The organism is Psychrobacter nivimaris (assembly GCF_904846365.1).
GTDB lineage: Bacteria > Pseudomonadota > Gammaproteobacteria > Pseudomonadales > Moraxellaceae > Psychrobacter > Psychrobacter nivimaris_B.
Map to the genome: position 1 here is coordinate 1 of NZ_CAJHAL010000013.1, position 57671 is coordinate 57671.

Annotated in this window: 47 protein-coding genes and 1 pseudogene (1 of these 48 running past the window's edge); 16 read left to right on the forward strand and 32 right to left on the reverse strand. The window is 42.6% G+C overall.

Annotated elements, in window-relative coordinates; translation table 11 throughout:
* Together JMX63_RS06910 and radA are read left to right on the forward strand one after the other, a co-directional pair.
* On the forward strand, positions 1-348 hold a 348-nt coding region (locus tag JMX63_RS06910), incomplete at its 5' end, for a transposase (protein WP_201571729.1).
* Positions 349-718: 370 nt separating this feature from the next.
* Positions 719-2155, forward strand: a complete 1437-nt coding sequence (radA, locus tag JMX63_RS06915; protein ID WP_201571730.1) for a DNA repair protein RadA — start codon at positions 719-721, stop codon at positions 2153-2155.
* A 162-nt stretch (positions 2156-2317) separates the two neighbouring features.
* Here the strand turns inward: radA and JMX63_RS14675 are convergent.
* Together JMX63_RS14675 and rodA are read right to left on the reverse strand one after the other, a co-directional pair.
* A pseudogene (locus JMX63_RS14675) lies at positions 2318-2659 on the reverse strand (septal ring lytic transglycosylase RlpA family protein); the annotation flags it as partial.
* Positions 2660-3765: 1106 nt separating this feature from the next.
* On the reverse strand, positions 3766-4908 hold the full coding sequence (rodA, locus tag JMX63_RS06925; RefSeq protein ID WP_201571731.1) for a rod shape-determining protein RodA: 1143 nt from the start codon (positions 4906-4908) through the stop codon (positions 3766-3768).
* Between the two features lie 284 nt (positions 4909-5192).
* On the opposite strand from rodA, the gene JMX63_RS06930 reads away from it, so the two are divergent.
* Positions 5193-6140, forward strand: coding sequence for a D-Ala-D-Ala carboxypeptidase family metallohydrolase (locus JMX63_RS06930; RefSeq protein WP_201571732.1), 948 nt, complete (start codon positions 5193-5195; stop codon positions 6138-6140).
* Between the two features lie 358 nt (positions 6141-6498).
* Entirely contained in the window at positions 6499-6984 is a 486-nt protein-coding gene (locus JMX63_RS06935) for a hypothetical protein (RefSeq protein ID WP_201571734.1), read from the forward strand.
* 146 nt (positions 6985-7130) lie between these two features.
* Here JMX63_RS06935 and JMX63_RS06940 read toward each other — a convergent pair whose 3' ends face one another.
* From JMX63_RS06940 to JMX63_RS06950, 3 genes are all read right to left on the reverse strand, one after another.
* Positions 7131-8708: a M16 family metallopeptidase gene (locus tag JMX63_RS06940; RefSeq protein WP_201571735.1), complete on the reverse strand. Its 1578-nt coding sequence runs from the start codon at positions 8706-8708 to the stop codon at positions 7131-7133.
* 67 nt (positions 8709-8775) lie between these two features.
* Complete coding sequence (locus tag JMX63_RS06945) at positions 8776-10272, reverse strand: M16 family metallopeptidase (protein ID WP_201571737.1); 1497 nt, start codon at positions 10270-10272, stop codon at positions 8776-8778.
* 65 nt (positions 10273-10337) lie between these two features.
* Positions 10338-10487 carry a hypothetical protein gene (locus tag JMX63_RS06950; protein WP_160022686.1) on the reverse strand — a complete coding sequence of 50 codons (150 nt, stop codon included), beginning with the start codon at positions 10485-10487 and terminating at the stop codon, positions 10338-10340.
* Positions 10488-11261: 774 nt separating this feature from the next.
* Here JMX63_RS06950 and ftsY point away from each other — a divergent pair.
* Both ftsY and JMX63_RS06960 read left to right on the forward strand, forming a co-directional pair.
* Positions 11262-12173 carry a signal recognition particle-docking protein FtsY gene (gene ftsY, locus JMX63_RS06955; RefSeq protein ID WP_227526712.1) on the forward strand — a complete coding sequence of 304 codons (912 nt, stop codon included), beginning with the start codon at positions 11262-11264 and terminating at the stop codon, positions 12171-12173.
* Positions 12174-12227: 54 nt separating this feature from the next.
* Positions 12228-12794 carry a methylated-DNA--[protein]-cysteine S-methyltransferase gene (locus JMX63_RS06960; RefSeq protein WP_201571739.1) on the forward strand — a complete coding sequence of 189 codons (567 nt, stop codon included), beginning with the start codon at positions 12228-12230 and terminating at the stop codon, positions 12792-12794.
* 80 nt (positions 12795-12874) lie between these two features.
* Here JMX63_RS06960 and JMX63_RS06965 read toward each other — a convergent pair whose 3' ends face one another.
* Positions 12875-13624, reverse strand: a complete 750-nt coding sequence (locus tag JMX63_RS06965; RefSeq protein ID WP_102091781.1) for a YebC/PmpR family DNA-binding transcriptional regulator — start codon at positions 13622-13624, stop codon at positions 12875-12877.
* A 317-nt stretch (positions 13625-13941) separates the two neighbouring features.
* On the opposite strand from JMX63_RS06965, the gene JMX63_RS06970 reads away from it, so the two are divergent.
* Complete coding sequence (locus tag JMX63_RS06970) at positions 13942-14772, forward strand: ion transporter (RefSeq protein WP_057760421.1); 831 nt, start codon at positions 13942-13944, stop codon at positions 14770-14772.
* Between the two features lie 33 nt (positions 14773-14805).
* On the opposite strand, the gene JMX63_RS06975 is transcribed toward JMX63_RS06970, so the two are convergent.
* Both JMX63_RS06975 and aroQ read right to left on the reverse strand, forming a co-directional pair.
* Complete coding sequence (locus tag JMX63_RS06975) at positions 14806-16107, reverse strand: ABC1 kinase family protein (RefSeq protein WP_102091782.1); 1302 nt, start codon at positions 16105-16107, stop codon at positions 14806-14808.
* 123 nt (positions 16108-16230) lie between these two features.
* Positions 16231-16767, reverse strand: a complete 537-nt coding sequence (aroQ, locus tag JMX63_RS06980; RefSeq protein WP_201571741.1) for a type II 3-dehydroquinate dehydratase — start codon at positions 16765-16767, stop codon at positions 16231-16233.
* 446 nt (positions 16768-17213) lie between these two features.
* On the opposite strand from aroQ, the gene JMX63_RS06985 reads away from it, so the two are divergent.
* Complete coding sequence (locus JMX63_RS06985) at positions 17214-17429, forward strand: cold-shock protein (protein ID WP_057760416.1); 216 nt, start codon at positions 17214-17216, stop codon at positions 17427-17429.
* Between the two features lie 290 nt (positions 17430-17719).
* Complete coding sequence (locus JMX63_RS06990) at positions 17720-18874, forward strand: DEAD/DEAH box helicase (RefSeq protein ID WP_102091784.1); 1155 nt, start codon at positions 17720-17722, stop codon at positions 18872-18874.
* A 107-nt stretch (positions 18875-18981) separates the two neighbouring features.
* On the opposite strand, the gene JMX63_RS06995 is transcribed toward JMX63_RS06990, so the two are convergent.
* The 7 genes from JMX63_RS06995 to ilvA form a co-directional block, all read right to left on the reverse strand.
* Positions 18982-19869 carry a sulfite exporter TauE/SafE family protein gene (locus tag JMX63_RS06995; RefSeq protein ID WP_160022696.1) on the reverse strand — a complete coding sequence of 296 codons (888 nt, stop codon included), beginning with the start codon at positions 19867-19869 and terminating at the stop codon, positions 18982-18984.
* 98 nt (positions 19870-19967) lie between these two features.
* A complete protein-coding gene (ccoS, locus tag JMX63_RS07000) occupies positions 19968-20228 on the reverse strand; it encodes a cbb3-type cytochrome oxidase assembly protein CcoS (protein ID WP_227673272.1) in 261 nt (86 codons plus the stop codon).
* 115 nt (positions 20229-20343) lie between these two features.
* Positions 20344-21072, reverse strand: coding sequence for a YdcF family protein (locus tag JMX63_RS07005; protein ID WP_227673273.1), 729 nt, complete (start codon positions 21070-21072; stop codon positions 20344-20346).
* Positions 21073-21121: 49 nt separating this feature from the next.
* The gene (murB, locus tag JMX63_RS07010) at positions 21122-22162 is read right to left on the reverse strand and encodes a UDP-N-acetylmuramate dehydrogenase (protein WP_257020010.1); all 1041 of its coding nucleotides are present in this window, start codon (positions 22160-22162) and stop codon (positions 21122-21124) included.
* A 315-nt stretch (positions 22163-22477) separates the two neighbouring features.
* Positions 22478-22975 carry a low molecular weight protein-tyrosine-phosphatase gene (locus tag JMX63_RS07015; RefSeq protein WP_101205020.1) on the reverse strand — a complete coding sequence of 166 codons (498 nt, stop codon included), beginning with the start codon at positions 22973-22975 and terminating at the stop codon, positions 22478-22480.
* Between the two features lie 207 nt (positions 22976-23182).
* The gene (locus tag JMX63_RS07020; protein WP_057760405.1) at positions 23183-23611 is read right to left on the reverse strand and encodes an RNA-binding S4 domain-containing protein; all 429 of its coding nucleotides are present in this window, start codon (positions 23609-23611) and stop codon (positions 23183-23185) included.
* Positions 23612-23855: 244 nt separating this feature from the next.
* A complete protein-coding gene (gene ilvA / locus JMX63_RS07025) occupies positions 23856-25409 on the reverse strand; it encodes a threonine ammonia-lyase, biosynthetic (RefSeq protein WP_101205019.1) in 1554 nt (517 codons plus the stop codon).
* A gap of 307 nt (positions 25410-25716) precedes the next feature.
* Here ilvA and rpiA point away from each other — a divergent pair, with 307 nt between their 5' ends.
* Positions 25717-26376: a ribose-5-phosphate isomerase RpiA gene (gene rpiA / locus JMX63_RS07030; RefSeq protein ID WP_057760400.1), complete on the forward strand. Its 660-nt coding sequence runs from the start codon at positions 25717-25719 to the stop codon at positions 26374-26376.
* Positions 26377-26512: 136 nt separating this feature from the next.
* Here rpiA and argF read toward each other — a convergent pair whose 3' ends face one another.
* The 3 genes from argF to dnaB all read right to left on the reverse strand — a co-directional run bounded on the left by argF (position 26513) and on the right by dnaB (position 30342).
* Positions 26513-27436, reverse strand: a complete 924-nt coding sequence (argF, locus tag JMX63_RS07035; protein ID WP_057760398.1) for an ornithine carbamoyltransferase — start codon at positions 27434-27436, stop codon at positions 26513-26515.
* Positions 27437-27653: 217 nt separating this feature from the next.
* Positions 27654-28760 carry an alanine racemase gene (gene alr / locus JMX63_RS07040; RefSeq protein WP_201571745.1) on the reverse strand — a complete coding sequence of 369 codons (1107 nt, stop codon included), beginning with the start codon at positions 28758-28760 and terminating at the stop codon, positions 27654-27656.
* Between the two features lie 178 nt (positions 28761-28938).
* Positions 28939-30342, reverse strand: a complete 1404-nt coding sequence (dnaB, locus tag JMX63_RS07045) for a replicative DNA helicase (RefSeq protein ID WP_057760393.1) — start codon at positions 30340-30342, stop codon at positions 28939-28941.
* Between the two features lie 295 nt (positions 30343-30637).
* Between dnaB and pdxA the strand changes: the two genes are divergently transcribed.
* Positions 30638-31735 carry a 4-hydroxythreonine-4-phosphate dehydrogenase PdxA gene (gene pdxA, locus JMX63_RS07050; protein ID WP_201571747.1) on the forward strand — a complete coding sequence of 366 codons (1098 nt, stop codon included), beginning with the start codon at positions 30638-30640 and terminating at the stop codon, positions 31733-31735.
* Between the two features lie 162 nt (positions 31736-31897).
* Here pdxA and JMX63_RS07055 read toward each other — a convergent pair whose 3' ends face one another.
* A complete protein-coding gene (locus tag JMX63_RS07055) occupies positions 31898-32677 on the reverse strand; it encodes a transglutaminase-like domain-containing protein (protein ID WP_201571749.1) in 780 nt (259 codons plus the stop codon).
* A gap of 515 nt (positions 32678-33192) precedes the next feature.
* On the opposite strand from JMX63_RS07055, the gene rsmA reads away from it, so the two are divergent.
* The 4 genes from rsmA to JMX63_RS07075 all read left to right on the forward strand — a co-directional run bounded on the left by rsmA (position 33193) and on the right by JMX63_RS07075 (position 35920).
* Positions 33193-34056 carry a 16S rRNA (adenine(1518)-N(6)/adenine(1519)-N(6))-dimethyltransferase RsmA gene (rsmA, locus tag JMX63_RS07060; RefSeq protein WP_102091795.1) on the forward strand — a complete coding sequence of 288 codons (864 nt, stop codon included), beginning with the start codon at positions 33193-33195 and terminating at the stop codon, positions 34054-34056.
* Positions 34057-34197: 141 nt separating this feature from the next.
* Positions 34198-35034 (forward strand): symmetrical bis(5'-nucleosyl)-tetraphosphatase, encoded by an 837-nt coding sequence (locus JMX63_RS07065; protein WP_201571750.1) that lies wholly within the window; start codon positions 34198-34200, stop codon positions 35032-35034.
* Positions 35035-35190: 156 nt separating this feature from the next.
* Positions 35191-35508: a barstar family protein gene (locus JMX63_RS07070; protein ID WP_201571751.1), complete on the forward strand. Its 318-nt coding sequence runs from the start codon at positions 35191-35193 to the stop codon at positions 35506-35508.
* A 193-nt stretch (positions 35509-35701) separates the two neighbouring features.
* Positions 35702-35920 (forward strand): DUF4926 domain-containing protein, encoded by a 219-nt coding sequence (locus tag JMX63_RS07075; RefSeq protein ID WP_201571752.1) that lies wholly within the window; start codon positions 35702-35704, stop codon positions 35918-35920.
* Between the two features lie 236 nt (positions 35921-36156).
* On the opposite strand, the gene JMX63_RS07080 is transcribed toward JMX63_RS07075, so the two are convergent.
* From JMX63_RS07080 to JMX63_RS07120, 9 genes are all read right to left on the reverse strand, one after another.
* Complete coding sequence (locus JMX63_RS07080; RefSeq protein WP_102092992.1) at positions 36157-36516, reverse strand: hypothetical protein; 360 nt, start codon at positions 36514-36516, stop codon at positions 36157-36159.
* A 193-nt stretch (positions 36517-36709) separates the two neighbouring features.
* Positions 36710-39154, reverse strand: a complete 2445-nt coding sequence (locus JMX63_RS07085) for a site-specific recombinase (protein ID WP_201571753.1) — start codon at positions 39152-39154, stop codon at positions 36710-36712.
* A 237-nt stretch (positions 39155-39391) separates the two neighbouring features.
* The gene (locus JMX63_RS07090) at positions 39392-41176 is read right to left on the reverse strand and encodes an acyl-CoA dehydrogenase C-terminal domain-containing protein (protein ID WP_101204979.1); all 1785 of its coding nucleotides are present in this window, start codon (positions 41174-41176) and stop codon (positions 39392-39394) included.
* Between the two features lie 347 nt (positions 41177-41523).
* A complete protein-coding gene (locus JMX63_RS07095) occupies positions 41524-43317 on the reverse strand; it encodes an acyl-CoA dehydrogenase C-terminal domain-containing protein (RefSeq protein ID WP_201571754.1) in 1794 nt (597 codons plus the stop codon).
* 689 nt (positions 43318-44006) lie between these two features.
* Positions 44007-45719 carry a putative bifunctional diguanylate cyclase/phosphodiesterase gene (locus JMX63_RS07100; protein WP_201571755.1) on the reverse strand — a complete coding sequence of 571 codons (1713 nt, stop codon included), beginning with the start codon at positions 45717-45719 and terminating at the stop codon, positions 44007-44009.
* A 173-nt stretch (positions 45720-45892) separates the two neighbouring features.
* On the reverse strand, positions 45893-46774 hold the full coding sequence (locus tag JMX63_RS07105) for a 16S rRNA (uracil(1498)-N(3))-methyltransferase (protein ID WP_201571757.1): 882 nt from the start codon (positions 46772-46774) through the stop codon (positions 45893-45895).
* A 300-nt stretch (positions 46775-47074) separates the two neighbouring features.
* Positions 47075-47953, reverse strand: a complete 879-nt coding sequence (gene metF, locus JMX63_RS07110; RefSeq protein WP_227673274.1) for a methylenetetrahydrofolate reductase [NAD(P)H] — start codon at positions 47951-47953, stop codon at positions 47075-47077.
* Positions 47937-49361 carry an adenosylhomocysteinase gene (gene ahcY, locus JMX63_RS07115; protein WP_101204984.1) on the reverse strand — a complete coding sequence of 475 codons (1425 nt, stop codon included), beginning with the start codon at positions 49359-49361 and terminating at the stop codon, positions 47937-47939. The genes metF and ahcY overlap by 17 nt, the downstream gene beginning before the upstream one ends.
* 352 nt (positions 49362-49713) lie before the next feature.
* Complete coding sequence (locus tag JMX63_RS07120) at positions 49714-51636, reverse strand: TonB-dependent receptor plug domain-containing protein (RefSeq protein WP_201571760.1); 1923 nt, start codon at positions 51634-51636, stop codon at positions 49714-49716.
* 498 nt (positions 51637-52134) lie between these two features.
* On the opposite strand from JMX63_RS07120, the gene JMX63_RS07125 reads away from it, so the two are divergent.
* Complete coding sequence (locus JMX63_RS07125) at positions 52135-54060, forward strand: mechanosensitive ion channel family protein (protein ID WP_406947834.1); 1926 nt, start codon at positions 52135-52137, stop codon at positions 54058-54060.
* Between the two features lie 57 nt (positions 54061-54117).
* On the opposite strand, the gene JMX63_RS07130 is transcribed toward JMX63_RS07125, so the two are convergent.
* From JMX63_RS07130 to trpD, 4 genes are all read right to left on the reverse strand, one after another.
* Positions 54118-54756, reverse strand: a complete 639-nt coding sequence (locus JMX63_RS07130; RefSeq protein ID WP_227673275.1) for a DNA-3-methyladenine glycosylase family protein — start codon at positions 54754-54756, stop codon at positions 54118-54120.
* 207 nt (positions 54757-54963) lie between these two features.
* The gene (locus JMX63_RS07135; protein WP_165596960.1) at positions 54964-55695 is read right to left on the reverse strand and encodes a Smr/MutS family protein; all 732 of its coding nucleotides are present in this window, start codon (positions 55693-55695) and stop codon (positions 54964-54966) included.
* 107 nt (positions 55696-55802) lie between these two features.
* Positions 55803-56678: an indole-3-glycerol phosphate synthase TrpC gene (trpC, locus tag JMX63_RS07140; RefSeq protein WP_201571764.1), complete on the reverse strand. Its 876-nt coding sequence runs from the start codon at positions 56676-56678 to the stop codon at positions 55803-55805.
* Positions 56679-56848: 170 nt separating this feature from the next.
* A protein-coding gene (trpD, locus tag JMX63_RS07145) for an anthranilate phosphoribosyltransferase (protein ID WP_201571766.1) crosses the window boundary here: on the reverse strand, positions 56849-57671 show its 3' portion. The gene runs 299 nt beyond the window's last position; 823 of the gene's 1122 nt are visible here — the last part of the coding sequence; its start codon lies beyond the right edge, outside the window; it ends in the stop codon at positions 56849-56851.

Genomic DNA, 57671 nt, shown 5'->3' on the forward strand with positions numbered 1-57671 from the left:
GCAGAGGCCAATCTTGAGCACTTTGATGAGACTTGGGGCAAGGAATATCCGCATGTCATCAAGTCTTGGCGTAATAACTGGGAGGGCTTAACGGTGTTCTTTGAGTATCCGAAAGACATCAGAAAAGTGATTTATACCACCAATGCGATAGAGTCGCTAAACAGTGTGATTCGGACGGCAGTGAATAAGCGTAAGGTCTTCCCGTCTGATCAGGCAGCATTCAAAGTGGTGTACTTAGCCACCCAGCAGGCGTCTAAAAAGTGGTCGATGCCAATCCGTAACTGGACGTCTGCTCTGAATCGTTTTATGATTATGTTTGATGACCGTATCAGTAAGCATTTAATCTAAATGGCAGTTACACAGAATCTGGGATGGTCTCTAAAAAGGTGCCGTTAAAGTAGAGTTATGTTGGTATGGATTTTCCTTACTCCCTATGCATTTTGCTTTCCAAACGCTACGTAAAATTCATACCAATAATTTTGTAATTTCTAATTAACTAATAGAGCTGGCTACAACTATTTTATATAGAGCTTATAAGCCAGTTACTACTTATATCTATAATTAATATCTCTACAATTAACATCATCCTCTTTCAAGTACAGCTTGCAAAATCAATGGCTGACTTATCATGACGAACATTTTTGAATCAGCGCTTATAAAGCGTGACAATACTTTCTTCATTATTCTCGATTGATCCTCTGAATAAGGCTTATAAGCTATGGCAAAAAATAAAAGCAGCTATGTCTGTCAGCATTGCGGTGCGCATTTTGGTAAATGGGCTGGGCAGTGTACGGATTGCGGGGAATGGAATAGCTTGGTCGAAGCCCCAAATGTCAGCATGCCACATCACAATAAGAGCACCGCGAAGCCTAATAACGCACGAGCTGCTACTCGTGGTACCAGTGCGCCAGCTGGTAACTACTCTGGTATTCACAGTGCTGTTATGCCGCTTAATGCAGTAAGTGTGACGCTCGACACACGCCTACCAACCGGTATCAGTGAGTTCGATCGCGTGCTGGGTGGTGGGTTAGTGGCGGGTTCCGTAGTGTTAATCGGTGGTGATCCAGGTATTGGTAAATCAACGATTCTGCTGCAAACAGCGACCAATATGGCACGAGCTGATTCATTGGCAGGTAGTGCGTTATACGTGACAGGTGAAGAATCACTTGCACAGGTAGCTATGCGAGCCAAACGCTTAGATTTGCCTGCTGATAGACTGCGTGTACTGGCCGAAACTAACGTAGAAACTATCTGTGCTGCATTAACGCAAGAGCAGCCAGCCATCGCTATTATTGATTCTATTCAGACGATTTATACGGACGCTATCAACTCTGCGCCAGGTGGTGTCAGTCAGATTAGAGAGTCTGCAGCGATTTTGACTCGCTATGCTAAGCAAACGGGAACGGCGCTATTTTTAGTAGGACATGTAACCAAAGAAGGTACGCTAGCAGGTCCGCGAGTATTGGAGCATATGGTTGATACGGTACTCTATTTTGAAGGCCAGTCTGACTCGCGTTTTCGTATGATTCGTGCGGTCAAGAATCGCTTTGGTGCAGTTAATGAACTGGGCATCTTTGGTATGACTGATATGGGGCTTAAAGAAGTCGCTAATCCATCAGCGATATTTTTGAGTCGTTATGACAAACCTGTTGCTGGGTCAGTTGTCATGGTCAGTCGTGAGGGAACAAGGCCGCTACTAGTAGAAGTGCAGGCCTTGGTCGATGATTCACAAGGCTCGCCTAGAAGGATGGCATTGGGTCTAGATTCTCAACGTTTATCCATGCTACTAGCAGTGATGCATCGCCATGGTGGGATACATACCAGTGGACAAGATGTCTATGTCAACGTCGTTGGTGGTGTCAAAGTCATAGAGACAGGATCTGATTTGGCCGTACTGTTGGCTTGTGCTTCAAGTATTAAAGAGAGGGCATTACCATCTTCATTAGCAGTATTCGGCGAAGTGGGTCTATCGGGCGAGATACGCCCGGTACCTAATGGACAAGAGCGCCTAAAGGAAGCGATGAAACATGGGTTTAAGCATGCCATCATTCCAAAGGCCAATGCACCTGCTAAAGATGCGCCTCAGTTTAAGGGTATCAATGTGATTGCTGTTGAGCGTCTGGATGATGCTATCGAAAGCGCATTTGAGTTATAAGGTATATAGAACTAATAGTACTTCGTTTTGAGTAGTTTAGTCGCTACTATTAGCCTAGAGCGATAAATATAAACCATAAAAAAAGCCTAACTAATAATTAGTTAGGCTTTTTTTGCTATATAGGCTAACAATATTATTGGTCTCTAAAACCGATACCTAAAACTAAGGTCCTGCAACGCGCTCAATAGCAACGTTACCCACGCCTTTACTCGTAATACCGAGTTTTTTGGCAGCACCATAAGATAAGTCTAATACACGGTTACCATGGAATGGGCCGCGATCGTTCACTTTTACCACGACACTTTTGCCATTAGTCTTGTTAGTAACTTTGACATAGCAGTTCAATGGCAATGAGCGATGCGCTGCAGTTAAACCGTTCATATCGAAAGTTTCGCCACTGGCAGTCTTGCGACCATGAAACTTACGACCATACCAAGACGCAAGACCAGTCTGCTTAAATTTGCTGACAGAGTTAGAGGCAACAGCTGTTAGACGCTCTAATACGTCTTCATCATTGGTAACTTGTGTCGTATCATTGGCTAACAATGAGCTGCTAAGTGCCAATGAAGTCGGCTGACGGGCTGATTTTACCAAGCTTGATGCACCATCATGTTGACGGCTTAATTCACCAAGTACACGGTCAATGTGGGAGGCGTTATCTTGCGAAATCATAGCAAGTGTGGTCTTTGCTTCTACAGCATTTGCATTGGTAGCAACTGCAGAGCCAGCAAATAACATTGCTGACATTGTAAGTAAACCAGATAAACGCTTGTTCATAAATACCTCTATAACTTATACATCAAAACCTAACTCTAAATATTTTAGATTGAGCATGGCATTAATGTATTGTTTTCATATTGATTAATGCGTGGCTCTTATAGATATTAATATATGGTAATTTTTCATTTCATTATCATCAGTGTTCAGCAGAAGTAGAGCTAAAGTGACTGACGATACGCTCAAATGATAGTTAGCGATAAGCATTGAATACAAAGTCCAAAATCAGGACTGAGTGACAATGTCACTATATGTTGTATTTACATGATGTGCGATATACAAACTTCTTTAGAATGCTACGTTAATAAAAGGTTCAGAGGACATCGCGTATCGCTATGTTATCAAACCGTTAATTAAGTAGTGTATTTGAAAGTCTGGAATCTACAAGATGCTAACTATACGGCTACGCTACAACCTAAATATATTTAAATGCAAAGTTTATTAGTAGCTATGTACGGGTTATGTATCAGAGTACAGTAAAACGAGGTTAACGCAATTTTTTGTAAAAAACAAGGAATAAAATCTTTCTAGACTTATAGGTGGTTAACTTATATTGGAAATTCTGCCTATTTACTATTAGAAATAAGAGGCGCTAAAACGAATAATTATTTCGGATTTGTAACTATTATAGTGATTGATACGAACATAAATTATATGAAGATCATTAAAATAAAAGAGCCATAGCGCTAAGAATAAAACTCTTCTTCGCGCCATGGCTCATTGTCTTTTATCAAATCATTAGTAGTACAAAACAATTTATCTTAATGATACTACCATAATTATTACAACAACTTACTTGAAAGACGAATTATACAGAAATTATCCTATCCCAGTTAGCCAGATTTATGTGTATGGATAGACATGAGTAAACCAAATCCTGCCATCAGAGTCACGATAGCCGTACCACCATAACTAATGAATGGTAGTGGAACACCTACGACAGGCAAAATGCCGCCAACCATGCCGACATTGACGAATATGTAAACAAAGAAAGACATAGCGATAGCACCAGCCAACAATCTGCTGTAAACATCAGGATGGGTGAAAGCGATATATAAGGCGCGTGATAAAAGGCAAAAGTAAATGAACATCAGTAGCATCACACCGAGCAAACCAAACTCCTCGGAGAAGGCAGCAATAATAAAGTCAGTATGGCCTTCTGGTAGGAAATGTAAGTGTGATTGTGTGCCTTCTAGATAGCCTTTTCCAGTGAGGCCACCAGAACCAATGGCTGTCTTCGATTGAATGATGTTCCACCCAGCACCTTGTACATCTGCTTCAGGATTAAGGAGTGTTAATACCCGTGTACGCTGATAGTCGTGGAGTAAAAAGTTCCAAGCAAAGGCAATAAATGGTACAGCTAAAACTACAGCAGCAGAAATTAGACGCCATGAAAGACCTGCTAAGAAAAGCACAAATATACCGCTAGCAGCGACCAGTAGTGACGTACCAAGATCGGGCTCTTTAGCAATTAATAGCACCGGTACAATGATTAGTGCCAAGGTAATAGCAATGCTAGACGCTGACGGTGGCAAATCACGCTTAGACAAAAACCAAGCACACATCATTGGCATACCAAGCTTCATGAACTCTGAAGGCTGCACACTACCGAACCCAGGCAAATTGATCCAGCGCTGAGCACCCATACGTACTTCACCGATAATATCTACCAATACTAATAATATGAGCCCTAAGACATAAAATATAGGCGTAAAAGTACGATAGAGACTGGGCGGTATCTGCGCCATGGTAAACATCACAGCGAATGCCACACCGTAACTGACCATTTGGCGAATGACCATACCAATATCTTGGCTGGCGGCGCTGTATAGAATCGTCAGACCAATGCAACAAACCGTCAATAACAGTAAAGTTAACCATGGGTCGATATGAATACGTTGCCATAGTGTCGGTGCGTGACCTTGACCCAAATGATGGCTTTGACGTGAAAAACGATATTGCGGGTTAGAAGACATAGGCAGAATTTGGCTAACAATTGGTGTAGGAGGGAAGTACTAACTAAATTAGCTCATTATAAATAATGATGAGAAGCGTACTTAAAAGTACCGACTTTAATAAAAATATGCGAGCAAGCAATGGCTATATCATTCACAAATAATAATAAAGTCACTCAATTATAAAAGTTGTAAGGATAAGTGTTAATTATCAATATTGGACTTCAAATTAGAAGCGATAGTTTAGCCTGCTTGTTGAAAATTTGATAGTATCGATAAAACGTTTTTAGCGGTAGTTTCTTGCAATGATAAAATCAAAAATCCATGCGTATAGGCAAATTTGCCAACCTATTATCACCCTTATCCTATGTGCTGGCAGTGTCAGTGCTCATGCCGTTATTATCAGTGATGATAGTGAACGCCGTATTCAAATACGTCAAAGTAGCAGTACAAGCAATAACAGTAATGCGTATATAACGCCATCTACTAACAGCTCAAATCAGCGTCCTGGTGTCACCATGTTGAGTGGTGCGAGTGCATCAAATGGCGACAGTATGCAAAACTTGATTGTGCAAAAGCAGCGTGATTTCGAGATTGATGCTAGGTTGTCCATTGAAGAAAACAAACGTGTGAATGTAGTGAGACGTGGTACTACTTATAGTACAGCAAACAACACCTATAATGGTGCTTATAACGATTCTATGAGTATGGACTTTAACGCATGGTTAAATAGCAATAGCTATCGTGCCAGACAAGTAGCAGAGTATGAACGCTATCTCAGCGCACGAGTCGGGTCGCAGAATGTACCGCCACTGTCGCAACTGCTGACGACTGCCCGTAGTTGGAGTAAATGCGGATATGAGCCTTATCAACTGCCACCTCAAGAACTATGGTCTAACATTGTACCAACATTACGCCTTTATAGTGAGTTGAAAAACCAAGGTATTTTACCACTTAGTAGTGAGATACGTTCGGTATATCGTAACCCAGGTTTGAATGATTGTGCAGGCGGGGCAGACGGTAGTAAGCATATGAATGCAAGTGCTATGGATATCTGGGTACCTGAGTACGAAGACAATTTATGGCGCTTGAGTACCATGCATGATGGCTTATGCCAGTTTTGGCAGTATCAAGGACAGCCTTATAACTTTGGCTTAGGATTATATGCGACAGGGGCTATTCATTTAGATACTGATGGTTATCGTAAGTGGGGGTTCAATCACGCTAGTAGTTCTTCTTCTTGCCGTTATTAGTTGACCTGCCAAGAATCGAAAATTCAAATAATTATAAAGTTAGCCGAGATAACGCTAGATATATATTCATTTTTATATATACTATTCCGGTATTTACTAAAAATAATAATTTTGTAATTATTTGGTAGGATTGATAGGTTAGACGCATGAGTTCATTAAAAATTTGTTTGGTCTTTAAAAACTATGCTTTAATAATATGTGTTATCAATCGCCTTTATATTTTCATGGCTCATAAAGAAAACCATCAAATTTACTTTAAGCGAAAACTATGAAAAATCAGCGCTCGACAATGAAAAACTATCATAAATTAAATAACGAAAAGCAAAGTTTTTTGCACTCGAAATATAGGTATGGCGCTTTGTTTACTTCTGCACTTATGTCAGCATTACTGATTAGTGCATGTAGTAAAGAGATGTCCTCTGAAAACAATATGATAGTGACGGATAAGGCTGATAGACATATACAAAGCTCTAAAGAGATAGAAGATGGTATCAAGAACTCTTATGCTCGTTTGGCATCTAAGCGCTCTGATGTCTGTCCAAAATTAATTCAAGAAGAAACAGGTAATCAGGTTATTGAACGTATATCAGAGGTCATGGTAAATGACTACTGTGATTATTTTTTATATCCGCGAGAGGGTCAGCGCCTCAATGTTAAAGTAGATAACCGTCAAATAGAAGCGCTATTAATTGTGCCGACGCTACATAACTTTGCCAATGGTAATTATAAAGTGACGTCTTATGATAAGCATGTTATCCGTTTGAGCTATAACGGGGCTACCCATAAGCCTGAGCATTTTGTCTATGATGTTACGCTAAAAATTTCTGATGCCAAGTATTCTTAATACTAAGCATTCCTAATATTTCACTTCTTATTTAAAGATTATAGCCGTTCAAATATTAATGGACATATTATGAGTAGTATTTTTTACCATTTATAATACGTCCATTGGATTGATAACGCTTATTTCTAATATTGCTTCCTAGCGATTTATTTCTTACTGGTTTTTTCTACCACTTTCTTTTCTTTCCAAGGATCTTCTTGCCCAACCGTAACTATTAAAAAGTTATCAGGCTTTAGCGTATCTCGCATGGTTTGATTGACCTCTGAAAGTGTGACTTGATCAATGCGATTGGTATAGTCAGCTAAGTAATTATTCGGTAATTGGTAAAAATTCATCATTCCAAGTAAGCTATTGATACCTACATTGCTCGCAAATCCCATCGGGAAGCTATTTTTCAGATTATCTGTAGTTAAGCGCATCTCCTCAGTGGTGATACCCTTGTCCAGCGTTTCGTTGATAACCGCTAAGCTTGCATCAATGGCCGCACGCGCCTTGTCATTACGTGTCGAAAAACCAATCTGGTAGGGACCTCGAGAGAGCATTGGGTTCATCGATCCTGAGATTCCATAAGTATAGCCAAGGTTTTGTCTCACCTCAGTCATTAGTCGCGCATTAAAATCACTGCCTGCCATGACTTCGTTTCCAACAGCAAAGTTGGTTTGCTGCTGCTGTGCTATTGGGTCGGTAGCTCGTTTGCTACCTAGCTGTCCCATGAGTACAGTGGTTTGAGTGCTTGGGAATGGAATATGAACGTGCTGCGCTTTGGTAAGCGGTTTCGGCTCAGGTAAATCAGTGGCAGCTTGGCCAGTAGGCAATTTAGCAGTGATGTCTTCTGCCAGTTTTTTGGCTTGTTTTAATGTCAGGTTGCCGGTCATAGCAACAGACGCGTTTGCTGCAACTAGATATTTATTTTTAAAGTCTATCAGTTGTTGCTTCTCAATCGTAGGAACGCTTTCTAGCGTGCCGACTGATGGATGCGCGTAAGGGTGAGTACCATATAGAGCCTCGTTGAAAGCGATACTTGCTAAGCTATTAGGATCTTGTTTTTGTTGCTGCAGGCCTACCAACAGTCTTGCTTTATTGCGAGCTAGAACTTGCTCGTCAAAGGTAGGTTCACTCACCATCTGTGTCATTAGGTCAATGGCTGGCAGGAGATGCTTATCATCAGATAGGCTACGCAGTGAAACAATAAACATATCCTTATAGGCGCTACTGCTTAGATTGATGCCCAACGTTTCCACTGCACGAGTAAATGCATTTTCATCTAGGCTTTTTGAGCCCTGTTCGAGCATCGTCGCTGTCATATTCGCAATACCAAAACCATCCTTTTTGATACTACCATCACGCGCGCTACCAGCATTAAAACGCAAATCAACATCGACAATTGGCAAGGTGGTCGTTTGTACAAACATAACAGGTACGCCAGACTTGGTCTTAAACTGTTGAATGGTCGGTACGGTGACTTTTAAAGGTTTGTCATCGGCTAAGCTGGTCAGTTTAGATAGAGCAGCAATTGGCGCACTTGCATCGACTGCAGCAGGTGAGCGGTAATCTTCAGCAGCTGTTGTATCAGCTTGAGCAGTAGTAGCCAAGATGCTAAAAGCAAAAATTACGCTAGCACTGAGATAAGATCCCTTTTTAGATGCGATAGTGCTTCTTATAGAGGCTGAAGCAGTTTTAAAAGATTTTGGTTTTGCTTTAGAGTCGTATTTATTCTGAATCATGAGTTTCTTCTTATTAAGAATACGGTGCTATGGCCATTTTTATGAGACATTTGATAATAGGCAGCGACTATTTCGCTGGGGTTTTACTGTCTTTAGGTGGCACGACATGCATCACCGTCAAGTTGTCTTTGACCAAATATTTTTTGCTGGCAGCCTGAATGTCAGCCACACTGATACCGTCGAGCTTAGCTGGTAACTTAGCAAGCAGTCTGTCATCTAGACCGATAGATTGTAACGAGCCAATCATACGTGCCTGTCCTTCCATGCTGTCTTGCGCATAAATCAAACCAGTAACCGTATTGGTCTTGGCGCGACTGATCTCGTCATCGGCAATAGGATCGGTTTTTAGCTTTTCTATTTCCGAAGTTATAGCTTGTTGTGCTTGCTCTAAGCTGACGCCTTCACGCGGTGTTGCTTGAATCAAAAACAGCCCATCACCGCGATCTAGCAAGTCGTAAGAAGTACCAACCGTCGTCAATATACCTTGCTCACGTATCAGTCGACTCTCTAAGCGTGTAGATAAGCCGCCATCGAGCACATCTTGCGCAAGTGAAAGGGCATAAGCTTGTTTTTCATTGTTGGTGCCTGCCGTGGCAAGGCTTGGCACGTTGTAACCCATCAGTAGAACGGGCACTTGAACGGCTTGCTCAGAGTCTACCTTTTGATAACCACGGAAGCCTTTTTGAGTCACAGAGGTACGTTTGGGTAGGTTGCTTTTTTCTAAATCACCAAAGTAACGTTTGACTTGAGTAAGTACTTCTTGTGGTTGCACGTCGCCGACGATGACTAACGTTGCATTATTTGGTGCATACCACGTCTTATACCAATTTTTTAGATCTGAAAGTTTAATCGATTCTAGCTCGTTCATAGGTCCAATGACAGATTCGCCTTTTGGGCTGTCAGGTAAGGCCAGCAGACGAAATGACTCATACGCTTTAGCAAGCGGATTGTCATCAGTACGTTGGCGACGCTCTTCCATGACCACTTGATGCTCTTTAGCAAATTCTTTGTCATCAAATATAAGGTTTTTCATGCGATCTGCTTCAAGCTCTAGCGCTAACGGCATACGATTGGCAGGGAATAGCTCGTAGTATCCGGTATAGTCATAGCTGGTAAAGGCATTATTGACACCACCAAACTTAGCAATTAGCCGCTCATAATCATCACTAGAAACGTTGGTCGTGCCCTTAAACATCATGTGCTCGAGTAAGTGAGAGATACCACCTTTATCAAGAGGCTCATCTGCTGAGCCCACTCGGTACCAGATTTGTGTCATAGCGACTGGGGCACGGTGGTCTTCTTTTATGACGACTTTTAGACCATTTTCTAACTGATATTCATGTCGACCTGACATATCCATTGTCAACTCAGACGGCTGAGTGTCTTTGCTCGTTTTATTTTCATCTGATATGTTTTGAGCCAAGCTATCAGTTGCGATTGAGCTTGTCGCAGTTGCAGAGTTAATAGGCATCGTATTGGTTTGACATGCAGCAAGTGACGCTGCTACTGCTAAGGCACAAGCAATGCGTAATGGCGCAGCTGCTAGAGGTAAAGACAATGGCATGGTATGGTCTACTTATATAAAATAATAATAGAAGAATTAAATGCTAATCATAGCGATAGAAGACATTACAAAGAGGTCTGAGCACCAACCATAACGCTAGCAGTCGGTCTAAACTCTTGCGTCGTGGTGCAACCTGTCACCAATATAGTCGTCGTTAATAAAATAGCCACACTGATGCTGCTGATTTTTTTGTAGTGCTTAGAGAATAATGACATAACGGATTCCTAATAAGTATTTATCGAATAAGTCTTGGTAGAGTAGGCGAAGTCTGACAAGTAGCAGGTCAGAGTTTTGTGTCTAAACCTTAAGCAAAACTTTCTCAAATCATTGAGTGATTTTTTAAACAGATAAATTTTGACGATAGTCTAATAGGGTAAGGGCTGAGCATGACTTGAATTATGCTAAAATAGGTCAAAATTAAGCGTCATGTCGCTCGTAGCCAGATGACAATATGCAAATCCATTAACAATAAACAAATAATTGATTGTGATAACTTTTAGGGCAAACTTATGAACAACCCAAACAATAGCAACCGCGTAGTCATTAACCTTGATACTGGTCTTGACGACTTAGATGACGATGATATTACCTTACCCAGTCTACCGGTGCAATCTGTGCCCATTATTGATGAAACAGAGAGTGTTGCTCCGCAAAAGGACAGTACGGTAAACCAAGACGTCTCTAGTAATGATGCTGCGGACAATATTGCTTTAGCGACGCCAATTGTTATGACAGAAGAGCATAATGTCCCTAAAGGTAATTCTGAAAGCTTTTCGAGCGCTAAAGAGACAGCCGCTGCTACAAGTCAAACTAATACTGCGTCAACCATTCCTGCTATGCCATTGCAAGAGCAATTGGGTGATACACCAAGCGTAAACCCAGTGGCTGACAGTAATGTACAGGCAGCTACTACCAAAGAGCCTGCTACAGAGTTACAAGAGTCACAAGAGACTAAAGAAAATAAGAAAAAGGGCAGCTGGTTTAACCGTATGAAAACGGGCCTCAGTAAGTCACGCAAAAACTTAGCTGAAGGCATGGTCAGTATCTTAATCGGTGGTAAAGAGATTGATGACGAGCTATTAGAAGAAGTCGAAGATCAGCTATTGGTAGCCGATATCGGCGTCAACGCGACGAACCGTATCATCAAGAGCCTCACCGAGCAAACAGATCGTGGTGACTTGATCTATGCACATTCTTTATATAAAGCATTGCAAAGTGAATTGGTTGATATCCTCACACCAAAAGTTGAGCCATTGGTGATTGATACTAGCAAAAAGCCATTCGTTATATTAGTAGTAGGTGTCAATGGCGTAGGGAAAACCACAACGATTGGTAAGCTTGCCAAGCGTCTACAAGGTGAAGGCAAATCAGTCATGCTGGCAGCGGGTGATACGTTCCGTGCGGCAGCTACTGAGCAGCTACAGATTTGGGGCGAGCGCAATCATATTCCAGTGGTAGCGCAAGGTCATGGTTCTGACAGCGCTTCTGTCATTTTTGATGCGATGCAGTCAGCCAAAGCAAAAAATATTGATGTACTCATTGCCGATACTGCGGGACGTCTGCAAAACAAGACACATTTGATGGCAGAGTTGGAGAAAGTCGTACGTGTCATGCGTAAAGCGGATCCAAGTGCCCCGCATGAAGGTATGATTGTGCTGGATGCTGGCACGGGTCAAAATGCTATCAACCAAGTCGAACTGTTTAATAAAGTTGTGCCACTGACAGGCATTACTATCACCAAACTAGACGGTACTGCTAAAGGTGGTGTGGTGTTTAATATTGCCGAAACGACAGATGTGCCTATCCGTTATATTGGTGTGGGTGAGTCGATCGATGACTTGCGTTCTTTTAGTCCGAAGCAATTTGTCGCCGCTTTGTTCGAGACCGATGATAAAGAATAAGAGGGCCAGTTTTATCTGGTAAATCATTTTTAGAAGAATAGGGAAGTAGACGCTATGATAGTTACCACAGCAGCCTTTGGGTCACATCGATTAACACTGATTGCTCGTGTCAATGAGCATGGTCAGCCTATGCTTGTTGAAGCAAACTGGCTGCTGGCAGGTAACTCATGGCATAGTTCAAAATCTGTACCCAAAATTAAAAAGTACTATGGCCTGACAGATGAAGACTTTACCTTTATAGATAAAAATAGCCTAAGCATGAACAAACCTGCTCAAGCATTATTGATAGAAACGATTTTCCAACTCAAAGACTATGCTGATGGTAAACGTAAGACGTTAGATTTGCCTTTAGACTTCTCTATGGGCACTGAGTTTCAGCAAAGAGTATGGCAGGCATTACAAGGTATTGAGTATGGCGAAACCATTAGCTATGCCACACTCGCGCAGCGTGTCAACAGTCCAAAGGGGTTTCGTGCGGTTGCGCAGGCTAATGGTAAAAATCCTTTTAGTATCATCGTTCCTTGTCATCGAGTCATTGCAAGCGACGGTAAGCTCGGTGGCTATACAGGCGGGCTAGATAAAAAAGAGTATTTACTAGCACTTGAAGGAAGTTGGACATAGAACTGAGTCTGGAGCTATCTTAATAAAAAAGGGCCAAATACTTTTAGTATCTGGCCCTTTTTACTGAACAATTAATAAGCTTATGCTTCAAGCTGAGCCATGACGTCAGCAGAGAAGTTCACGTTAGTATAAACTTCTTGCACATCATCAGCATCTTCTAGCATATCGATCATCTTCATGATCTTTTCAGCATCATCAACATTGTCGATCTCAGCCGTGGTAGATGGTGACATAGTGACTTCGGCGTTGTCAGAAATAAGACCAGCCGCATTAAGGGCATCTTGGACTTGACCGAAACTTTCCCATTCAGTAATAACGAGCAAGCTTTCGCCATCATTTTCGATATCAACGGCGCCCGCATCTAGTGCAACGAGCATCACTTCATCTTCTAAGCTGACATCGTTAAAAGTGATTTCGCCACGTTTAGTGAATAGATACGCCACTGAACCTGATGTGCCAAGATTACCATCATTCTTGGTAAAAGCATGACGTACTTCGCTGACCGTACGGTTAAGGTTATCAGTCATGGTTTCGACCAGTACAGCCACACCACCAACACCGTAGCCTTCGTAACTGACTTCTTCCATATTCTCATTATCGCCGCCGCCTGTACCACGGTCGACAGCACGATTGATCGTGTCGCGCGTCATATTGACGGATAGGGCTTTTTCGATAACGGCACGTAAGCGTGGGTTTTTGTCAGGATCGGGATCGCCTTGTTTGGCAGCTGAAACGATTTCGCGAATAATCTTGGTAAATATCTTACCCCTTACTGCATCCTGACGGGCTTTACGGTGTTTAATATTTGCCCATTTTGAATGGCCTGCCATATAACATCCTTAAGTTCTACGTACTATTTTTATGGGTAAAAAAAGTGATTAACAACAACCTTCGATCTCTGATTGCCTGATTTTATACTATCATTACTTTGTCTATTTGAGGTAGTAGCGCTACTGGCACGTTAACGATTTGTATGTTGTTGAGAGTGCTTTTTTGCTACACTGTGGCAACTTATAGATTGTATTCACTGTGATAGGTGAGCGATATTATAAACCAGTTTTAGCTATTTTGACCAACTTGCCCTTATCCATCACATTTTAAGTCATTGCGTGCTATCAAGCCATTGACTTTATAAAGTACTGATTCTATGAAGCAACCAACCGCCGAAGCTCTTACACACTTGCGTAACCGTACGCATATCATTATTGAAGGCACAGATACTCGTCTGGGCAAGCTCTTTGATATTGTATTGCTGATTGCAATTTTAGCCAGTGTGGCGGTCGTCATGCTTGATAGTGTGCTATATATGCGTTTGCAGTATGGCACGTTGTTCTTTTATGCAGAGTGGTTTTTTACTATTTTGTTTACTATTGAGTATGCGTTAAGGCTGTTTTCAGCACCCAACCGCTTACGCTATGCTTTTAGTTTCTTTGGAATAGTAGACTTACTGTCTGTATTGCCAAGTTATTTGAGCCTAATGTTTGTGGGTGTACAGTATCTACTCGTGATACGGGTATTACGTATTTTACGTGTGTTCCGCGTTCTTAAGCTCAAGGCCTATATGCAACAGGCTGGGTTCTTGGCGTCTGCATTAAAAACCAGTCAGCAGAAAATTACGGTTTTCTTCTTATCGCTTGTATTGTTAGTAACCATCTTCGGTTCAATTATTTACGTGGTAGAAGGGCCGGAAAATGGATTTACCAGTATTCCATTGTCTATCTACTGGGCAGTTGTCACGATGACAACGGTTGGCTACGGTGATATGTCACCCAAAACACCGCTCGGCCAAGCAATTGCAACCATGGTCATGATCACAGGTTACTCGATTATTGCGGTACCAACAGGTATTTTCACGTCAGAGTTAGCACGTAACATGCGTCCGCAGCTCAACCCGGTGACTTGTCCAAACTGTGGTAAATTCGGCCATGCAGTAGGGGCAGACTTTTGCGATCGTTGTGGACACGCGCTACATATCTAAAAATAGATTTAATCGTGAAAGTACATGAATATATTACGCATCGATGTATTCATCAACCAGTGGAGACAGGTCGATCTCGACGCCTAGATTGACCAGATTCCAGTATTGTCCTGATACAGTACGGTCTAGCATCATAGTGGTAGCTGAGGGTTGAAACTGACCAAAGTACTTTAAAGACGTACGCATCTGGGCAATGGCCTCGTGATGTACTTGGCTGCTGCCAAAATCAAATTCGCCTTCTTGATAGGGTCTAATGGATAAAGGCTTTAGACCAATCGATAGCCACTTTTCATAAAACTCACCAGGGATGTTTTTGTCATCTTCGCGGCGAATATCTAATGCAATCAGATCTTGTTCAAGTGCAGTGACGTCACCTTTTAGTGCATGTTTGACAAAGCGTTTAAATAGCTGCACTTCGCTATCACTATAACTGCGGATACCCCCAAAATCATATGCCACGACACTACCGTCATGACGGAACGCGAAGTTACCTGGATGAGGGTCACAGTGCATACGGTATAAGCCAAATAGCTGACCTGCGGTAAAGTGAAACAGACGCTCTGCTATTTTTTGTTTGATGTCATTGTCCCATGTCGCAGCGACAGTCAATGTTTCTCCCATCTCTTCGGTCAACGTTAAAATCCGTCTAGAAGAGTGGCTACTAATCACTTTGGGAATAATAAGGCCTTCATCTTCTGCATGAAAAGCGCCGAATACGCGTAAGTTATGAGCTTCTTTAACATAGTCTAATTCATCGTGCAGACTCTGGCGAATCTCATTAAAAAGCTGCTCTTGTAGTTGCTTACTCATATTGAGCACGCCAGCTATTTTTAATGCCATACGTACTTGTTTGAGATCGCTATCACAGTTTTCATCAACATCAGGATACTGGACTTTGACCACCACTTTTTGACCCGATGGCAACGTTGCTTTGTGCACTTGTCCAATGGATGCTGCGGCAAAAGGTGTCTCTTCAAACTCGCTAAACAACTCTAAGATCGGCGCTTTCAATTCACGTTCAACTTGAGCTTGTATTTGCGCATACGGCATTGGCGGCGCATCTTTCTGTAGCTTTTCGAGTGCTGACGCAACCTCAGGCGGGAATACATCCTTATATTGTGAAGCAATCTGTCCGACCTTCATCACTGCGCCTTTCATCTCACCCAACGTTTCGGCAATTTGAACGCCCACGTCTTGCATCAGATCTGAGCGAGCTTGCAGACGTTTTTCTTCGTCACTTGAGAGATGCTTAAATGAGTTTTTAGCGGCTTTGCCAGCAATACTCGCTGTCATGCCAGCGAGTTTCATAAAGCGTTTTCCGGACGATTTTGCCATTCATGTCACCGTATAATGGGTTGTCTACTCAGTCGTAATTCTATTATTTTAATTGCAGGATTACTGTTTGACTAATGTGTGAAAACGCGAGTAATCATTGATAAAAAAGTAAGCACAGTCATATCATTTGCTTGTGTCAACTGCATACATATTGCTCAACCAGTAATCAAGTGCCATTTGATAGCCTAATTGTCCCAAGCCGCAAATAACTCCGACCGCAACGTCACTTAGATGTGAATGATGACGGAAAGGCTCACGGGCATGAACATTGGATAAATGCACTTCTATAAATGGTTTTTGCGTGGCCAATAGCGCATCGCGCAGAGCCACTGAAGTATGCGTAAATGCAGCTGGATTGATGATGATAGCATCGACTTGAGCAGATTTGTCCGCCAATAATCCATGATGCTGGATGTCGTCTACTAGCTTACCTTCATGGTTGGACTGTATACATATTAACTCTACACCGTGGCGAGCGGCGCGCTTAACTAGTTGCTTTTCTATATCAGCAAGTGTCGTATGACCATAAATGTGCGGTTCTCGCTTGCCTAGCAAATTCAAATTTACGCCATTTACCAGTAGTAATTTATGAGTCAATATTTGATTTGAATTTTCGTTAGTCGATTGTTCGGCTGTTTTTGATGGAGTAGAAGAGGTCATAATGGTCTCGGTAACTATTGGGCGGTGTTAATAATTTATTATAATATAAGAATAATCTAAGGTGCGGGTCACCGGACTAAACCAGCTTCAACGCATTTTGCTCTTTATCATAACAGCTTGCCAGCTAGGTTATAAAAATTTGTCTAAAAAAATTATTTAGATATCAAAAAGCATATTAAAAGTCTTTATGTTGCTAAAAACCCGTGCTATGATATTTTTTACGCAATAAATATTGCAAGTTTGTTGCTATCATCAAATTTCATGACGATAAGCGCTTTTGGCGAATTCGTTATGGAAGCACTATGTAGGTAATTGAAGTACTACATAGACGATGGTAAGTAGAGTAGTAATACTCTTAATTTTTGATTTCATAATCTTAGACCCTGTTTATATGCAATGTCGCAAAGGAAGCTAGGGCTAAGCGGACTTTTTTAGGAAGTAATATTATGTCAGCTCGTGAGCAAGGTATCGTTAAGTGGTTTAATGACTCAAAAGGCTTTGGTTTCATTCAACGTGACAGCGGAGAAGATATTTTTGTCCATTTCCGCGCGATTCAGGGTGATGGCTATCGTTCTCTAAAGGATGGCGAAAAAGTTGAGTTCAGCGTAGTAGAAGGTGACAAAGGTCTGCAAGCTGAAGAAGTCAGAAAGATAGAAGAGTAATTTACTCAGACATTAAAGCGGTTTAGTTATAATGTCTGTACAAACTACTGATATACTACTGAGTCAAGCCCATCTTATCTTACCTATGTTGAGTGAACCGCAGCATATTTGGTAGGATTGGATTCGGGCTTGGCTTTTTTTATGCCTATATGTCTGATGGTAGTTGGCAGACTCGATAAGGCTACTCTTACTGATTACGGTTTAAATGCTCCATTTGACACTATAAAGGTTCATTGTGAGCATATTTATAATTAATAAAATACAAGCAATTCATTTAAAAGGATATTTTTTTGAGCAATTTTACAACGTTTACTGATTTGCCACTTTCAACAGCGACCCTGCGTGCAGTAAGTGATCTAGGCTTTACTGAATTGACGCCGATTCAAGCAAAGATACTACCGCATACATTGGCACATCAAGATGCTATTGGACAGGCACAAACGGGCACAGGGAAAACAGCAACTTTTCTACTGACTATTATGGAAGCCTTACTTAAGCGTCCATTTACCAATGACGAAGAGCGCTATCTCGGTGAGCCGCGCGCTGTGGTCATGGCGCCAACTCGCGAACTGGCTCAGCAAATATTTGATGACTGCATTGCATTAACCAAATATACTTCGCTACACAGTGTTTGTATTATGGGCGGTACTAACTATGAAACTCAGCAGCACGAGCTTGAACGTCAATACGTTGATATCTTGGTAGCGACGCCTGGTCGTCTAATTGATCTTGCTAACAAAGGCATGGTGTATCTAGATAGAGTAGAGGTATTGGTACTTGATGAAGCAGATCGCATGTTAGATATGGGATTCATTCCTGATATCAAGCGCCTAGTTGGTCGAATGCCTGCCAATACGGATCGTCAAAGCTTGCTGTTTTCTGCAACCTTTAACCAAGATGTGATGAATTTAGCCTATCGTTGGTTACATGAGCCTCAGTTTGTTGAAATTGAGCCTGAACACAAGACCAGCGAGTTAGTAGATCAGCATTTTTATTTGCTGACAGAAGATCAAAAACTGGACGCCTTGCAGCGTATTATCAGTGATGAAGCAGTAGAGAAAGTCATCGTCTTTGCCAATCGCAAAGATCAAGTAAAGCGTCTATATCACAAACTGCGTCAAGCGCATAATATCGTGATGCTCTCGGGCGATGTCATTCAGCAAAAACGTGAGAAATACTTACAGCGCTTTAAAGATGGTCACGCGTCTATCTTGGTGGCGACAGATGTAGCAGGGCGCGGTATCCATGTCGATGATATCAGTCATGTGGTTAACTTTACTTTGCCTGATCAGCCAGATGATTATGTGCATCGCATTGGACGTACGGGCCGTGCGGGCCAGACAGGTATTAGTATCAGCTTTGTGAGTGAGGATGATGCTTTTAATATACCGGCATTAGAGAAGCATTTAGAAACCAAGTTTACGCTTGAGCAATGGCAGGAATAATTGCTATAAACTGAGCATTATTCAAAAAATAAAAGCCCTCAATATCGAAAATGGTATTGAGGGCTTTTTTATATGCTAAGTGTTAATAGTATCTGTTACCGATAACTTTATTGAGCGTGTTCCATCATTTCAGTATGCTCATGGTGATTCATGTCCACTGATTCATCACTCATGTCATTCATACTATGATCCATATCCTGCATGTTGTGATCCATGTCTGCTGCCATATCCGTATCATGATTCATTTGGCTCATGTCGTGAGAGTCCATATCAGACATCATAGCAGTGTGGCTACCATGATTCATCTCACCATGGCCGCCATGCATATTTGCCATGACCATCGGCACGACTGCTACTGCCAACCCTGATATGACCATAACCGCACCATTTAACTGCCTTAAGCGAAAACGTCCGATCTTATCACGTAGCCAACCGACCGTTTCGTGCGTCGCAACCAACATCGGTATGGTTCCTAGACCAAAGACAAACATCAACGCAGCACCGCTTAATGGATTATGAGCAACGACCGCAATTAGTAGAGCGCCATATACCAAACCACAAGGCAAAAAGCCCCAAAGCAACCCTGCTGTTAATGCGCGCGGAAAAGTATTAAGTGGAAATACCTTTTGACGCAATGGGCTAAGATACTGCCAAAAGCGCATACCAAAACGTTCAAGCTTAGTCAAAAACGGCGCACCAAGCATCGTCACACCGACGAATACCAGTACCAATCCTAATAAAATACGCGGTGTACTATTACCCATCATCAATGGCTTTAATACGGTAATACCGATTAGCCCTGCAATTAAACCCAATAATGCGTAACTCGTTAAACGCCCAAAATGATACGTGGCCACCAAAGCACGACGTTTGGCGGGGCTGACATCTTTCATAGACAGACCAAATGCGGTCACAAGACCGCCACACATGCCTAAACAATGCGGTGAACCAAAGAATCCCATTAGTAATGCCGCCACAAGTAAAGCGATGGTCATGAATGCGTCTCCTAAGAATAGTAAAGGGCGAACTTGCTAATGCTGAATTATTTAATAAAACGGCACCAATAAATTACGCATTTATAAGGTAGATAAGATTAGATTTCTGAGTTTTTATCTATCTCAGAATGTTCGTTATTTCCATCAGTTACCGCTGTTTGATCTTTTTGCTGGGTAGGTGCTGAGCGTTCATGAGCCTGCATGGTTTGGCGGCGTTCTTGACGGTCATCCAATATAATACGCTGTGATGCATTGTCCAGATCTTCGAATTGATTTGACTTGACCGCATAACGCACCGCCCAAATAGCAACCACAAACAGCATGAGACTTAATGGAATTAATAAAAATATACTGAGCATGGCAAATCTCTTAAATAGCAGTGTCTCTTATTATTATACACCCATCACAAATGTAGTGGATGTTCGGTAGCATTTAGGATGAGTTTCTCAATGGTATCGTATATATCTTTAACGTTTATTCGTCAGAGTTTTTTGCAACACTGCCTCTTGGGGTCAATAGCTGCTGTGAAGTCACATCTTTGGCATGGCGGCAGTCCATCTGTGGACGTATCACATCGCGCAGGTAGGCTGCGACCTCATAGACAGCGCGCCTTGAGTGACTTAAATTGTACGCAGGCTTCATCCAGTCGCGTCTTACTGGCAGTGGCGCAGGAAGTGGTGTGCTATTGATACCGTTTAAGGCAAACTGTCTGCGTGCACGTGCCATATGATAGCTGTCAGTAATCAAATATACATGGCGTAGCGGAATGCGTTTGGCTGTAAAACGGGCGTTTTCACATGTATTCATGCTGGCATTTTCACTGATCAGTCCGTCGATACCGTGTTCCATCAACCATTGACCGAGCCATGGAGCTTCAGCACCACTCAGTACGATCGGTAGAGGTAAGTCATGGTAAGCGCGTGCAGCGGTACGGGCGCGATTGAGGCTATAACGATTCAAGATAATTTGGTTGTTGTGGTCGTTGGTCAGACCGCCGCCTAAGACTACATAGGCAGTAGGCGGTGAGCTCATGGCAGCAGAAGGCATATCAGGTAGTGGCAATAGAGAAAAGATATAAACGATTGCTTGCGAAAACAGCGGAGTAAATAGGCTAATAATCACTAAAATGACAGACGTGGAGCCTAGTATAAAAGTAATATTGATAATGCGAAAAAGCGTCACCATGCGTTCAGAAAACCGCAAGTAATATCGCCATAATCGTTTAGATAATAGCCGCTTAGACCATGATTTTTTAGGCCACATGCTCAGCATATCCAATTGAGCCATCAGCATTTACCCAGACTGGCTCACGTGACAATTGAATGGCAAATTTTTCATAGACAGTAGCAGCGATATGTTTCTGCGCTATGGCTACATCTTCTTGCGTGGCTTGCTGAGGCGTATGGTTGGTCAGTACTAGTGCTTGCTGCTTGTGTGTAAAAATAGGTGCAATGCCGCCGCCTTTTAACCCTGCTTGTTCAATGAGCCAACCTGCAGCAACTTTTATCGTTGCATCAGGCATCGCATAACCAACGATAGCTGGATAAGTTGTTTGCAGCGCTGTGAACTGCTCCTGAGCGATAATAGGGTTTTGAAAAAAACTGCCACAATTAGGTAGCTGTTTTGGGTCTGGCAGTTTTTGTTGTCTAATATCTATAATGGCTTGCATAACATCATGAGGCATCGCTTGCTCGCGCCCTTGTTGCTCCGCATAGCGCTGCGCCACAGTCTGTACATCGCCATAACTGGCTAGAATATTGGCAGGATCAGTATGTAATCTGAAACCCACACGACTAATAAGCCATGTGTTTGGTGTGCGTTTAAAGATACTGTCACGATAGCCAAATTGACAATCGGCAGCTGATAAATGGTGCCAAGTTTGTGTCGGCAAATGATAGGCGCGTACATACTGTAAGCGGTCTTCTAATTGTACGCCGTATGCACCGATATTTTGTATGGGTGCTGCGCCCGTCAGGCCCGGTATTAGTGCAAGGTTTTCCAATCCATACCAACCTTGATTGACCGTATGTACGACCAAATCATGCCAGTTCTCACCAGCCATTACCTCGATATCAACATAATTGTCGGTTTGATTGGTCAGATGAATACCACGCATCTTTGGCTGCAATACTATAGCCTTCAACGCGGCAGGCAATAAAACATTGCTACCGCCAGACAGTACAAACAGTGGTAGCTTGTCTGCTGTATCCTCTATATAAGCTGCCATAAAATCATCAAGCTGCGCTTCATTCTCTAATGTCACTACAGAGTCAGCAACACAAGCCAATGCCATAGTATTATCATGTGACAAATCGATTGAATCATTAACTACGGCAGTCGCTGAAACATTCGAAACATCAGAGCTGATGGTAGACTGAGTACTGTGGTCAAGGCGTGAAGCTTGGGTCATAACATAGCCTATGTGGCAAAAGGATAATAAATGATAAGGTAGTTATAGTTGTTTCAATTTAAAAGAGATACAAAGCAACTGAGTGCAGACGTAACTGTGATACTTCAAGCGAGGTTAACGCTGTAGCTCTTTTATAGAAGATTAACCTTATTATAGAGGATACCGGATGCAAGAGTAGCAGAAATATAGACGGTATGGCTAGCAGGCTTTCCAGCTTTCTATCCAAGCTTGGGCGCTTGATTCGATACGCTCGATCACTTCTTCGAAATCATCGTTATCGCCCTTATATGGATCTGGCACATCGCTACCGCAATAGGTAGGGTCTTCTTCACTGAACAGCGCTAGTGTTGCTAAATTATCTTCTGACTCTGCAATGCTGTCTTTAATAGCTTGTAGATCAGCTAGATTCTGTGAATCCATGGCTAAGATTAAATCAAAATCATGAAAATCACTGGTACTGACTTGACGAGCGACCAGCTTATTAATTTTATAGCCGTGTGACTTAGCATGACGTTGTGAGCGAGCATCAGGCGCACTGCCAACGTGCCAATCACTGGTGCCTGCTGAGTCTACTTTTATAGATAGTCCAGCAATCGCTGCTTGCTGACGAAAAACTTCTTCAGCAGTAGGGGAGCGGCAGATATTTCCCAAACATACCAATAATACAGACGAGGGAGTACAGGCTTTCATCAGCATAATATGACCTTCTATAACAAAAAAAACATGCTATAAGAGACCAGCATTGTTAATGCGGCTTTTATTAGCATGCAATCGATTGAATCAGCTGCTAGCGTAACGCTTAATGCTTGGAATGGCAAGGATAGAGACTAAACAATAGCGTCATTTAACAATGGAAATTTGGCCATATGATGCATGGCCAAAAGGTGAGATAGTGAAACGGTTTTAATCTTGATTACTTTTAAAACGCTGTAGATCGCGTCGCTCTTTTTTGTTGGGTTTGTTGTCAGGACGAGCAAGGTTGGCCAGTTTGCGCTGTTCGGCATAGTAAGCACGGCGCGTCTCGCTTTCTTTGGTCTCTGAATATAGTACCTCAGCGGCGGTCGCATTGCCACGCTGTGCAGATAGCGCCTCAACAACGACAGTCTTTTCAGTCATAGCGGTCGCTGAGCCTTGACGAATGGTTAGCTCATCTCCGACTGAAATCTCTTTACTGGTTTTTACCCGGCTACCAGCATAGTGCACGCGTCCACTTTCAATCGCTTGTTTGGCTAGGGTGCGTGTACGATAAAACCTAGCTGCCCAAAGCCATTTATCGAGACGGATTTTCACCAAACCTTGGTTATTATCATCAGCATTAGCATTTTTCTTCATAAGAGTCACTCTGCATTCGTTTTTATATTAAATCATAGTTTTATATAAATAATATTAGGGCAACTTTACTATTTGCAAATGTATTTTTGTGATTGTAGTGCTTAGGACGTGTTCCCAGTTCAAACGTTTATCACCATTTTTAAAATAGGGACATTCCCTAGTATCGGGTTATATGATGCAAAAAGCGGCTAATCATAAGAGAAGCCGCTTTTGTTATTCATCTTAGGAACATACTCTTAAGAGGTTATCTTAAAAACAACTGATAGCCAATGTTGTCATTGACCGTGGCACAGTCATAACCAATATCTAAAAGCGCGTCTTGTAGCTGACGAGAGTTACCTTCAGAGGCTTGCAGGCCAACCAGCACACGACCTTCAGCAGCACCATGGTTGCGGTAATGGAATAAAGTAATATTGAAGTCATCACCCAATTTTTCTAAGAACGTTAGCAATGCGCCTGGACGTTCTGGGAATACTACTTGTAGCAATTGTTCGTTTTCGACATGAGCATGACCACCAATCAAATGACGAATATGTGATTTGGCGATATCATCATCAGTCAGGTCGTGAGCAGTGTAGCCATCGTCTGACAATTGGTTACTGATGGTTTGACGCTCTTTTTCGCCTTCTTTTAAAGCGATACCTACGAAGATTGAGGCAGGCTCCATTGAGTCTGGTGACTTTTTGCTGTCAGCACGGTAGTTAAACTCTGTGATGTTACGGCCATGTAGACTGCGACAGAAGTTCAAAAAAGCGCCTGTTTGTTCAGGAATAGTAACCCCAAAGATGGCTTCTTTTTTCTCACCGATTTCGGTACGCTCAGCGATATAACGCAGGCGGTCAAAATTCATATTGGCACCGCAAATGATACCGACGCAGTTTTTATCTTGAATATTATTGGCTTCGATATATTTTTTCATACCAGCGACTGACAACGCGCCAGCAGGCTCAACGATACTGCGATTCTCTTCAAAGATATCTTTGACAGCCGCACACACTTCATCATTGGTACAAGTGATCACTTCAGGCTCAACGATAGGGCCTGAGTTATCGCTTTTTTGCGTACGGACGACATCAAAAGGCAATTCACCAATCTGCGCGACTGCCACCCCATCGACGAACAATCCTACTTGCTCAAGTTTGACACGTTCACCTGTTTCAAGTGCTGCTTTTAGACAAGCTGACTGCTCGGCTTCTACCGCAATCACTTTGACATGTGGTGCCACTTCACCTAAAAATGCGGCCACACCTGAAATCAGACCACCACCACCAACGGCAACGAATACATAGTCCATATTACGCCACTGCTGGGTCAGCTCAAGACCGATGGTACCTTGTCCTGCGATGACCAGTTCATCGTCATAAGGCGGAATAAAGGTCAGTCCTTCGCGTTCAGCGCGGTCAATCGCATAGCGGTTTGCTTGATCAAAACTATCACCGTGCAGATCTACATTGCCACCAAGTGCTCTTACCGCATCCACTTTGATGTCAGGAGTCGTGGTTGGCATAACGATGATGTTATTTAGTGATAATTTGCGTGCAGAGTAAGCCACGCCTTGCGCATGATTACCTGCTGAAGCACAAATCACGCCGCGTGCTTTTTGCTCATCGCTTAACTGACTGATACGGTTATAGGCACCGCGCAATTTAAATGATTTGACTGGTTGTAAGTCTTCACGCTTAAATCGAATGTCATTGGCAAAACGTTGGGTCAGCTTGGGTGCCGTTTCAAGTGGTGTTTGAATAGCAACGTCATAGACGGTGGCTTGTAAGATGGCTCGTACCCAGTGTGACAGCATAGTAATCCCTAAACAGAGTGAATATAAAAAGTATAAATGAATATAAAAACGAAATAGATTAGCCTATGCCGATTTTTAGTATCTTGCAAGACTCAATTGCAGTTTTCTTGGGATTTCGTACTTGAATTTACATGAAGTGCAGGTATTTGCCGAAGTTAAGTCTTAGTGTAGGCACGATAGGACTCACAAATTAGCGTCATGATGCGCTAACATCCGTTAATATCATCGGTTATAATAGCCGCGCATTTTATCTGTTTTAGCCTTTTACTGTTTTTAAGACCATACGTTTATTTTCCAAGGATTTATGATGAGTGATCAGCAAGCACAAAAGCAAGCCGCGGCCAAAGCTGCTCTAAGCTATATCGAAGACGATATGATACTTGGGGTAGGGACAGGTAGTACGGTCAACTGTTTGATTGAGTTGTTGCCACAATTGAAGCTTGCTGGCGCTGTCGCTAGCTCACAGGTGACAGAAGACAAACTTCGTGCGCTTGGTATCGAAATAGTCGATTTAAACTTTGCTGGTACATTGGATGTTTATATCGATGGTGCTGATGAAGTCAATGAGCACTTGCAACTTATCAAAGGCGGCGGCGGTGCATTGACTCGCGAAAAGATTGTGGCTGCAGCTTCAAATAAGTTCGTCTGTATGGTCGATGATAGCAAAAGCGTTGATATCTTAGGTCGCGCGTTTCCAGTACCGATTGAAGTATTGCCACAAGCACGCTCGTATGTGGCTCGCCAATTGGCCAAATTGGGCGGTGAACCCGTATACCGTGAAGACTTTGTCACTGATTATGGTAATGTCATTCTAGACACCTATGACTTGGATGTGAGTAATCCAATCGCGCTCGAAAAAGAGCTAAATAATATCGTCGGTGTGGTCTGTAATGGTATCTTTGCAGCAAACCAAGCAGACGTTCTGCTGAAAGCAGGTGCTAATGGTGTGACAACGCTCACGCGTTAATCTATGATCAAATCATTTGTATAAATAAAAAAGCCGTCCAGATCTGGACGGCTTTTTTATTTGAGAACTTATTTAGGAGTTTGTTAGCAAGTTATTGTACTATTTATCTCACTGTCTTTTTATAAAATAACCTAAGTTATGCAGGCAACTTGATTTTGTCTTTAAGTAAAAACTCCATCAATGCTTTTTGTGCATGTAGGCGGTTTTCAGCTTCGTCCCAAACGACAGAACGTGGGTCATTAAGCATGTCATGAGAGATTTCCTCGCCGCGATGGGCGGGCAAGCAATGCATAAACACCACTTCAGGGTCGGCTTTGTCTAATAGAGACGGTGTCACTTGATAAGGCGCAAAACGACGTGCACGTGTGTTTTGCTCTGATTCTTGACCCATACTTGCCCACACATCAGTGACAATTAAGTTAGAATCTTTTGCCGCGTCTTGTACGTTTTCTACCAGACTGACGCAATGTGAGAAGCGTTCCATAAGTTTCGGATCAGGCTCAAACCCATAAGGTGCTGCCACGCGTAATTCAAAACCAAACTGATTGGCAGCTTGCATAAATGACGAGCACATATTGTTGCCATCACCAACCCAAGTCACAATCTTATTTTCGATACTACCGCGATGCTCGTAATAGGTCTGCATATCAGCGAGCAACTGGCATGGATGATAGTCATCGGTCAACGCATTGATAATCGGTACGCTTGAGTATTCAGCAAAGGTTTCAACTTTTTCGTGCCCGAAGGTACGAATCATGATGATATCAACCATGCTAGAAATCACGCGTGCTGAGTCTTCTAGTGGCTCGCCGCGACCGAGCTGCGTATCGTTTGGTGATAAAAATATGGCGTTACCACCAAACTGACCCATGCCCGTCTCAAATGAGATACGGGTACGCGTTGAAGATTTTTCAAATATCATGCCAAGCGTACGACCAACAAAAGGCTGGTATATCTCGCCTGCGTGTTGCATCTTACGCAATTCGCTTGCGCGTTTGATTAAGTTTTCTAGTTCTTGTTTGGTTAAATCAGATAAGGTTAAAAAATGGCGCAAACTCATAGTAATCCTAGCAGTCGATCGCAGTCAGTGAAACGTTATCAGTCTTCAATAGCATCGCGTCAGTGCGTATACTGGGTTGACAACAAACTTTTAGTATAGCGTATTTACTTTCAATGTAAACGTTCATTTTTATCAAGATTAAATGGCTTGCCAAATAGACCAAAATCTCCTTAGCAAGCCGCAATATCTTATATGCTAATGACTGTGCCGCTAATGATTATGCCTGTGTACGGTTTGGACGTATGCTAAGGCGACATAACAGCTCATAGCTAATCGTCCCAGCATGACCTGCTACTTCGTCGACACGAGGCGCATCGCCCCAGAGCATGACCTTGCTATCTATAGCAAGACTCTCAGGTGCATTACTGATATCAATGACAATCATATCCATAGCTACTCGCCCAATAACTGGGCAGCGGTAGCTTTGGCTGTCGTTAGCATCCATGACAGTAACATACGTATCATCAGTGACCACACGTGGATAGCCATCGCCATATCCCACGCTGACCAACGCCGTTCTGGTGTCTTGCTGCGCACGCCAGCGGCTACCATAGCCGATTGTATCATTGGCGCTAACGGTTTGTAGAGCAATGATTTGAGCACTGAAATCCATCGCGGGCTGCAAGTCTAGTTCTTGTGCACTTTTATCGACGACAGGTGAGCTACCGTACAAGATAATGCCTGGACGTACCCAATCATAATGATGTTCTGGAAAGTTGACGATACCAGCAGAGTTGCATAATGAGCCTTGGATATCTGGGCTAATGATGTCTTTCAAAGTCGCCAGTACGCTTGAGAAACGCTCAATCTGCATCGCATTTAATGGGTGATCGTGGTCGTCAGCATTGGCAAAATGCGTGGCTAGGATCAGCTGATAACCCGCTTCATGTAGGCGTTTTGCTGCTGATAGCACACCCTCAGCATTGAAACCCAAACGGTTCATACCTGTATTGTATTTGAGCCAAGCCACTCTAGTTGCACTGCCAGCTGGCGGGATGTTTTGTAGTGCCCACTCTAGCTGTGGTCCATGGTGAATCACGCAGCTAATCTCATGATCAGTCGCTTGCTGCCACTCATCAGCGGTAAATGCACCTTCTACTAGACCGATGGTTTTCTCCCAGCCTAATTGTCTGGCTTCTAATGCTTCGGTTAAAGTCGCGACCCCAATACCATCTGCTTGCTGCAGGGCTGGCAAGACTGCCGCCACGCCATGCCCGTAAGCATTGGATTTGACCATAGCCAATACCTTAGACTGAGGTGCTCGTTGTTTGACTTGATTTAGGTTATGAGTAAGGGCTTTTGGTTTTATAGTAATTGTGCGCATAATCGCCTTCTTTATGAGTAGAATTATGAAGTTATAAAGCCAGCACTGCATCGATTGAGTTGATGCGGTACTGGCTATTGTATTAAAACTGGTTATGTAAAATTATTCATTAACCTATAATTGAAACTGAGTCTATATAAGGCTTAGTCTTTGTTAGGGTTAAATTTTATAAGGTTAGTTACTCATCATTCTCAAAACTCACGCCTTGATAGTACTCTGGCGTTAGATTGATAAAGCGGGTAAATTGACCTTCAAAGCCTAGACGAATAGTACCGATAGGACCGTTACGCTGTTTACCAATGATGATTTCCGCCACGCCTTTGTGGTCCGAGTTTTCATTATAAACCTCATCACGATAGATGAACATAATCAAATCGGCATCCTGCTCAATCGCACCAGACTCACGTAGATCCGACATGATAGGACGTTTATTTGGACGGTTTTCTAGACTACGGTTAAGCTGTGACAATGCAATCACGGGACATTCAAGCTCACGTGCCAGTGCCTTTAAACTACGAGAAATCTCGGAAATCTCGCCAACACGGTTACCATCTAGACTTGGTACTTTCATCAGCTGAAGATAATCGACTACGATAGCACCCAAGCGACCATCATGGTTTTTGGCGATACGGCGGCAGCGGGAACGCATCTCAGACGGCGGTAGGGCAGTACTGTCATCAATATATAAATGCTTTGATTGCAAATGTTGAATGGCGTTCATCATCTTTGCCCATTCATCTTCATTCATTTGCCCAGAACGCAGGTGCGTCTGGTTAATCGCGCCCCATGAGGATAGCAGACGCATAACGATAGATTCGGCAGGCATCTCCATCGAAAACACGACAACAGGCAAATCTTCATTAAACAAAATTCCTTCTGCCAAGTTCATCGCAAAAGTGGTTTTACCCATCGAAGGACGCGCAGCGACAATAATTAAGTCACCCGCTTGTAGGCCTTGGGTTTTGTTATTCAGCTCGGCAAAGGGTGTCTGCAAACCAATCATGCCATCGGGATTTGATTTGAGTTCTTGAATCTTATCGATAACATTGGTTAAGACAGAGGTAATACCAACAGGTCCGCGCTGTTCCGCGCGTTTGTTATGCTGCTCATTGATACTAAATATCTTACCTTCGACATTATCGAGAATGTCGCTAACGCTTTGGTCTTTTGGATTATAAGCGAGCGTCAGCATGTCATTACCAGTGGTAATCAGCTGGCGTAGGGTTGATAGTTCACGCACGCGCTGAGCGTAGGCAGTCAGGTTAAACAAGGTAGCAGGACTTTGGCTCAAAATATCCGCCAAATAACTGTCACCACCTGCGCCTTTGAGTAGCTTTTGCGCTTCTAACCAGTCGTGTACCATGACTGTATCATAAGGCTCATTCACTGCCGCCAAATGGGCAATGGCATCAAAAATATATTGATGTCGCCCAGCATAAAAGTCATCTTTGGTGACAATATCGGCAATCTTGTCGTACGCCTCTTCGATACTCATCAAAGACGCGAGCAATGCCTTTTCAATATCAATATTGTGCGGCGGTGTCTGATTGAGTAAGTCGTCGGTTTTGTCGTTTTCTGCCATGAGTGCCTAATGAGTTAAAATGGGTATGAAAAAGGATGTCGATGATAGAGCAATACAAACATAGCGCGCCTCTACGATAGAAGTACCAAAACGCGGTCTCAGGTTTGTCTGTAAATGCTACAATCAGATGCGAAAGTTTAACACATAATGTGGTTTTTTAGACTTGATAAAGCACTAAATCTGAAGTGATTGTTTTTTATGAAGTAAGAGATACCATACAATGTCTAAGTATAAAAGATTAGAATAATAATTATAAATATAATAAAATCAGTAATTTAAATAAAAGGCTATTGTTATGACAGAAAAAAAGCGCCCGCTATTAATCACTACAGGTGAGCCTGCAGGTATTGGCATGGACGTAGTATTAGGACTAGCAGCAGAGGGCAAGCTGCAAGATTTTGACCGTCCCATTTGGGTGACTGCTGATGCTAAAGCCATGCAAACTCGCGCAGAGGAGTTGGTCGCGGCTGGCGTGCTCAAAAGCATACCTAGTTGGCATACTATCAATACAGCTGTAAATGCCGATAACTTCGATGTTAACTTGGTAGAGCAGATATCAAAGCAGAATATAGATGCTGATAGTGTTTTTATTCTACTGAATATCCCTTGTGCCGCACCAGTTGTCTGCGGGCAAATCAATATTGCTAACTCAGTGATGGTGGCTCAGCAGTTAGATATTGCTCATAAACTGGCAATCAATAATACAGTCGCTGCCATCGTCACCGGACCATTGCAAAAATCAGCGTTGATAGATGCTGGTATCAAGCTATTAGATGGCACTATGTTTAGTGGTCATACTGAGTTTTTTATGCAGCAAAGTGGTTGTGAGAAGGTCGTCATGATGCTTGCCAATCAAGCGATGAAAGTAGCACTTGTCACTACGCATTTGCCATTAAAAGACATCCCTGCTGCGATTACTGCCGACAATGTACGCCAAACGGTGCAGATTGTCATTGATGATATGCGAGATAAGTTTGGTCTCACGCAGCCTCGTATCTTGGTTTGCGGCCTCAATCCACATGCAGGCGAGGGTGGGCACTTAGGGAGCGAGGAGATTGAAATCATCAATCCAGTCTTAAGAGACTTCATCGATGCAGGCGTCAATATATCAGAGGCGATGCCAGCCGATACGTTATTTACCACCAGACATTTAGCAAACTGTGATGCGGTCATTGCCATGTATCACGACCAAGGATTGCCAGTATTAAAATCGCACGGTTTTGGCGATACGGTCAATCTAACCTTGGGCTTGCCTTATATCCGTACCTCTGTCGATCATGGTACGGCGTTAGACTTGGCAGGAAGCGGCGGTGCGAGTGCGACCAGTTTATACCAAGCACTAAATATGGCTAATGAGATGGCTGATAAATCACTTATCGATTCTTTTGAGTAAGTGGGTGTCTTAGGAGCATTTATCACGCAGTATTTGGCAACGTTAGCATCAGCAATGCCTATCTAAAAAGGCAGCCGCCTAAGACGATTTAGTAAAGTTTTTATCGTGCATGAGGAACAGCATCTGTCTTGAACACAGGCTCGAAAGCCTAGGGTTAGGACCCTAAGACTGTCTGGTTACGGATACCGATTGGTTGACCAGCTCCATGGATCCGAACGAGGTTAAGAACGCGACGCTGGACGCATCGGACCCAACACCGATGCGGGCCATCGTGTCGGCACCTGCCATACCCGTTGGATCAATGAGGTGCCAGCTTCCTTCAAGATAGACCTCGGCCACGGCATGAAAGTCTTGTGGTGTCACATCGGGCGCATAAACACTCACAAACCTAGCTGGTATCGACGACGCGCGCGCTAGTGTTACGAGAACATGCGCAAAGTCGCGGCATACGCCCTGACGTTGAGCAAAGCTGTCGAGTGCGGTGGTTTGTGCATGGCTCGATCCGGGTACATAGCTAAATGCCGACTCGATCCAGTCGCGCATCGCGGCAATCCGTGCGCCGCCAGTGAGATTGCCAAACTCGGCGTCCACGAAGGCATGGAACTGCTCTGACGGGCAATAGTGAGACGGCATTAAATGCCTGATCGTCTCTCCGGGCAAAAGATGCAGGGGCGTTTGGGACAGTGCCGATATGTCCAAGGCAGGACGGTCAACGGCGATTTCTGCAAGGTAAGTGCAGCTAAAATCTCCTTCAGCGTGAATCCAAATCCGCTCTCCTATACCATCATCGGCGGCGACCCGTGAAAAATGCGCAACGTCTGATGTCCAAATCTCGGTCGAACGCACCCGCTGATCCACAAGATTGGCGGCTTCGATCTGAAGCAAAAGATCCATTGGCTCTGAGAGTCGATAATGGAGTGTGACGTTAAGTTTCAGGATCATAATTGAACTCCCTAAGGGTGTTTATTTAGCGAGCTGACGATCGCGTAGGGCTAAACCGCCTCGACTATATCAGAGACTGACTTACTGGAGTCAGGCAGCAATACCTGACAGGGTTAAATTATTATAATACCGCTTTTCAGAATCAAAAGGTGAGACATAACCAATTGCGTTATACAGTCGGGCTTTATTAAACCTAAAAATCTTTAAAAATCAATTAATTATCGATTTATTTTTACGCCGCAATCGTTATGAGGACTCCATCTTTGGACTTGTTTCTGTCTGCTAGCGCTTGGTTTGACGCTACCATTTAGCATAATCAGAGTTTATATTATATGGATGTAGGGATAAAAAGTTACCGAGTCAGTTACTCAAAAGCATGGCTCGTCTATCGATAATAATTATTCAAAAATACAGCCTAATTATGAGCTGTGCTATAATTTGTTATTATAAAGTCAGTATATCGCTGCCATGACATTATCATCGCCCATTTATCTTTTATACATTAAGACTCTTTTATGTCCAAAACTTCATTTGATGCTCAAACTATTTCTAACAGCTTACGTGCTGCCAAACATCAGCCGCGTAAGCGCTTTGGCCAAAACTTCTTGCATGATACTAGCGTCATTCGCGAAATCGTCGAAAGTATTCGTCTAGAGCGCGATGACAATTTGATCGAGATTGGGCCTGGTATGGGCGCATTGACCGAGCCGTTATTGGCAGAAGTGGATGCGATGACCGTGGTGGAGCTGGATCGCGATTTGGCAGATAGCTTGCGTATTCGTATCGGTGCCAATAGCCATCCAAACTTTGAGATTATCAAAGATAACGCGATGCATGTGGACTACCGTGAGCTATATAGTGAAGAGCGCGGTAAGCTGCGCGTGGTAGGTAACCTGCCATATAACATCTCAACGCCTATCTTATTTCATCTGCTTAGCTATGCCGATGTGATCCAAGACATGCATTTTATGTTGCAAAAAGAAGTGGTCGAGCGTATCACAGCCGACGTGGGTAGCAAGACTTATGGCCGCTTGTCGGTCATTATGCAATATCACTGTGATACAGATTACTTGCTGACCGTTCCTCGCGGTGCGTTTAATCCACCACCCAAGGTGACCAGTGCTGTCTTCCGCCTGACACCGCATATCAACAAACCAGTAGTCGCAAATGATGAAGAGCACTTTGCTATTGTCGTGCGTGAGACTTTCAACCATCGTCGCAAGACGCTACGTGCTATCTTCAAAAAATCAACGTTGCTACCGACATTGAGCGAAGACGATTTTGAGGCTTGTGGTATTGATCCGCAGGCACGACCTGAGACATTAAGCGTCACAGACTTTGTGAACCTAAGCAATCATTCACAACAGCTAGACGTATAATGTATTTTTGATACATAAAAGCATGCTACTAACCGTCAATTATAATGGCGGTTTTTTATGCTTTATTTTTATGACTAGTACTTAAGTATTTATTTCTTATCGAGCTGTCTTTAACTATCGTATTTAAATCGTTGAGGTGTTATGAGTTTTCGCCATCAGTATGTTATCGGTGACTTACAGGGTTGCTATGCTGCATATCTACAATTGCTAAAGACACTGGATTTCGATCCTGCCCAAGACAAGTTATGGTTTGCTGGTGATTTGGTAGCACGCGGCGAGGACTCATTGAACACGCTGCGTCATGTCAAAGTGTTGTGTGAGCAAGGCGCTGCGGCAACGGTATTGGGCAATCATGATCTTAATTTGATAGCAGTCTGGCGCGGGGCCGCCAAGCTTAAAAATAAAGACAAAACGGCACCTATCTTTGCTGCGGATGACTGTGATGAGTTGCTCGAATGGTTACGTAGGCAGCCGATATTAGCCTATCCTGATGAGCACACGGTGCTAGTACATGCAGGGATTCCACCGCATTGGAGTATTGAAGCCGCTGCAGGATACGCACAGCAATTAGAAGCTCAGCTGCAAAGCAATTTGGCGCAGCTCGATCAATTGCTGCCGAATCTATATAGCAAAGAAGCGGATGAATGGCATGCAGGTATCGAAGGATTTACCAAGATGCGTGCAATTGCTAATTACTTTACGCGTATGCGCTTGTGTAAGCAGGACGGGTCACTTGAGTTTAGCTTTTCAGCAGGTTTAGATGAGGCTATGCCAACCGATTTTTTGCCTTGGTTTGAGTGGCAAGTACCGCGCACTCGTAAGATACTATTTGGACATTGGGCTGCGCTAAAAGGCGAAATTGATTTGCCACATGCGCGCGCACTCGACGGTGGCTGCGTGTGGGGTAATTATCTATTGGCTTATCGATTGGGTGACGGCAAAGTAACAACTTCAAGCGCACAGTGCCCGAGTCCATAAAGAGGGTTATAAGCGTCTTAATATATAAGGCTAAATAAACAGTCTGTTATAAGTAGTTCCATTATACCAGTCTATTTTAAGTGGTATGTTAATAGGTTTAAAGGGTGAAACATCTGGTTTCGTTGGGGTATACCTTAATAAAAATGGTGATAAAACATGGAAATGACTATAGATTTTATAGGTGTTAATACAGCGGACAAGATGCACAAAAAATTAAAGCATGCTTTTGGTTTTCCAAATTTTTATGGTGCTAATATTCATGCCTTAATTGATTGCTTAGGTGACATACGCTATCCAGAATACGGCATGTCGGAGGTTACTGTAGGAAAAAATGAAGTGTTAAATCTAACGATTAAAAACTTTCCTTACGAGAACGACATAATTATGAATGTTTTTTTTCTTGCAATAAAATCTGTAAATGAGAAGTCTATTAACCGTCATGAAACTCCCTCAATACATTTGATACTAATTTAGGTCAACTAATAAGTGACCCCTGCCGTCAATCCCGTAGAAATTAACTTGGAAGATTCTAATCATACAGCTCGATAATCCTATGCTGTGGGTTTTATAGTAATTAAGTTCATGTCTAACACTAGCAGATCGATGCCTGTATAGCGCACCGAACACGTTCCCATAACAGACGTTATTAAATATAAGGCTTAGCAGTATGTTGAATATAAACGATGTTATTAAGGTATCAAAAAATATTCAAGACGATATCAGAGCAGGTCATTTGGGTACTGTAGTACATATTTTTGATCAAAATCCCCCTGTGTACTTAATTGAGTTTGTAGATGATGAAGGCCGTACAACTGAAATGGCATCTCTAAAAGAAGAAGACATGAGCCTTTATTGGGTTGCCAGCACTGAAACATATGTCGAATAGTTAACGGTGAATTGTCCTGACTATTAATGACGACGTAATAACCTAGTCAAAAAACAATTAAGACAGGCTTATTAAGTACACTCAGATGTACATTGATTCAATATAAAAGCCTATACTCATAGTAATCACTTGGACTACAGCCAAAGGTTCAAGTCCTCACTAGGGTACCGAACCAGTGAAAGCACCTGATTGGTTCGCTGTAGGTACATCTTAATATGATAATACCTTTAAAGTATTTAGTTTAGCTGGTTCATATCCTTGTCTATCAGAGTAGAGTGGTCAATTTTAAATATTGGATACACATCAATAATAGTAAGTCTTTTAGCGTATAAATCCTGATAATTCAGATATTCTATAATGATCTGATTTTCATATATCATGACCCTCATCGCTCCTTCTTCATATATCTTAAATATTAATGCTTCATCTTGATATATATAAGCAGATATTGAGTTCTGAATATCACTGATAGAAAAAACCATTTTTTTATTTTGTGTATCAATGAATGTGGATTCTAGCAAACCATCATTATCTATATGACTCTCGCATCCAAACATCTCCATAAAATCTACATCTTTAGGATAAAAGAATGACATTTTCTTTCCTATGATCAAAGTCTGTGGTCAATTAATTTAGTACAATTTAGGATGATAGACAAAAGAATGCTAATTATATAGCCAATGCTTCGCTACCTTTATAGCGCATCGAACATACTCTGATAACAGACGTTATGACAAATAATTTTAGTAACAACAGTCGATCGAGCAAAAACCCACCGCAACTACCTATTTAACTAGGCAGCTTTGGTGGTTTTTTAGGTTTTGGTAGAGGTGTTTTTGCGTCACCAGTCTGCTTGTCATCAGAGTCAGTGTGGTATGGCTCATCACTAACGACATCGCTATCAATCGCACTTATCGTTTTGGTGGCCTTATCGTATTGGATATCATCGGTATAAGGAACGCTGTTTAGTTCGTCATCGACTAAACCATCATCCAGATCCATGATCTTTTCAGGAGAGTTATACGGCTGCGTATGCTCATCTGTCGGCTGTTTTTCATAGTTGATGTCGGTATTCGTCTGGGAGTGTTGAGCATCAGCATGTTTAGATTCAGGCAAGATTCTGACATCGGACAAACGCCTCACCACATAATTACTTGGTATAGATTTGCCATTTTTTTGTGCGGAAGTGTCATCAAATATCATGTGACCCTGACTGTCGATACGCGCATATTTCATTGGCTTATCACGTGGCCAGAAAAAGTCAGACGGATGACTAATAATATGGCCAAACACCAGTTTTGTGAGGCGACTCCATTCAAAAAAGCGAACTTCTTTAGAACGTAGGGCGACAAACAGTGCCAGTGAAAAGCTAACGATTAAGTTGACCAGACCAATAAGTGCCACACCAAGTATAGAAATTAGAATGAGGCTCCAGCTGATATCATCAGCAGATATGTTGAATAGTCCGTGTGCCAAGTTTGCTGAAGCAAAGGCAATGTGACGAATATCAATTGGTAAGCCGAAGATATAGCCGATAGTCGCGGTACTACCTAAGAACACCCCGAATAAGAAGTTACCCATGATAGCGCCCAAATTGGCTTCTATAAAGCCGCCTAAACGCTGAAGCCATGAACTAGGCAATATGTATTTTAATAATTTGTGACGTTGTATACGCGCGCCTACGTTGTTATAAACTGCCAAGTTATCGTAGTAGCCGGCAATCAAACCAGATAAGAACAGGTAAACCCCAGCAATGGCAGCATGGGGTAGTGCTAATGAGTGAAAGGGGTCGAGATCATGTAACAGGTGTCCTGCTTTTTCGGTATCGATCATTGGCGCGCCAGTATATTGCAACCAAGCAAAAGAGATAATCAAGGCGACGGGTACGGCTAACATGACGTTACCCATGATAGCAATAAACTGGGTGCGCAAGATATCGACGACCAATTCTGATAGCTTAGTTAACTGATGTGATTTTTTACCAAAGCCTTCAGATATGGTAGAAGCGATTGCAGCCGCGGTCATGGCTGGCTGCTTAGTCGCGACTGTGCCGCGAATAACATGAATAAATACGAAGCCCAAACCATAAATCATACTGTTGATGAACGCGCGACCCATGGGTGCGAGCGCTAAGTGATACGCCAGTATTTTTATGGTTGCCATAAATGCAATGACAAAACCACCAATAGAGGCTTTTTTGAGCATCTTTTGATAGCCAGCTTTGTCGGTACTAATATAATGCTCACCGACGCGGCTGGCATTTTCTGTGACTTTGCGAGAGAGCAGTTTGGTATTGTTATCAATCAAATAACCAATACTATAGCGCTGATTGGCCGTAGTAATGAGCGCTTGTATCAGTTCGATAACAGCGCGATCTCGCTTTTGATTATCGTCTGTGACCAGCTCAGTTAAAATCCGCATACGCTGCAAGCTTTGATCCAAACGCAGCATCATATTGGTCAAACGGATAGAGATACCGGTCTTATAAATCCGCTTGCGTACGGTAGCGACGATATCTTCGCACTGTTCGAGCATAACCAATAGGGGTGCAGGATCGACTGCTTGCTCGGGCGTGATATCTGTCAAGGTATCAAGCTCATGTGCTTGACGATATTGATTGACGAAGAGTACGGCTTCTTGATTTTGTGCAACGAAAGATGCGGAATAGTTCAGTATTTGTGGATAGGACTCCATCAAATCAGGATGTAAGCCGATACCGCTGATGCGGTAAGATAAAATGATAATGGCGTTTAAAATACTGTTTTTTGCGGTAGCGACTAGATTTAAATGTTTCTCTTCTACGCGAACCAGCTCAACCAGTTTGTCCCATTTTTCCTTTTCAATATTAGCAAGCCAACGTTCATCAGAGCGTTTATTAAATAAGTAGCCCACCAGTTCAACGACAGAATCATCTTGTGGTAGTAATGGTAAAAACCGATGGCCAATCAAACGGCGTAAGCTGTTAAAGAACCCTTGATCGGACATGATACCAGTATCGGTATACAGCGCAATTTGTCGATATTGGATAATCAGTTTTAGCACAAAACTAGACAACCCATCTCCATATTCTGGATGCTGATGTATGATATTAATAAGGGATTGAATTTTTTCGTTGGCCAATGCAGGTTCTTTATCACTGACTCGTAGCTCATCAATCAAGCGTTTGAGTACCGCAGGATCTGGCACGTCGCTCAAGGCGGTAATCTGTTGTAAAATGCGTTTTAATTCTGACACGTCGCACCCTTTATCATGGTTGTTTCAATCGTTTTTATTATTTAAGTCGGTATAAGTGGTTGAGTAATGTTTGCCAATCGTTCAATTGTAGTCGAGCGACATCTTGTCTTGCGTTATTTTAATCGGAACTGCCAATTGATATTGAATTATTTTGTTAGCAGTTATTTTGACAAAAAAAAGGACAGTAACACGACTGTCCTTTTAATCAAGGTATTTTAGGTTAGTTTTAAAGCTAACTTAGCTTGCAGGAACGTCGAAATAAGCAAGATCAAAGTTCATCATTGGGTCACTACCAGCTTTGACCATTTGTGCATGAGCATCGATACGCGGTAAGACACGACCAACGAAGTAATCTGCAAGCTTGGCTTTATTAGTATAAAACTCGCCTTCTTTGCCATTAGCGGCTTCTACCATCAACGCAAACATGTATGAGTAAGCAAGGTAGCCAAACGCATGCATGTAGTCAACCGCACAGCCATTGATTTCGTTTTTGCGTTCACCGATGTTGTTAAGCACAGTTGTGGTTAACTCTTCGATAGTATCTGCTGCATTTAACGTAGCTTGTTTGATAGCGTGATCTGCTTGCATGTTGCTAACAAAGTCACGAATCTCACCCAAGAAATGAGTGACGTACTTACCGTTGTTACGAGCAACTTTACGACCTAGTAAGTCAAGCGCTTGAATACCGTTGGTGCCTTCATAAATCTGTGCAATACGGGTATCACGAACGATCTGCTCCATACCCCATTCGCGGATATAGCCATGACCACCAAATACCTGCTGACAATCAACAGTTGCTTCTAGTGCTTTATCAGTCAGGAACGCTTTAGCAACTGGTGTTAATAGAGCAACACGAGCTGCAGCTGCTTTGGCTGACTCAGGATCGGTACTAAACTTCTCTTCATCAAGATTTTTGGCAACGTACATCGCAAAACAGCGTGACGCTTCAGTGTTTACTTTGGCGTTCAATAGCATACGGCGGACATCAGCATGATGGATAATAGCGTCAGCAGGTTTTTCTGGGCTTTGTAGCTGTGTATCGCTACGACCTTGACCGCGATCATTGGCATATAATGCTGCATTTTGATAGGCAAGCTCAGAACCACCAAGGCCTTGCAAGCCCATAGTGACACGCTCATAGTTCATCATGATGAACATTGATGATAGGCCAGTGTTTTCCGCGCCAACCATCCAGCCTTTAGCATTATCAAAGTTCATGACACAAGTCGCAGAGGCTTTGATACCCATTTTGTGTTCGATAGAGCCTACCGCTAATGTATTGCGCTCGCCTAAGCTACCATCTGCATTGACCAAGAATTTTGGTACGACAAATAGTGAAATGCCTTTTGAGCCCTCTGGTGCATTTGGTGTTTTTGCCAATACCAAATGAATGATGTTGTCAGTAAGGTCATGCTCACCACCAGTGATAAAGATTTTGGTGCCAGAGATATCATAGCTACCGTCATCATTAGGCACGGCTTTGGTTTTGATAATACCCAAATCAGTACCAGCATGCGGCTCTGTCAAGCACATAGTACCTGCCCATTCGCCGTTGTACATTTTTTCTAGATAAGTTTGCTTTTGCTCTTCAGAGCCAGCTGCATTTAAACAAAGCGTCGCGCCTACTGTTAGGTTTGGATATAGTGCAAATGACTGGTTGGCAGTGAAAACCATCTCTTCGGTGAGCATGGTAACCATTTTAGGGAAGCCCTGACCGCCGTATTCAGCATTACCGCTTAAGCCGACCCAGCCGGACTCAGCATATTGCTTATAGGCTTCTTTAAATCCTGTCGGAGTCGTGACGACGCCATCACCTTCGAAAGTTGCGCCTTCTTCATCACCGCTACGGTTAATAGGAAGTAGAATGTTTTTTGACAGTTTTCCCATTTCTTCTAAAATCATATCGACAGTTTCCATGTCAACATGAGCCAAGTTTTCGTTGTTTTGCCAAAACTCTGGCGCCTTGAATACGTCATTTAAGATAAAGCGCATGTCATTAAGAGGGGCATTATAAACAGCCATAAACATTCCTTTGGTTCAAATAATTAAAATCGAAGTTGTTAAGATTATCAACTGTTCTCTTGGTATAACCTTAGCGATTAATAATCAAAGTTTAACAAATAAGCTTGTGAGCGAGTGTATTTCTTCGTGAATTGTGCGTACACCAAAAGTTAGCAACGGCTATTGAAGTGCTTATAGATACCTTGCTGATAACTATAATGTGAGAAGGTAGACGGGTCGGTGCTTATAGATAGTTGCTACTGTTAAAACTATGTTGATAGTTGTCATAAGCACGCGCAAAATAAAGCGGCAACACACCGAAGTATATTGCCGCTCAGATTATACGATTACGAAGTTTAGCGCTTTAATTAAAAGGCAAACTGATCAACGTCCATGCTCATGTATGGCTCTACACCAGTGCTGATACGCTGTACGTGCGTAGTCGTACGTGGCAATAGCTTAGCAAAGTAGAACTGAGCTGTTTTAACTTTAGCGTCATAGAATGCTTTTTCGCCAGTACCGTTTGCGATAGCAGTCTGAGCAACCAGTGCCATACGTGCCCATAAGTAGGCTAGAGTGACATAACCGCTGAAATACATATAGTCTACTGCAGCGCCGCCGACAGCATCTGGTGTTTCAGTTGCTTGCATGCCGATGCGTGCAGTCAAATCGCCCCATTCTTTAAGATGCTTGGCAAGCGGGCGGATGAACTGGCCCATCTCGTCATTTTCTTTGTTTTCTTCACAGAATTCTTGAATAACGTTTACAAAGTTGGCAAGTAGCTTACCTTGTGAACCTAGGACTTTACGGCCTAACAAGTCAAGTGCTTGAATCTCTGTGGTACCTTCGTATAAGCAAGAAATGCGCGTATCACGTACGTTCTGCTCCATACCCCATTCACTAACGAAACCATGACCACCATAAACCTGAATACCATGGTTGGCAGCTTCCAGACCTGTTTCAGTCAAGAACGCTTTAGCAATTGGTGTCAGTAGTGACAACATTTGGTCAGCAAACTTCAACTCTTTGCCTTCGCCTTTTGCGACGGTATCTGCAAAGTGTGAGAGATAATACACTAGCGCACGACCACCTTCAGCAAAGGCTTTTTCAGTCAATAGCATGTTACGAACCGCTGGATGTACGATGATAGGGTCAGCCGCTTTCTCTGGTGCTTTCGTACCTGATAGTGAACGCATCGCTAAGCGGTCTTTTGCATAAGTCAATGAACCTTGGAACGCATACTCTGCTGCAGTCAAACCTTGCACAGCAGTACCGATACGTGCCACGTTCATAAAGGTGAACATACACTGTAGGCCACGGTTTTCAGGTCCAATCAAGTAACCCGTTGCGCCATCGAAGTTCATGACACAAGTTGCAGAAGCTTTGATACCCATTTTGTGTTCGATAGAGCCACAAACGACATTGTTGCTTTCGCCAACGCTACCATCTGCGTTGACCGTCATTTTTGGGACAATAAACAATGAGATACCTTTGGTGCCAGCAGGTGCGCCTGGTAGACGAGCCAAAACAATGTGGATAATGTTATCAGTTAGGTCATGCTCACCGGCAGAGATAAAAATCTTTTGACCCGTGATGCTATAGCTACCATCTTCTTTAGGCTCAGCTTTGGTACGGATAATACCCAAGTCAGAACCCGCATGCGCTTCAGTAAGACACATGGTGCCTGACCATTCGCCAGTGACCATTTTTTCTAAATAGGTTTGTTTTTGCTCGTCAGTACCATGATGCTCGATGGTTTGAATAGCACCATGTGATAGGCCGGGGTACATAGAGAATGACCAGTTAGCCGTACCAACCATTTCATTGATGACAGTAGATAATGAGAACGGCATGTTTTGACCGCCAAAATCTTCTTCAGCAGATAAAGCAGGGAAGCCAAGCTCACAATACGCGTCATAAGCTTCTTTAAAGCCTTTTGGCGTGGTGACCTTACCATTATCAAACTTACAGCCTTCAGCATCACCGCTTTGGTTCAATGGTGACAGTTCGTTTTCAGCAAAGCTTGCAGCCATTTCAAATAGGCTGTCCATTAGCTCGCGGTCAGCTTCTTGGAACGCAGGCAAAGTTTTGTAGTGGCTTTCACTATCGAGTAGTTCATGCATAACGAATTGGATATCACGTAAGGGCGCTTTGTATTGCATAACTTCCTGTCCTTTTTGGAATGTAACCGATCATAGCCAATAATGAGCATATGGTCGCACTATCCTCTAGTGCGTTATTCTTACCTAGCCAATCTGAAAATCTAAATAAATGATAAACAGTAAAGCAGGTCAACCATGCTATCGATTACATAAAATAGTGTTGAAAAGAGTGGTGATTATCAGAGTCAATGAGAGATTAAATGTACTCTAACAAATTCACTATAAAAGATAGGCTTTCATAGGTGATTATACAAGTTTGGTGACAGGACTGATAAGTCATGAACCTATCTTGCATCGGTTATGCAATCGACGTTAGGCGCTAGGAAACAGCAGCATTAAGCATATGAAAACTCTAATGTTACTAAGACAGATAGTCCTTTATATGACCGATATTAACATGAAAAAACGACAGCCAAAAAAATAGCGTTCGCCATAAAGACAAACGCATCGGTATAAATTACAGCACTATTTGGTAGAACCGAGCATGTAAGTTATTTCACATATATAAACATGAAACATGCTCGTATGCTAGGAGTCTTAACATATAGTCGATCCAATTTAAAAGTAGTACAAGGCAACCGAGTGCAGATGTAACTGTGATACTTCAAGCGAGGTTAACGCTGTAATAATTTTATAGTGGATGACTATAGTAGTTTATGATTAATAACTTATAACGAATAGCTTAGCGTTTACTCAGAAGCATTTTGTTGAATCAGCATCGCAGTGGCGACATCAGCAGCCACGGGTTTGCTAAACCAATAGCCCTGACCAATTTTGCAACCCATATCTAACAACACATCGCGCTGCTGCTCAGTTTCGATACCTTCAGCAACGACTTGCATGTCTAAAGCGACTGCTAAGTCTAAAATGGCTTTTACAATCGCGTGCTGGGTACGATCGGTTTCAATATTGGAGATAAAGCTCTTATCAATCTTGATAAAATCAAATGGATATTCTTGCAAGTAGCTCAATGATGCATAACCAGTACCGAAATCATCGAGCGCTAGACGTACGCCAAGCTCTCTAAGCGAGTTAAGCTGTTTTTTTACATTATCATGACGCTGAATCAAAGACGACTCGGTCACTTCAATATGCAACTGATGGGCAGCAACGTCATTCTCTGTCAGTAGTGTGCTCACCATATCAAAGAAGTCAGGGTGGCTAAACTCAGCAGCATCAGCGTTGATACAGACGTGTTGATGAAACCCTTGCTGTTGCCAAACGGCTAGTTGTTTGACAATTTTAATGGCCAGTTGCGAAAACAAATCAAAGGAGAGCTTGTGCGCGATAATGGCATTGATAAAATGAACGGGCTTGAGTAATCCGCGAGTAGGGTGCTGCCAACGTACCAATGCTTCAAAACCTGTAATAGCACCAGTCTCCAATGAGAACTTTGGCTGATAATAAGGAACGAATTGACCTTCAATGGTAGCAGTCCTAAGCTCAGACTCTAACTCTAAACTGCCAGCGGTGGCGCTTTCAATGGCCTCATCGTACCAGCGAATATCATCGCCACCGTGCTGCTTGACATAGTCCAGCGCTTTTTCTGCCTTGGTCAATAAACCCGTTACTTCATTATCGTCTTTTGGAAAACAGCTGACACCCACAGAAATATGGTAATAGATATTTGCGTCTGTCGCATGGCTCTTATCAGTAGAGAAGGGGCGTTCACACATTTGCATAAGTGTGTCTAGCTGATGACGTACCATATTGGCATCTTTAACCTCAAACAGTAGCGCAAAATCATCACCACCAAAGTGAGAAAAGGAGCGTAAATTATGTAGTTTGAGCTTCTCGACTCCTTCTGCAAAGTTTTTTATTAAGTCATTGGCACCATCAGGCCCTAATAGGCTGGCAAGATTGCGATAACGGTCAATGTTTAAGCGTACAAGGACAACCTCTTGGTAACTATCCAATAGCATGTCACTTGTCTGACTCAAAAATACCTTGCGGTTAGGGAGACCTGTGAGCTGATCATAGTTGAGTAAATGGGCGACCTGTTTTTGATCTTTAATAACTGCAGACATATCACGCAGCATACCAATATGATAAGCCATTTGATCTATATAAATTCTGCGATAAGTAATATGACAGTCAATATTCTGTCCATAACGGTTGGCCATCGAAAAATCAAGTTCATAAAAACCATGTTCGTTTAAGTTTTTCTTGATATCTTTTAGAATTACTTGCTCTGCTTCTGATAAAAATTCAGCAGCATATATACCAAGTGGACGACCGATTAAAAACTCTTCTTTGTAGCCAATCAAAAGCTCATAGCTAGGATTGACAGATAAATAACGTAGATTTTCGTCTAGTATAAATATGGCATCTTCAATTCTCTCACACAGTTCGGTCATTAACCGTTGCTTAATCGATGCTGGGATAGTGTCAAAATCGCTCATAATAGTGGCTCACAAAAGATAAGGGCTTATAAAAATAATAACTGCATTATCAATTTATTAACATTGAGTTGGCATCGCATTTTACTATGTACGATACAGAACAGACGTTATTTTTGACTATAAGCATAAAAGATAAAAACTACGATAGTCATACTAATACTTATCAGTTTTTACTAGGGGCTTAAGGCATGTAGAGTAGCTAACGCTACCACTGGTGCAGTCTCGGTACGCAAGACCCTTGTGCCGATTTGCCAAGGCTTAAAGCCAACACTTTCTGCCTGCTGACATTCATCGTGACTCAAACCACCTTCAGGCCCGATCAACAGTTTAATATAAGGGGTCTGTTGTTTGAGAATATCAGATAGAGCGCTAGGCATGGCAGGTTGTCCTGCTGCTGGTACGCTCATCTGCATACACAGGTCTGCAGCGTTTGCTAATACTTGGTAGTAAGGATCATGACTAAGCACAGAAACGATAGAACTGACGGCCATTTGCGCCTTCGTAGCTTCAGTAGCCTTAGCGTCAGAATTGGTATTGCTTAGCCATTCATTGATAGATTGTGGCGCAAGAATAAGAGGTGGACGATTAAGTCCGCACTGTTCGCAAGCTGCGATCGCCACTTGTTGCCAATGCAACAGTTTCTTCTCAATTTGTGCAGGTTTTAATGTAACTTCTCCGTGGTGGCTACTGAGTAACTGAATAGCAGTCACGCCAAGTTCGGTCGCCTTTTGTATCGCATAGTCCATACGTTCGCCTCGGCTCATTACTAAGCCGATTTGAGTGATAGTAGCTGCCGTACGATCATCGTCTATATGAGCAAGTAAAGTAGCAGTGGCGTTTTTTTTACTAATAGCCTGTAGTTGTACTGTATATTCGCCGCCAAATCCATCGAACAAAATCCCTTGATCACCAATATTGGCTCGTAGTACACGGCACCAGTGATGAACAATACTATCGGGTAATTCGACATTGCTACCTATCGGTAACTCACCCAATTTAGGTAGTGCTGAGGCATCAGCGTTGTCGTTGCTAACGGCATAAAAAAAACGTCGCACGTGGTCTTATTCCTATTATTTGATTGAGTATAGTTATTATTAGATCTATAGAATATCACTTGAGACAATTAATGACATTTGTTTTATGAGAATTTTTCTTAATAAAGATAATTATTTTTAGAGCAGCATTATTACACAGTGAAGAAATTTTTAAAAATCAAATAAGATAAAGTGTATGAATAAAACGGTAAAGGGCTATTGGTCAAAATTTTGACAATAAAAAACTGGCGCTCCTAGAAGCGCCAGTCATTAATAATGTATTCAGGAATGATTAAGGGGCATTTTAGAATGCTTACAAGTTTAAGCGGTCAATCCCAATGCTTCTACCAAGCGTTTGTTTGGCTCAACTTTGTTCATGCTATAAAAATGCATGGCAGGTACGCCCTCGGCAATCAAGCGTTCACACAAGCGATAAACCACATCAAAGCCAAACTCACGAATAGCCTTACTATCGTCACCAAAATCCATTAGCTGTTTACGTACATAGCGCGGAATATCAGCGCCACAGCTATCAGCAAAACGCAAGAGATTGCTTGAATTGGTAATTGGCATGATACCAGCGACCAAAGGCTGAGCTACTGTATCAATACCGCGTTTCTCTAACTTATCACGCAAGTACAGATAGCTGTCAGCGTTGTAGAAAAACTGGGTAATCGACGCATTGGCACCAGCTTGGTATTTATTTACCAGATTATCGATATCAAACTCAAAGCTACGCGCTTGTGGGTGCATCTCAGGGTAGGAAGCCACTTCGATATGGAAGTGATCACCTGAATGCTCACGAATGTACTTTACCAAATCTACCGCAAATGGTAGCTCACCCATGCCCACCTGACCTGATGGCAAGTCGCCGCGTAGCGCTACTAAGCGTCTAATACCTAAAGTCTTATAATACTCGAGCAATTCAGCGATTTCACTTTTGTCATCGCCAATACAAGACATGTGCGGCGCGATTTCAGTGGTACCACGCGCACTTAGTGCCTGTACGATATCTAAGGTGCGGCTACGGGTTGAACCGCCCGCACCATAAGTTACCGAAAAATAAGCTGGCGACAACTTATTAAGCTCATCATAAGTGCTGAGAAGCTTTTCGTGACCTTGCTCGGTCTTTGCAGGAAAGAACTCAAAGGAGAAAGCAGGCTTACTCACAGTCAGGCTCCTTTTAGTATTTATAAGCATCAGGCTTGAATGGACCTTCAACTGGCACACCCAAATACTCAGCTTGCTTTTGGGTCAGCTTGGTTAGCGTACCGTTAAAGCCTGCAACCATCGCAGCGGCTACTTCTTCGTCTAACTTTTTAGGCAATACTTTTACGTATAGGTTGTCAGTACGTTGGTCAGCTGGCAAGTCAGCGAATTTTTCTTCGAACAGATACATTTGAGCCAATACTTGGTTGGCAAATGAGCCGTCCATCACGCGTGATGGGTGACCAGTTGCGTTACCTAGGTTCACTAGGCGACCTTCAGCAAGCAAGATCAAATAATCGTTCTCATCGTCTGAGCGGAAGATTTGATGAACTTGTGGCTTGATCTCAACCCAGCGCCAGTTATCACGCATAAACTGTGTGTCGATTTCTGTATCAAAGTGACCGATGTTACACACCACAGCACCAGGCTTAAGGGCTGCTAGCATATGACGGTCACAAACGTGATAGTTACCAGTCGTGGTGACGATCATGTCAGTGTCTTCAAGCAAGCGCTTGTTAATGCTGGCTGCGCCGCCCGTGTTGTCACCGTCAATGTATGGTGATAAGACTTCAAAGCCGTCCATACATGCCTGCATAGCACAAATAGGGTCAACTTCTGAAACACGTACGATCATGCCTTCTTGGCGTAAGCTTTGTGTAGAGCCTTTACCTACATCGCCATAACCGATAACCAAAGCGCGGCGACCAGCAAGGAACATATCGGTAGCGCGTTTGATAGCATCGTTTAAGCTATGACGGCAGCCGTATTTGTTGTCGTTTTTAGACTTGGTAACTGCATCGTTGACGTTGATGGCTGGTACTTTAAGTGTACCTTTACCAAGCATCTCAACCAAGCGATGAACGCCAGTGGTGGTCTCTTCTGAAATACCGTGGATGTTATCAAGAAGCTCTGCATAATCATTGTGAATCAAAGCAGTCAAATCACCGCCATCATCCAAGATTAAGTTAGCATCCCAAAGTTGGCCTGATGCTTCGCCGCCAACATGTACTTGCTGACGTAGGCACCATTCATACTCTTCTTCTGTTTCGCCTTTCCAAGCATAAACAGAGATACCAGCAGCAGCAATTGCAGCAGCAGCATGGTCTTGAGTTGAGAAGATGTTACATGATGTCCAGCGTACTTCAGCACCTAGCGCGACTAGTGTCTCGATAAGTACAGCAGTCTGAATAGTCATGTGGATACAGCCAGCGATTTTTGCGCCTTTAAGCGGCTGGTCGGCTTCGTAGCGACGACGCAAGCCCATTAGGGCAGGCATTTCGGCTTCAGCAAGGGTGATTTCACGGCGGCCGTAATCAGCAAGGCTGATGTCAGCGACTTTGTAGTCAGTGAAAGAGGGGTCGATCGTATGGGCAGATGGTGTAGTAGACACTGCGTCCATAATATGCTCCTATCAGTGGTTAACGAATGATAAAAAGAATAAAAACGCAGGTGCCGTTGTTTGCGCTGTGAGCGACCAAAAATATGGAATCTCGACAGTTAACCGAGCCTAACATAACCTGTGATTGCATAACTATAGAATGTTAATGCAGTAAATCACTGTTATGGCGCAACACCTCTCGGAGGTCGTTATTGTAATAGATGAGTGGTTAATTGTCACCTATTGACTGAGATAAATGATAAGCAGTCATGGCATAAGTACCTGTATATTTTTCATAGGTATAAAAAAAGGCCACCTGTAGATGACCTTTTATATCTAAATAAGCGCTAGAGTTTTATAGTGCTAAGTTAGCTTAGTACCAGTTGTAAGTTAGAGAGGTGAAGAAATTGGTGCCGTCGGTGCTGTATTCTGTGCCGAACTGATTAGATAACGTGTAATCTTCGTCAGTGATATTGTCAATGCGCAAGTTAGCACGAAGATTAGGTGTAATGTAAACAGAGCCACTTAAGTTTAGTAAGGTGTAATCATCTAACTTAGTCGTATTCGCCGCGTCGGAAAATCTTTCGTCAGTATATTTAGCTTCTAACCGCACATCAAACTTTGGCTGTTGATAGCCTACATAAATTGAACCGCTATTTTTAGGGCGGTAAACGAGGTAATTACCGTAGGTAGACTCACCAAATGCAGGTTTTATAGGGTTTCTATCTTCTGCGTCTAAATAATTATATCCAAAGCCAAATAAGAAAGAATTGATTTGCCAATCTGACGTTAAACTTAAGCCTTTGATCTTTGCTTCACCGATATTTTCCCCAGATGCTATTAAGTTTTCTGCATCAGTATGGTAACCAGTAAGTCGTGATAGCTGATTATCAGTGACATACTCCACGAATATTTCGGTGTTCTTAGTGGTTTCAGGTTTTAAATTTGGGTTTTCATAGCCTGGGAAGTATAGATCGTTAAACGTAGGAGCGCGAAACCCTGTGGCATAGCTTGTACCAATACGTACACCTTTTAACGGACGTATAGCAGCACCTATATTGTAGGTGCTTTCATTGCCATATTGGGAATTATCATCAACACGGTAATTAGCTTGCAAGTCGTAATACGTGTCGGCTAATTGATAGCCGATAAAAGCACTTTTTATAGTGCGGCTATCGACATCGTATTCAGTAGTAGAGTCTATCTTTTGCTTTAAGTGTTCAAGTCCCAAAATCGCATGACCATCACCTGCTTTAATTTGGCTTTCTAAACGTGCATGGTCTTGTTCAGTATCAAAAACAGTGCTGTTATTTAAATCATTACCATCTTCATAAGTAGAGATTTCATCGATACTACGACCATAGCTTAGCTTAGTAGTAGCAAGATCGTTAGTGTGTTCAATAAATGCTGTTGCTGAACCATTTTTCTGATCACTATGAGCATTAGGATGTACAGCCCCAGTTGTCCAATCAGCAAATCCATCAAATTCAGACGTTGATTTGTTGTATAAAGCGCTTAGACCTGCTTTTACATTAGGTGCGATTTTTTTTGTCACAGCAAGGCTTGCGGAAGTCATATCAAATCCATCGTCATCTGGATTGAAATTGCTTCCAGTTTCGACAGCATTGAAACCATCAGTATCAGTATGACTAATGCCTAAGCTAAGCGTTGTATCTTGATTGGTATATTGACCATTTACTCCCAAGTTATAGAGGTTGTGAGACCCTGCTCCCGCCGTGACTGAAATGTTGTTTTGCTCGATGTCAGAGCCTTTGGTAAATATTTGAATGACACCGCCCATAGCGTCAGAGCCATATATACTAGAGCCTGATGCACCATATAGTATTTCGATACGGTCAATTTGATCAGCAGAAAGTAAGTTTAATGCTGGCGTGCCTAAAGAAATAGAGCTATAGCGGATGCCATCAATAAGTACAAGTATTTGCTTGCTATCGTAACCGCGCATGTAAAAGTTACTAACACTTCCCATACCACCACTTTGAGTAATGTTGATGCCCGGTTGATTCTTTAATACATCTGTTACGGTTTGACCTTGATAACGTTGTAACTCTTCCTTATTAATTACTCGTGTTTGCGCGATTACATTACTTGTCTTAGTAGGTGTGCGAGTGGCTGTCACGACAATTTCATCAAGCTCAACTTGTGGTAGGTTACTATCGTTGATGGAAGTGTTTTCAGAAGTGGCTGCCATTGCAGTATTTACTGCAAGTAAGCCAAGCGCGCTCAAAATACTTAAACGAAGATAGGTACGTGAAGATGCACGTGATACAGACATAGTCGATTCCAAAGTAATCAAGTTAAAAATGCAAAAATGATAGGTAACTATTATGACGTAAAAGGGGTCAAAAGTTACAAAAAACAGTATATAAGCAAAACTGCGCTCATTATCTACAAATTGTCCTGCTTTATAAACTACTTTAACCTAATGTTTATTCAGGTTAGGCTGAATACTACTCATGTTAGCTTGCTAATAGTCTATTAAAAATTACTTTACTTAGATATTCTATGAGAATTTATACCACTGTATAAGAGAAGCCTATCCTTAAAAATACCTACTATATTAGAAGCGCACATAGAGTAAGAAACCAAATACCAATACAGTTAGCTACAAAATTGCGTAATCAAAAGTACTGCTGTTATAAATAATTGTTACTATAGTATGGACATCACCTGTCATTTATAATGCCATTTTTAAACTAAGAGGTTTGTTTTGTCTATCAAGCATAATCTGACTCCCAGTCCTTTGCCTAATTTATTCTCTGCTATTACTAAAATGCCAATTATAGCCGCAATGTTATTATTGACTATGCTGTTGAGCATTGCCTTGCCAAATAATGCTTATGCTGTCGAGGCTGGTGCGCTTGGAGTGGGTAATGACAGTAGTGGAGAGACAGTAAGTACGCCATTGCCTGATTCGTTTGGCCGAGATACGCCGCGTCATACGGTACAAGGGTTTATCAGTGCGCTGGGTGAAAATGATTATTTGCTGGCAAGTAATTATCTCAACTTATCAAAGTCCGATAACCCAACGACCGTTGTGCGACAGTTTAAACAGGCACTAGATGCAGGTGGGCGTTTTCAGCCGGATCTACAGATTAGTAACTCACCTGAGGGTAATCTAACTGACCAGCTGCCACCTAGCCAAGAAAATGTCGGTGTGATTAATATCGGAGAGCGAAGTGTTCCGTTACTACTCGAAAGGGTGGTCTCAAAACAGAATGAGCAATATTGGCAGTTCTCTAGCGATACGTTGACCTCAGTACCAGAAGTGATAGAAAATACTGAGCCGACCTTAGTATCGCGCTACACGGTTGATTCTTTAGATGGTAAAAAGCTTTTCGGCTATCAGCTAGCTGATTTGGTTGCCGCGCTCACCATGATTGTGACTAGCTTTGTACTTACTTATGTCGCGGTATGGTTGCTATACCACTTATTAAGGATTGTTTATCCGTATTTGCGTGGTACGCCATTGCCGTTACCTAACAAAGTAATATTGCCACTCTCTGTGGTCATTATGGCATTGATACTATCAGAAGTGATGGTTTATGCAGGCGTATCGGTGACACTACGTGAGCCAGTCAATCGCTTTACGGATATAGCCTCTTGGTTGGCGCTGACTTGGCTACTATTACGAGTGATCGATGCGATATTTACTCGAGCGGTAAATCTAAGCTACAAGAAAAACTATACTGAGCGTGTCTCAATTTTGGGACTGCTGCGCAAGGTTGTCAAAGCGCTATTACTGATATTTGCAGTGATTGTTATTTTTGGCAATTTGGGTTTTGATTTGACCACTGGTATTGCGGCACTGGGTGTGGGTGGTTTGGCGTTAGCTCTTGGTGCGCAAAAAACCATTGAAAATCTCGTTGGTAGTGTCGTAGTCGTCGCGGATTCACCAGTACGTATCGGTGATTATTGCAAATTTGGCACTTATGAAGGCACTGTTATTGACATCGGTATTCGCTCATCACGTGTGCGCACATTGACACGGACCGTTGTCACGGTGCCAAACGGTGATTTTTCATCGATGCAAATTGAAAACTTTACCTCGCGTGATATGTTTCGTTTTTTCCATTACTTATATATTAAGCGTACCGCTGATCTTGACGTAATATTCAAAATGGTTAATGACTTGGATGAATTTATAAAAGAGCATGATTTGACCAATCAAGAATGGAATCAGGTCAATATTTTGGAGCTGCGCCAAGATTGCTATGTTATTCAGTTGCAAGCTTATGTGAATGCTATTGGTATCATTGAGTTCTATGACAAACAAAACGCTTTGTTTGTCGATATATTAAAGAAAGTCGCGAAATATAAAGTAGAACATGCATTGCCGACTCAGCAGTTGATTGTTAATCAAACGGAGCTTGAACATCATGTGGGAAGTAGCACTGATGACTCAGCAGAAGGAGATGAATCAGACAACAGTAGTAACTCTGCTAATAATGAAGTGTCTGATAACAAGGAAGTAAACACAAGCGTATACAGGAAAGATTACAACGACGATGGCGTTGATATTCGTAAAGATAGTGACAAGGCTAAAAATGATGTTGCAAGTCACCACAAATTCTCTATGGCGACCGTCAGCAGAAGTGGTGCGCTTAAGGCACTAAAGCATAAAAGTCATATGCTAAGAAAAAGTAAGTTTAAGCACACTAAAAACAAATCTGGCTTTTCTATATGGAACCAGCCTTAAAAGAGACTTTTTGCTCACGAATGGTAGTGAATAACACTAGCTATGTTTTTTGCTCTATTAGTTATAAAGGTACTGCGGTTTTATCACGTAATGAGCCGTAGTGTACGACCAAAGCAATAGGCTGGCAGCACTGCGATAAGGTGACCAGTGCTGAGTTAGATCTTTAAGCTGCTTGGGTGTTGGGCGCTCTGCTAAGCCTAACAACTCCATGGCTGCAACTTTAATGGCCAAATCATCGACAGCGAGTATGTCTGCACGTTTTAGCGAAAATAGTAAATACATCTCAGCTGTCCAACGTCCAATCCCTGTCACAGCTGTCAAGGTTGTTATGACATCTTCATTTGGCAAAGTTTCTAAGGCTGCAAAGTCTATATCATGATCTACTAATGAACGCACATAACGAGTTTTTTGCTTAGACAATCCTTGTGTCTTCAAAGTATCATCTGTCGCCTCGCGTATAGCTTGCGGAGTGATTAATTCTGCATCAACCAACCGTTTCCAAATGCTGGCAGCGGCGGCAACTGATAACTGCTGACCGACCATCGCTCTCATCAACTGCTCAAACCCACCTGCATTATGCCTAAGGTTAGGTGTACCGACCTGCTTATGGACAGGAGCAAACCTTGGTTCAATGGCAATCAGCGCAGCAATCTGCTGTTCTAGTTCGTTAATGTTTTCAATAGTCTGTATATTCATAGTGATTTCGCTTTGCTAAGTAGAAGGTGCTCAAGTCTATATATTAATAAAAAGTGAGAAGCTCACATTAAATGGAATGTACATTAAAGAGAGTATTCATTAAAGGAAACATTGTTGCAGTCCATGTCTAGTCCATAAGTGATTGATAAAAAAAGGACTGCGAATAAGCAGTCCTTTTTATATAGTACCGTATCACTAACAATAGACCTATTCGCCATCTGCTTTAGGTTTTTTAAGTAGTACTAGTACAGCACCGTTACCACCATCTTTTGGTGGCGCAGAGCAAAAAGCTAATACTTCTGGCAATTGACGTAACCAGCCGTTAATACAAGTTTTTAGAATCGCTTCGCTACCTTTACCATGGACGATTTTTACCATAGTCTCGTTTTTCTGCTTGGCTTGGCTCAACAGTTGAGTCATCGCTTCACGTGCTTCTTCTATCGTACAGCCATGGATATCTACCGCATCATACCAACGCAGCTTGCCTTTTTTGAGCTGATCAAAGATTTTATTTTGCAGTGTTGGCTGCTTATAAGACAAATAAGCTTCAGCAGCGACAGGGTTCAGTAGTGCTTGCATATCTGACAAGCCTGCGCCTAGATCACTGGCTTCACTACCTTGAGCTGCAGCACGTTTTGATAGTGTCGCTGCATCAGGTTTGCCTGCCTTAGTTGCGCTGGCAGGTGAGCGGACATTTTTGTCTTCTAGCTGATTGACACCGTGCATGGCTTGCATAAACAGAACTTTATCGTCATCGATATGTTCACTATTTAGCTGCTTAACCGTCTTTTTTACTTGCTTTTGAGTCGGTAGCGATACCGGTTCAGTTGGCTTTTGATTCTCACCTTCAGGTGAATTGGTATCACGCCCCTTGCTCAGCTGGCCTTTGAGTTCTTTGAGCTGGTCTTGCATTTCTTTTGAAAACAGAGAGTTTGACATAAAAGTTAACGTATCGTTGATTGATGAATGGTTGATTGAACTATGTATATAGCGCAGACATTGTTCAAGCTATTAGCATATATTTAAGCATAAATTATTGAGTTACTTTACCCGTCTGCTGCGACACCCGCAAGTAAGGATTGTAACGCTTGCCCTGGATGGTCGGTTTTCATAAATTGTTCACCGATTAGAAAGTGCTGAATATCATGACTTAACATCAAACGAATATCATCACTGCTATGAATACCACTCTCGGTTACGATAAGTGGTTTTTGTTCAGCGCTATTAGCATCAGCAGCGAGTGCGTCGTTTAAAATATTCTTAAGATCAAGCGTGGTTTGCAGGTCAACATAGAAGGTATTTAAATCACGGTTATTGATACCGTAGATATTGTGTACTGAACGTGGCAACTGTAGCGCACGCTCAAGCTCAGATTTGGTATGCACTTCTATCAATACGTCCATACCAAGCTCAATACTGAGCGCATGTAGCTCTCGTACTTGGGCATCATCTAGGCAAGCCATAATGAGTAGGATGCAGTCAGCGCCCATTAGGTAAGATTGATAGATTTGATAGACATCAATCATAAAGTCTTTACGTAATATCGGTAAGCTTGAGGTATTAGCCGCCTGAACAAGATAGATGTCATCGCCCTGAAAGTAATCACGATCGGTCAATACAGACAGACAACTAGCGCCCGCTTGCTCATACTGCTGCGCAAATAGAGCAGGGGTAAAGTTATGATTGATAATGCCTTTAGACGGCGAGGCTTTTTTAATCTCAGCAATGATACCGATACCATTTTCTTTAGTGCCAGCAGCACGTAATGCCGCGGCAAAACCTCGACGCGGTTTATCATCAGCTGCGACCTGTGCTTTCAAGTCCTCTAGAGACAATGCTTCGCGAGCGGCTTTTACTTCTTCTACTTTGGTGGCGACAATGCGCTGTAGCACTGACGGTATGTCTGAATGGGTTGTGGTCATACTGGTATCCGAATATCGTTAAATGTAAATATAGTCAGAAAACTATTAATAACTACTAAGCGGCTACGGCGTTTCCCTTCCTAGATGTACGATTTGTACAATCTATGGTTGGCTGCCTTGTATCCGTTTTAGATTTCTTTGACTATAGACAGTAGATGAGTGCTTATAAGTTAACCTTGAGCGACTAGCTGCTGGGTATAGTTGGCCAAAGACTCAAGTTTGAGTAAAGCATCGCCATTTTGAATGATTTTTTGTGCTCGGCTAACACCGTTAGGGTAGTTGCTGGCAAGCCCTGCGGTGTATATCGCGGCACCTGCATTTAGCGCAATCATGTCACGTGCTTTAAGTACAGCACGGTCATGGGTGTCGGCTCCAGATAGCGCAGCACGAATCAACTCAAGACTTTGTGCTGGAGAGTCGACATCGAGGCCAATAAGGGTTTGTGACTCGATACCCGCATCTTCTGGCATTATGTCATAGACTGATATCTCACCATCTTTTAGCTCAGCGACTGTGGTCGAAGTCGCAAGACTGATTTCATCAAGACCATCTTTTGCGCCTACTACCATGACATGACGTGCGCCTAAGTTTTTCATCACCTTGGCAATTGGCTCACATAACTGCGCGGTAAACACACCGATGACTAAGTTTGGTGTGCCAGCAGGGTTGGTCAATGGGCCCAAAATATTAAAGATGGTACGCGCTTTTAATTCACGGCGTACAGGGTTGGCGTAACGCATGGCGCTGTGATGATTGGGTGCGAATAAAAACCCGATACCCTGATTTTCGATACAGTCTTTTGCTTGCTCTGGCGTGAGCGCAAGACTGATACCTGCTTGCTCAAGTAAGTCTGAGCTACCAGATTTGGTCGAGACGCCGCGATTGCCGTGCTTGGCAACTTGTGCACCAGCTGCCGCAACAACCAACGCTGATGCAGTCGAGACATTGAACAAGTTAGCACCATCACCGCCAGTACCAACGATATCTACCAAA

What these genes read in the sequence shown, in the direction of transcription:
- radA (WP_201571730.1), top strand. Translation starts at nt 719, where the DNA reads ATGGCAAAAAATAAAAGCAGCTATGTCTGTCAGCATTGCGGTGCGCAT.
- rodA (WP_201571731.1), bottom strand. Translation starts at nt 4,908, where the DNA reads ATGTCTTCTAACCCGCAATATCGTTTTTCACGTCAAAGCCATCATTTG.
- JMX63_RS06930 (WP_201571732.1), top strand. Translation starts at nt 5,193, where the DNA reads ATGATAAAATCAAAAATCCATGCGTATAGGCAAATTTGCCAACCTATT.
- JMX63_RS06940 (WP_201571735.1), bottom strand. Translation starts at nt 8,708, where the DNA reads ATGATTCAGAATAAATACGACTCTAAAGCAAAACCAAAATCTTTTAAA.
- JMX63_RS06945 (WP_201571737.1), bottom strand. Translation starts at nt 10,272, where the DNA reads ATGCCATTGTCTTTACCTCTAGCAGCTGCGCCATTACGCATTGCTTGT.
- JMX63_RS06950 (WP_160022686.1), bottom strand. Translation starts at nt 10,487, where the DNA reads ATGTCATTATTCTCTAAGCACTACAAAAAAATCAGCAGCATCAGTGTG.
- ftsY (WP_227526712.1), top strand. Translation starts at nt 11,262, where the DNA reads ATGAAAACGGGCCTCAGTAAGTCACGCAAAAACTTAGCTGAAGGCATG.
- JMX63_RS06960 (WP_201571739.1), top strand. Translation starts at nt 12,228, where the DNA reads ATGATAGTTACCACAGCAGCCTTTGGGTCACATCGATTAACACTGATT.
- JMX63_RS06965 (WP_102091781.1), bottom strand. Translation starts at nt 13,624, where the DNA reads ATGGCAGGCCATTCAAAATGGGCAAATATTAAACACCGTAAAGCCCGT.
- JMX63_RS06970 (WP_057760421.1), top strand. Translation starts at nt 13,942, where the DNA reads ATGAAGCAACCAACCGCCGAAGCTCTTACACACTTGCGTAACCGTACG.
- JMX63_RS06975 (WP_102091782.1), bottom strand. Translation starts at nt 16,107, where the DNA reads ATGGCAAAATCGTCCGGAAAACGCTTTATGAAACTCGCTGGCATGACA.
- aroQ (WP_201571741.1), bottom strand. Translation starts at nt 16,767, where the DNA reads ATGACCTCTTCTACTCCATCAAAAACAGCCGAACAATCGACTAACGAA.
- JMX63_RS06985 (WP_057760416.1), top strand. Translation starts at nt 17,214, where the DNA reads ATGTCAGCTCGTGAGCAAGGTATCGTTAAGTGGTTTAATGACTCAAAA.
- JMX63_RS06995 (WP_160022696.1), bottom strand. Translation starts at nt 19,869, where the DNA reads ATGACCATCGCTTTACTTGTGGCGGCATTACTAATGGGATTCTTTGGT.
- ccoS (WP_227673272.1), bottom strand. Translation starts at nt 20,228, where the DNA reads ATGCTCAGTATATTTTTATTAATTCCATTAAGTCTCATGCTGTTTGTG.
- murB (WP_257020010.1), bottom strand. Translation starts at nt 22,162, where the DNA reads ATGGCATTGGCTTGTGTTGCTGACTCTGTAGTGACATTAGAGAATGAA.
- JMX63_RS07015 (WP_101205020.1), bottom strand. Translation starts at nt 22,975, where the DNA reads ATGCTGATGAAAGCCTGTACTCCCTCGTCTGTATTATTGGTATGTTTG.
- JMX63_RS07020 (WP_057760405.1), bottom strand. Translation starts at nt 23,611, where the DNA reads ATGAAGAAAAATGCTAATGCTGATGATAATAACCAAGGTTTGGTGAAA.
- ilvA (WP_101205019.1), bottom strand. Translation starts at nt 25,409, where the DNA reads ATGCTGTCACACTGGGTACGAGCCATCTTACAAGCCACCGTCTATGAC.
- rpiA (WP_057760400.1), top strand. Translation starts at nt 25,717, where the DNA reads ATGAGTGATCAGCAAGCACAAAAGCAAGCCGCGGCCAAAGCTGCTCTA.
- argF (WP_057760398.1), bottom strand. Translation starts at nt 27,436, where the DNA reads ATGAGTTTGCGCCATTTTTTAACCTTATCTGATTTAACCAAACAAGAA.
- alr (WP_201571745.1), bottom strand. Translation starts at nt 28,760, where the DNA reads ATGCGCACAATTACTATAAAACCAAAAGCCCTTACTCATAACCTAAAT.
- dnaB (WP_057760393.1), bottom strand. Translation starts at nt 30,342, where the DNA reads ATGGCAGAAAACGACAAAACCGACGACTTACTCAATCAGACACCGCCG.
- pdxA (WP_201571747.1), top strand. Translation starts at nt 30,638, where the DNA reads ATGACAGAAAAAAAGCGCCCGCTATTAATCACTACAGGTGAGCCTGCA.
- JMX63_RS07055 (WP_201571749.1), bottom strand. Translation starts at nt 32,677, where the DNA reads ATGATCCTGAAACTTAACGTCACACTCCATTATCGACTCTCAGAGCCA.
- rsmA (WP_102091795.1), top strand. Translation starts at nt 33,193, where the DNA reads ATGTCCAAAACTTCATTTGATGCTCAAACTATTTCTAACAGCTTACGT.
- JMX63_RS07065 (WP_201571750.1), top strand. Translation starts at nt 34,198, where the DNA reads ATGAGTTTTCGCCATCAGTATGTTATCGGTGACTTACAGGGTTGCTAT.
- JMX63_RS07070 (WP_201571751.1), top strand. Translation starts at nt 35,191, where the DNA reads ATGGAAATGACTATAGATTTTATAGGTGTTAATACAGCGGACAAGATG.
- JMX63_RS07075 (WP_201571752.1), top strand. Translation starts at nt 35,702, where the DNA reads ATGTTGAATATAAACGATGTTATTAAGGTATCAAAAAATATTCAAGAC.
- JMX63_RS07080 (WP_102092992.1), bottom strand. Translation starts at nt 36,516, where the DNA reads ATGTCATTCTTTTATCCTAAAGATGTAGATTTTATGGAGATGTTTGGA.
- JMX63_RS07090 (WP_101204979.1), bottom strand. Translation starts at nt 41,176, where the DNA reads ATGGCTGTTTATAATGCCCCTCTTAATGACATGCGCTTTATCTTAAAT.
- JMX63_RS07095 (WP_201571754.1), bottom strand. Translation starts at nt 43,317, where the DNA reads ATGCAATACAAAGCGCCCTTACGTGATATCCAATTCGTTATGCATGAA.
- JMX63_RS07100 (WP_201571755.1), bottom strand. Translation starts at nt 45,719, where the DNA reads ATGAGCGATTTTGACACTATCCCAGCATCGATTAAGCAACGGTTAATG.
- metF (WP_227673274.1), bottom strand. Translation starts at nt 47,953, where the DNA reads ATGCTTATAAATACTAAAAGGAGCCTGACTGTGAGTAAGCCTGCTTTC.
- ahcY (WP_101204984.1), bottom strand. Translation starts at nt 49,361, where the DNA reads ATGGACGCAGTGTCTACTACACCATCTGCCCATACGATCGACCCCTCT.
- JMX63_RS07120 (WP_201571760.1), bottom strand. Translation starts at nt 51,636, where the DNA reads ATGTCTGTATCACGTGCATCTTCACGTACCTATCTTCGTTTAAGTATT.
- JMX63_RS07125 (WP_406947834.1), top strand. Translation starts at nt 52,135, where the DNA reads ATGCCAATTATAGCCGCAATGTTATTATTGACTATGCTGTTGAGCATT.
- JMX63_RS07130 (WP_227673275.1), bottom strand. Translation starts at nt 54,756, where the DNA reads ATGAATATACAGACTATTGAAAACATTAACGAACTAGAACAGCAGATT.
- JMX63_RS07135 (WP_165596960.1), bottom strand. Translation starts at nt 55,695, where the DNA reads ATGTCAAACTCTCTGTTTTCAAAAGAAATGCAAGACCAGCTCAAAGAA.
- trpC (WP_201571764.1), bottom strand. Translation starts at nt 56,678, where the DNA reads ATGACCACAACCCATTCAGACATACCGTCAGTGCTACAGCGCATTGTC.